The 56,546-nt window shown below is 58.7% G+C and carries 48 protein-coding genes, 2 tRNA genes and 3 pseudogenes (2 of these 53 only partly in view); 25 read left to right on the top strand and 28 right to left on the bottom strand.

The window, feature by feature from the left end:
* On the bottom strand, positions 1 to 1,048 hold the 5' portion of the coding sequence (gene kbaZ / locus ACTG2J_RS16725; protein ID WP_374511708.1) for a tagatose-bisphosphate aldolase subunit KbaZ. Its footprint begins 266 nt before the window's first position; only the first 1,048 of its 1,314 coding nucleotides appear in the window; its start codon is at positions 1,046 to 1,048; its stop codon lies beyond the left edge, outside the window.
* Positions 1,049 to 1,322: 274 nt separating this feature from the next.
* Between kbaZ and ACTG2J_RS16720 the strand changes: the two genes are divergently transcribed.
* Entirely contained in the window at positions 1,323 to 2,183 is an 861-nt protein-coding gene (locus ACTG2J_RS16720) for a DeoR family transcriptional regulator (protein WP_108542420.1), read from the top strand.
* A gap of 47 nt (positions 2,184 to 2,230) precedes the next feature.
* Complete coding sequence (cysQ, locus tag ACTG2J_RS16715) at positions 2,231 to 2,986, top strand: 3'(2'),5'-bisphosphate nucleotidase CysQ (protein ID WP_439997685.1); 756 nt, start codon at positions 2,231 to 2,233, stop codon at positions 2,984 to 2,986.
* A gap of 79 nt (positions 2,987 to 3,065) precedes the next feature.
* Here cysQ and ACTG2J_RS16710 read toward each other — a convergent pair whose 3' ends face one another.
* From ACTG2J_RS16710 to ACTG2J_RS16700, 3 genes are all read right to left on the bottom strand, one after another.
* A complete protein-coding gene (locus ACTG2J_RS16710) occupies positions 3,066 to 3,362 on the bottom strand; it encodes a YciI family protein (protein WP_439997684.1) in 297 nt (98 codons plus the stop codon).
* Positions 3,363 to 3,386: 24 nt separating this feature from the next.
* Positions 3,387 to 3,950 carry a septation protein A gene (locus tag ACTG2J_RS16705; protein WP_216952963.1) on the bottom strand — a complete coding sequence of 188 codons (564 nt, stop codon included), beginning with the start codon at positions 3,948 to 3,950 and terminating at the stop codon, positions 3,387 to 3,389.
* Positions 3,951 to 4,040: 90 nt separating this feature from the next.
* On the bottom strand, positions 4,041 to 5,564 hold the full coding sequence (locus tag ACTG2J_RS16700) for a pyridoxal-dependent decarboxylase (protein ID WP_439997683.1): 1,524 nt from the start codon (positions 5,562 to 5,564) through the stop codon (positions 4,041 to 4,043).
* A gap of 175 nt (positions 5,565 to 5,739) precedes the next feature.
* Between ACTG2J_RS16700 and trhA the strand changes: the two genes are divergently transcribed.
* The 4 genes from trhA (at position 5,740) to ACTG2J_RS16680 (ending at position 20,577) form a co-directional block, all read left to right on the top strand.
* Positions 5,740 to 6,375: a PAQR family membrane homeostasis protein TrhA gene (gene trhA / locus ACTG2J_RS16695; RefSeq protein ID WP_439983038.1), complete on the top strand. Its 636-nt coding sequence runs from the start codon at positions 5,740 to 5,742 to the stop codon at positions 6,373 to 6,375.
* 127 nt (positions 6,376 to 6,502) lie between these two features.
* Positions 6,503 to 8,164, top strand: coding sequence for a putative transporter (locus ACTG2J_RS16690; RefSeq protein WP_005335335.1), 1,662 nt, complete (start codon positions 6,503 to 6,505; stop codon positions 8,162 to 8,164).
* A gap of 231 nt (positions 8,165 to 8,395) precedes the next feature.
* Positions 8,396 to 20,203 carry a retention module-containing protein gene (locus tag ACTG2J_RS16685; protein ID WP_439997682.1) on the top strand — a complete coding sequence of 3,936 codons (11,808 nt, stop codon included), beginning with the start codon at positions 8,396 to 8,398 and terminating at the stop codon, positions 20,201 to 20,203.
* On the top strand, positions 20,143 to 20,577 hold the full coding sequence (locus ACTG2J_RS16680; RefSeq protein ID WP_439997922.1) for a type I secretion C-terminal target domain-containing protein: 435 nt from the start codon (positions 20,143 to 20,145) through the stop codon (positions 20,575 to 20,577). The genes ACTG2J_RS16685 and ACTG2J_RS16680 overlap by 61 nt, the downstream gene beginning before the upstream one ends.
* A gap of 72 nt (positions 20,578 to 20,649) precedes the next feature.
* Here ACTG2J_RS16680 and ACTG2J_RS16675 read toward each other — a convergent pair whose 3' ends face one another.
* Positions 20,650 to 21,144 (bottom strand): hypothetical protein, encoded by a 495-nt coding sequence (locus ACTG2J_RS16675; protein WP_005335330.1) that lies wholly within the window; start codon positions 21,142 to 21,144, stop codon positions 20,650 to 20,652.
* Between the two features lie 185 nt (positions 21,145 to 21,329).
* Here ACTG2J_RS16675 and ACTG2J_RS16670 point away from each other — a divergent pair, with 185 nt between their 5' ends.
* Positions 21,330 to 23,285 (top strand): sensor domain-containing protein, encoded by a 1,956-nt coding sequence (locus ACTG2J_RS16670; protein WP_429118351.1) that lies wholly within the window; start codon positions 21,330 to 21,332, stop codon positions 23,283 to 23,285.
* Positions 23,286 to 23,348: 63 nt separating this feature from the next.
* On the opposite strand, the gene rraB is transcribed toward ACTG2J_RS16670, so the two are convergent.
* The gene (gene rraB / locus ACTG2J_RS16665) at positions 23,349 to 23,684 is read right to left on the bottom strand and encodes a ribonuclease E inhibitor RraB (protein WP_026034893.1); all 336 of its coding nucleotides are present in this window, start codon (positions 23,682 to 23,684) and stop codon (positions 23,349 to 23,351) included.
* Between the two features lie 265 nt (positions 23,685 to 23,949).
* On the opposite strand from rraB, the gene ACTG2J_RS16660 reads away from it, so the two are divergent.
* The 4 genes from ACTG2J_RS16660 to ACTG2J_RS16645 all read left to right on the top strand — a co-directional run bounded on the left by ACTG2J_RS16660 (position 23,950) and on the right by ACTG2J_RS16645 (position 26,882).
* A tRNA-Phe gene (locus ACTG2J_RS16660) sits at positions 23,950 to 24,025 on the top strand.
* A gap of 4 nt (positions 24,026 to 24,029) precedes the next feature.
* Positions 24,030 to 24,105: transfer RNA gene (locus ACTG2J_RS16655), tRNA-Asn, on the top strand.
* A gap of 426 nt (positions 24,106 to 24,531) precedes the next feature.
* Positions 24,532 to 25,806 (top strand): alpha/beta hydrolase, encoded by a 1,275-nt coding sequence (locus ACTG2J_RS16650; RefSeq protein WP_439997681.1) that lies wholly within the window; start codon positions 24,532 to 24,534, stop codon positions 25,804 to 25,806.
* A gap of 350 nt (positions 25,807 to 26,156) precedes the next feature.
* On the top strand, positions 26,157 to 26,882 hold the full coding sequence (locus ACTG2J_RS16645; protein WP_201992107.1) for a carbonic anhydrase: 726 nt from the start codon (positions 26,157 to 26,159) through the stop codon (positions 26,880 to 26,882).
* A gap of 86 nt (positions 26,883 to 26,968) precedes the next feature.
* Here the strand turns inward: ACTG2J_RS16645 and ACTG2J_RS16640 are convergent, their stop codons facing one another.
* Together ACTG2J_RS16640 and ACTG2J_RS16635 are read right to left on the bottom strand one after the other, a co-directional pair.
* The gene (locus ACTG2J_RS16640) at positions 26,969 to 27,877 is read right to left on the bottom strand and encodes a pseudouridine-5'-phosphate glycosidase (RefSeq protein ID WP_439989337.1); all 909 of its coding nucleotides are present in this window, start codon (positions 27,875 to 27,877) and stop codon (positions 26,969 to 26,971) included.
* A complete protein-coding gene (locus ACTG2J_RS16635) occupies positions 27,871 to 28,962 on the bottom strand; it encodes a PfkB family carbohydrate kinase (RefSeq protein WP_439989338.1) in 1,092 nt (363 codons plus the stop codon). Before ACTG2J_RS16635 ends, ACTG2J_RS16640 begins: the two co-directional genes overlap by 7 nt.
* A gap of 204 nt (positions 28,963 to 29,166) precedes the next feature.
* Here ACTG2J_RS16635 and ACTG2J_RS16630 point away from each other — a divergent pair, with 204 nt between their 5' ends.
* A complete protein-coding gene (locus ACTG2J_RS16630; RefSeq protein ID WP_005335311.1) occupies positions 29,167 to 29,619 on the top strand; it encodes an RNA methyltransferase in 453 nt (150 codons plus the stop codon).
* 120 nt (positions 29,620 to 29,739) lie between these two features.
* On the opposite strand, the gene ACTG2J_RS16625 is transcribed toward ACTG2J_RS16630, so the two are convergent.
* Entirely contained in the window at positions 29,740 to 30,483 is a 744-nt protein-coding gene (locus ACTG2J_RS16625; RefSeq protein ID WP_439989339.1) for a substrate-binding periplasmic protein, read from the bottom strand.
* Positions 30,484 to 30,672: 189 nt separating this feature from the next.
* Between ACTG2J_RS16625 and ACTG2J_RS16620 the strand changes: the two genes are divergently transcribed.
* Positions 30,673 to 31,104, top strand: coding sequence for a universal stress protein (locus ACTG2J_RS16620; RefSeq protein WP_005335309.1), 432 nt, complete (start codon positions 30,673 to 30,675; stop codon positions 31,102 to 31,104).
* A gap of 77 nt (positions 31,105 to 31,181) precedes the next feature.
* On the opposite strand, the gene ACTG2J_RS16615 is transcribed toward ACTG2J_RS16620, so the two are convergent.
* The 4 genes and pseudogenes from ACTG2J_RS16615 to crp all read right to left on the bottom strand — a co-directional run bounded on the left by ACTG2J_RS16615 (position 31,182) and on the right by crp (position 34,989).
* Positions 31,182 to 31,817: a murein L,D-transpeptidase catalytic domain family protein gene (locus ACTG2J_RS16615; protein WP_252657246.1), complete on the bottom strand. Its 636-nt coding sequence runs from the start codon at positions 31,815 to 31,817 to the stop codon at positions 31,182 to 31,184.
* A 174-nt stretch (positions 31,818 to 31,991) separates the two neighbouring features.
* Positions 31,992 to 33,086, bottom strand: coding sequence for a porin (locus tag ACTG2J_RS16610; protein ID WP_439985624.1), 1,095 nt, complete (start codon positions 33,084 to 33,086; stop codon positions 31,992 to 31,994).
* A gap of 340 nt (positions 33,087 to 33,426) precedes the next feature.
* Positions 33,427 to 34,225: pseudogene (locus tag ACTG2J_RS16605) on the bottom strand (putative RNA methyltransferase).
* 125 nt (positions 34,226 to 34,350) lie between these two features.
* The gene (gene crp / locus ACTG2J_RS16600; protein ID WP_005335304.1) at positions 34,351 to 34,989 is read right to left on the bottom strand and encodes a cAMP-activated global transcriptional regulator CRP; all 639 of its coding nucleotides are present in this window, start codon (positions 34,987 to 34,989) and stop codon (positions 34,351 to 34,353) included.
* Between the two features lie 300 nt (positions 34,990 to 35,289).
* On the opposite strand from crp, the gene ACTG2J_RS16595 reads away from it, so the two are divergent.
* Together ACTG2J_RS16595 and ACTG2J_RS16590 are read left to right on the top strand one after the other, a co-directional pair.
* A complete protein-coding gene (locus ACTG2J_RS16595; protein ID WP_005362569.1) occupies positions 35,290 to 35,694 on the top strand; it encodes an OsmC family protein in 405 nt (134 codons plus the stop codon).
* A gap of 93 nt (positions 35,695 to 35,787) precedes the next feature.
* On the top strand, positions 35,788 to 36,084 hold the full coding sequence (locus ACTG2J_RS16590; protein ID WP_113739634.1) for an MliC family protein: 297 nt from the start codon (positions 35,788 to 35,790) through the stop codon (positions 36,082 to 36,084).
* A 141-nt stretch (positions 36,085 to 36,225) separates the two neighbouring features.
* Here ACTG2J_RS16590 and ACTG2J_RS16585 read toward each other — a convergent pair whose 3' ends face one another.
* From ACTG2J_RS16585 to ACTG2J_RS16575, 3 genes are read right to left on the bottom strand one after another with little or no spacing between them, the layout of a single operon-like run.
* Positions 36,226 to 36,759 (bottom strand): DUF4136 domain-containing protein, encoded by a 534-nt coding sequence (locus ACTG2J_RS16585; protein WP_421323032.1) that lies wholly within the window; start codon positions 36,757 to 36,759, stop codon positions 36,226 to 36,228.
* Between the two features lie 16 nt (positions 36,760 to 36,775).
* A complete protein-coding gene (locus ACTG2J_RS16580) occupies positions 36,776 to 37,645 on the bottom strand; it encodes a phosphoribulokinase (RefSeq protein WP_005335299.1) in 870 nt (289 codons plus the stop codon).
* A 52-nt stretch (positions 37,646 to 37,697) separates the two neighbouring features.
* On the bottom strand, positions 37,698 to 37,922 hold the full coding sequence (locus ACTG2J_RS16575) for a YheU family protein (protein WP_005335298.1): 225 nt from the start codon (positions 37,920 to 37,922) through the stop codon (positions 37,698 to 37,700).
* Positions 37,923 to 38,019: 97 nt separating this feature from the next.
* Between ACTG2J_RS16575 and ACTG2J_RS16570 the strand changes: the two genes are divergently transcribed.
* Positions 38,020 to 38,832 (top strand): membrane-associated sensor domain-containing protein, encoded by an 813-nt coding sequence (locus ACTG2J_RS16570; protein WP_429102816.1) that lies wholly within the window; start codon positions 38,020 to 38,022, stop codon positions 38,830 to 38,832.
* Positions 38,787 to 39,167, top strand: a complete 381-nt coding sequence (locus tag ACTG2J_RS16565; RefSeq protein ID WP_257124431.1) for a diguanylate cyclase — start codon at positions 38,787 to 38,789, stop codon at positions 39,165 to 39,167. The genes ACTG2J_RS16570 and ACTG2J_RS16565 overlap by 46 nt, the downstream gene beginning before the upstream one ends.
* On the opposite strand, the gene ACTG2J_RS16560 is transcribed toward ACTG2J_RS16565, so the two are convergent.
* The 3 genes from ACTG2J_RS16560 to ACTG2J_RS16550 form a co-directional block, all read right to left on the bottom strand.
* Entirely contained in the window at positions 39,146 to 40,132 is a 987-nt protein-coding gene (locus tag ACTG2J_RS16560; protein ID WP_439997680.1) for a hydrolase, read from the bottom strand. The genes ACTG2J_RS16565 and ACTG2J_RS16560 overlap by 22 nt on opposite strands.
* A gap of 66 nt (positions 40,133 to 40,198) precedes the next feature.
* Entirely contained in the window at positions 40,199 to 41,098 is a 900-nt protein-coding gene (locus ACTG2J_RS16555; protein WP_005335289.1) for a chemotaxis protein, read from the bottom strand.
* Positions 41,099 to 41,251: 153 nt separating this feature from the next.
* Positions 41,252 to 41,911: a hypothetical protein gene (locus ACTG2J_RS16550; RefSeq protein WP_439997679.1), complete on the bottom strand. Its 660-nt coding sequence runs from the start codon at positions 41,909 to 41,911 to the stop codon at positions 41,252 to 41,254.
* A gap of 39 nt (positions 41,912 to 41,950) precedes the next feature.
* Here ACTG2J_RS16550 and ACTG2J_RS16545 point away from each other — a divergent pair, with 39 nt between their 5' ends.
* Both ACTG2J_RS16545 and slyD read left to right on the top strand, forming a co-directional pair.
* A complete protein-coding gene (locus tag ACTG2J_RS16545) occupies positions 41,951 to 42,154 on the top strand; it encodes a YheV family putative zinc ribbon protein (protein ID WP_005335287.1) in 204 nt (67 codons plus the stop codon).
* 143 nt (positions 42,155 to 42,297) lie between these two features.
* On the top strand, positions 42,298 to 42,969 hold the full coding sequence (gene slyD, locus ACTG2J_RS16540) for a peptidylprolyl isomerase (RefSeq protein WP_100645229.1): 672 nt from the start codon (positions 42,298 to 42,300) through the stop codon (positions 42,967 to 42,969).
* A gap of 414 nt (positions 42,970 to 43,383) precedes the next feature.
* On the opposite strand, the gene ACTG2J_RS16535 is transcribed toward slyD, so the two are convergent.
* A complete protein-coding gene (locus ACTG2J_RS16535) occupies positions 43,384 to 44,244 on the bottom strand; it encodes a Tim44 domain-containing protein (protein WP_439989342.1) in 861 nt (286 codons plus the stop codon).
* Positions 44,245 to 44,607: 363 nt separating this feature from the next.
* Between ACTG2J_RS16535 and dnaB the strand changes: the two genes are divergently transcribed.
* The 3 genes and pseudogenes from dnaB (at position 44,608) to ACTG2J_RS16520 (ending at position 47,685) form a co-directional block, all read left to right on the top strand.
* Positions 44,608 to 46,002: a replicative DNA helicase gene (gene dnaB, locus ACTG2J_RS16530; protein WP_041235109.1), complete on the top strand. Its 1,395-nt coding sequence runs from the start codon at positions 44,608 to 44,610 to the stop codon at positions 46,000 to 46,002.
* A gap of 191 nt (positions 46,003 to 46,193) precedes the next feature.
* Positions 46,194 to 47,266: pseudogene (gene alr, locus ACTG2J_RS16525) on the top strand (alanine racemase).
* Positions 47,266 to 47,685 carry a secondary thiamine-phosphate synthase enzyme YjbQ gene (locus ACTG2J_RS16520; RefSeq protein WP_439997678.1) on the top strand — a complete coding sequence of 140 codons (420 nt, stop codon included), beginning with the start codon at positions 47,266 to 47,268 and terminating at the stop codon, positions 47,683 to 47,685. Before alr ends, ACTG2J_RS16520 begins: the two are co-directional and overlap by 1 nt.
* A gap of 120 nt (positions 47,686 to 47,805) precedes the next feature.
* Here ACTG2J_RS16520 and pepE read toward each other — a convergent pair whose 3' ends face one another.
* The 5 genes and pseudogenes from pepE to ACTG2J_RS16495 all read right to left on the bottom strand — a co-directional run bounded on the left by pepE (position 47,806) and on the right by ACTG2J_RS16495 (position 52,824).
* On the bottom strand, positions 47,806 to 48,531 hold the full coding sequence (gene pepE, locus ACTG2J_RS16515) for a dipeptidase PepE (RefSeq protein ID WP_106842880.1): 726 nt from the start codon (positions 48,529 to 48,531) through the stop codon (positions 47,806 to 47,808).
* Between the two features lie 244 nt (positions 48,532 to 48,775).
* Complete coding sequence (locus tag ACTG2J_RS16510; protein ID WP_113739640.1) at positions 48,776 to 50,041, bottom strand: endonuclease/exonuclease/phosphatase family protein; 1,266 nt, start codon at positions 50,039 to 50,041, stop codon at positions 48,776 to 48,778.
* A gap of 80 nt (positions 50,042 to 50,121) precedes the next feature.
* On the bottom strand, positions 50,122 to 50,934 hold the full coding sequence (locus tag ACTG2J_RS16505) for a heme ABC transporter ATP-binding protein (protein WP_113739641.1): 813 nt from the start codon (positions 50,932 to 50,934) through the stop codon (positions 50,122 to 50,124).
* An 11-nt stretch (positions 50,935 to 50,945) separates the two neighbouring features.
* Positions 50,946 to 51,977 (bottom strand): FecCD family ABC transporter permease, encoded by a 1,032-nt coding sequence (locus ACTG2J_RS16500; protein ID WP_005335261.1) that lies wholly within the window; start codon positions 51,975 to 51,977, stop codon positions 50,946 to 50,948.
* A pseudogene (locus tag ACTG2J_RS16495) lies at positions 51,974 to 52,824 on the bottom strand (heme/hemin ABC transporter substrate-binding protein). Before ACTG2J_RS16495 ends, ACTG2J_RS16500 begins: the two are co-directional and overlap by 4 nt.
* Before the next feature lie 170 nt (positions 52,825 to 52,994).
* On the opposite strand from ACTG2J_RS16495, the gene hutX reads away from it, so the two are divergent.
* Together hutX and hutZ are read left to right on the top strand one after the other, a co-directional pair.
* Positions 52,995 to 53,507: a heme utilization cystosolic carrier protein HutX gene (gene hutX, locus ACTG2J_RS16490; RefSeq protein ID WP_113739643.1), complete on the top strand. Its 513-nt coding sequence runs from the start codon at positions 52,995 to 52,997 to the stop codon at positions 53,505 to 53,507.
* Entirely contained in the window at positions 53,504 to 54,061 is a 558-nt protein-coding gene (gene hutZ / locus ACTG2J_RS16485; protein WP_005335257.1) for a heme utilization protein HutZ, read from the top strand. Before hutX ends, hutZ begins: the two co-directional genes overlap by 4 nt.
* Before the next feature lie 86 nt (positions 54,062 to 54,147).
* Here the strand turns inward: hutZ and ACTG2J_RS16480 are convergent, their stop codons facing one another.
* Genes ACTG2J_RS16480 through ACTG2J_RS16470 form a run of 3 tightly spaced genes read right to left on the bottom strand, consistent with a single transcriptional unit; the run spans position 54,148 to position 56,120 of the window.
* Positions 54,148 to 54,531 carry a hypothetical protein gene (locus ACTG2J_RS16480; RefSeq protein WP_139478611.1) on the bottom strand — a complete coding sequence of 128 codons (384 nt, stop codon included), beginning with the start codon at positions 54,529 to 54,531 and terminating at the stop codon, positions 54,148 to 54,150.
* A 37-nt stretch (positions 54,532 to 54,568) separates the two neighbouring features.
* A complete protein-coding gene (locus ACTG2J_RS16475) occupies positions 54,569 to 55,123 on the bottom strand; it encodes a cysteine hydrolase family protein (RefSeq protein WP_005348211.1) in 555 nt (184 codons plus the stop codon).
* Positions 55,124 to 55,148: 25 nt separating this feature from the next.
* Positions 55,149 to 56,120 (bottom strand): ChaN family lipoprotein, encoded by a 972-nt coding sequence (locus ACTG2J_RS16470; protein ID WP_439989347.1) that lies wholly within the window; start codon positions 56,118 to 56,120, stop codon positions 55,149 to 55,151.
* Positions 56,121 to 56,313: 193 nt separating this feature from the next.
* Between ACTG2J_RS16470 and ACTG2J_RS16465 the strand changes: the two genes are divergently transcribed.
* Positions 56,314 to 56,546, top strand: the 5' end (the start) of a protein-coding gene (locus tag ACTG2J_RS16465; RefSeq protein ID WP_439997677.1) for a TonB-dependent hemoglobin/transferrin/lactoferrin family receptor. The gene runs 1,873 nt beyond the window's last position; 233 of the gene's 2,106 nt are visible here — the first part of the coding sequence; it begins with the start codon at positions 56,314 to 56,316; the stop codon falls past the right edge of the window.

The following is a 56,546-nucleotide window of genomic DNA, read 5'->3' as shown; positions in this document are numbered from 1 at the left end:
AGCTGTAGCCACGGGCCAGCCGGCACTCGTTGGCACTGCCCTGGTAGTGGCTGCGCCAGAAGTCGGGGCGCTCCAGCATGGTCTCTTCCATCACCTTGCGCAGACCTGAACAGGCCTTGGCAACCACCAGTTCCTCCTCGATGGCGGCAAGGGCAAACAGCGCTTCGCGCAGGGCGAAGGTGAGGGCTGGGCCGACTTTGAGAATGGCAAAGTGGTCGCGTACCAGCTGGCGGTAGGCCTCGGGAGTTTGGTAATCGGTGGAGTGAGCCTCGAACACCATGTGGGGATAGGCTTCGATCATCCGGCTAAGGGGAGCCGCTTTTTCGGGCCGGTAATCGATGACACGGGTATGGTCAAACTCGACACCGGGTTGCACCACCAGACCGATCACCCTCGGCCAGATATGGGCCAGCCCCGCCTTGTTGAAGGCCTGTTGATGGGCCTCGAGGGTATGGCGCGCCGCCTCCGGCGTGGTGACCGCCAGCTCGGCAAGATCTTCATGGGCACCGCCCGGTACCGGCACCTCGGTGCCAATCACATAGACCAGATCGCTCTCGCCAAAAGTGGCCAGACAGGTTTGCTCGGCGATCTGCGCCAGCCGTGCGGCTCGCTCTGCGACCAGCTCATCGGTCAGGGGAACGGGATCGCCCTGACAGGACATGCTGCAGTCGAGGTGGATCTTCTTGAACCCGGCAGCGACATAGCTGGCGATGAGATCTTCGGCATGTGCCATGGCCTGCTCGGCCGGTTCCCCCTGCCAGCGGTTGGGGCCCAGATGGTCGCCCCCCAGAATGAGGCGCTGCGCCGGAAAGTGACATTGTGCCGCCAGCTCGTAGAGGCGATCGCGAAAGTCGGCGGGGGTCATGCCGGTATAGCCGCCAAACTGATCCACCTGATTGGAGGTGGCCTCGACCAGCAGCAGCTCATCCCCTTCGGCGGCTAGCCGCAGCGCGGCTTCCAGCACCAGCGGGTGAGCGGAGCAGACGGCGTAGATCCCGGTCTGTTCTCCCTGTTTGTGTCTTTCGACCAGTGCCAGCATGGATTTCATTTTGATGTTCCTTGGTTGCTGCGGATGGAAAGGTTCTTTCGATTTCTTTTCTTTACGGTAGTAGGGAGGGAAAGAAAACGAAACAAAAGAGTCGTTAGATCTTGAGATGGATCACAAAAAGAAAGGTATCGAAAGGTTGTGGATGATGGGTAAAGATGGGGAGAGTGGTGGTAAAGCGTAATGAAGGCTTGATTTGGCACCTTCGCTGAGCGTTAATATGCAAACGTAACGAAGTGAAAGCGATCTTTCACTACAGCATTTCGGCAGAAGAACTATGCAAACAAGCGAAAAAGGTGCGCTCGGAACCAGCGAGCGGCGGGAGCGGATTATTCAGCAGCTGCGCAGCAATGGCAGCGTTCAGGTCAACGAGCTGGCGACTCACTATCAGGTCTCTACCGTGACCATCCGCAACGATCTGGCCTTTCTGGAGAAGCAGGGGGTGGCCGTGCGCGCCTACGGCGGCGCCCTACTGTGCGAGCCTGGCCAGACGGTGCCGGAGCGCACTATTGCCGACAAGAGTGTGCTCAATACCCCGGTGAAACAGCGGATAGGTGCGCTGGCGGCGACCCTGGTGCCCTCCGGTTGTCGCCTTATCCTCGATTCGGGGACGACAACACTGGAGGTGGCGCGTCATCTGAAGGGACATCAGGAGATCCTGGTGATGACCAACGGCATGAATGTGGCGAATGAACTGCTCGAAGCAGAGGGGGTGGAGCTGCTGATGACGGGCGGACATCTGCGCCGCAAGTCGCTCTCCTTCTACGGTGCGCAAGCGGAGCAGTCCCTGCAAAACTACCACTTTGACATGCTGTTTCTCGGGGTGGATGGCATCGATCTGGAGCGCGGCGTCAGCACCCATCATGAGGACGAGGCGCGCCTTAACCGCTGCATGTGTCAGGTGGCCGAGCGGATTGTGGTGGTCACCGACTCCACCAAGTTTGGCCGGCGCAGTCTGCACAAGATCATCGATACCCTGCGTATTCACACCCTGATCACCGACGATGCCGTGCCTGCCGATATCCTTTCCGGCCTGCGCAATGCCGGTATCGAAGTGCTGTTGGTACCAGCCGATGGCAGCAAGGGGCAGGAGAAGCAGGGGCAATATAATCCAGTACAATCAGCTATAAGCGGTTGATGACAAACGCGATAGACTGGGTTTCTTACTCACTGATCGAGCCTGTTATGTACCACCCCGATATCACCGAACTTGAACCTGTCGCCCGCGCGGCGGGGGCGGCCATCATGGCCATCTACAGCCAGCCTTTCGCGGTGGAGTACAAGAGCGACGAGAGTCCGCTGACCGCGGCCGACAAGGGGGCGCATGAGGTGATCGTTCAGGGGTTGGCACGGCTGACTCCCGATATCCCTGTGCTGTCGGAGGAGTCTGGGCCTGAGGTGATGGCGGCGCGCCACGGCTGGTCCCGTTACTGGCTGGTGGATCCCCTCGACGGCACCAAGGAGTTTGTCTCCCGCAACGGCGAGTTCACCGTCAATATCGCGCTGATTGAAGGGGGGGCGCCGCGCTGGGGGCTGGTCTATGCCCCTGTGCTGGACAAGCTCTGGTATGGCGGAAAGGGGCTCGGTGCCTGGTGCATCGCCGATGGTAAGCGCGAGCCTATCCAGACCCGGCCTCATCGTGAAGGCGAGGCGTGGCGAGTGGTGGGCAGTCGCAACCACCTGTCGCAGGAGACCCTCGATTTCTTGGCTCCTTTTGGCGAGATCGAGCTGGTCTCGATGGGCAGCTCCCTCAAGTTTTGCATCATTGCCGAGGGGGGCGCCGAGCTCTATCCGCGCCTCGCACCGACCTGCGAGTGGGATACCGGCGCGGCGCAGGCGGTGCTGGAGGGGGCGGGTGGCAGCGTCACCCAACTCGATGGCTCATCCCTTGCTTACAACAAGCCCGATATCCTCAATCCCTGGTTTGTCGCCAAGGCATAAACGAGATATCGGGATGCAAAAAGGCCGGACTGGAGTGAACTTCCAGTCCGGCCTTTTTTATTTCGCTATGCGCTTCGGGTCAGAAGACCTTCTTGAACGGCTTGATGGTGACCTTGGCATAGACGCCAGCTGCCACATAGGGATCGGCATCGGCCCAGGCTTTGGCGTCCGCCTGCGAGGCAAACTCGGCGATGACGGTGCTGCCGGTAAAGCCTGCATCGGCCGGATCCTCGGCATCGATGGCCGGGTGTGGGCCGGCAGTCAGCAGGCGACCTTCATCCTGCAGGGCTTGCAGGCGAGCCAGATGGGCAGGGCGAACTTGCTTGCGCAGTGGCAGGCTATCGGGGACATCTTCGGAGTAGATGAGATACCACATGAGAGGATCCTTTTCTGATGAGGGTTACTTTTTGAGTTCGTCTTTTTGCTGGGACAACTGCTCGGCAGGGATGTGGCGGTAGAGGTAGACGCCGCTCAGCAGGGTAAAGACCAGCGTCATCCCCAGCAGGCCGAACACCTTGAAGTTGACCCACATCTCTTGCGGCATGTTGAATGCCACATAGAGGTTGAGCAGGCCACAGACGGTAAAGAAGCCGACCCAGCCGAGATTGACCTTGTCCCAGACTGCATCGGGTGCCTGCAGTTCCTTGGCCAACATCTGTTTGATCAGATTCTTGCCAAAGCCGTAGCGGCTGATGAGCAGACCCAGTGCGAACAGCACGTTGATGACAGTCACTTTCCACTTGATGAAGGTGTCATCGTGGAAGAAGACGGTGAGGCCGCCGAAGAAGCCGACTAGCAGGAAGGTAAAGAGCTGCATCTTCTCGACTTTGCGATAGCGGATCCAGCTATAGGCGAGCTGCAGACCGGTGACCACTACCAGTGCACCAGTGGCCATGTAGATGTCGTAAAACTTGTAGACCGCGAAGAAAACGATAAGTGGAATAAATTCAATAAATTGCTTCATGTCTGGCGCCTAGTCCTCAAAGATGGCCTGCAAATTTCGCCCAGTCTACCTGCATGGCGGACAACGGCAAATGAATAAGACCGCTCATTTTTACGCCGGTTCCGTGCCGTCGCCAAACAGTTGGCGTGCAATGGATATCCCCAGTCGCTGCTGATCGGCCAGCAGGTCGCGGATATGGCGCTCTTCAATCAGAGGGTTGAGCAGCACGGCGCGCAGCAGGGTGAGCGGTTGGGCACCGTAGCGTACCACCGCTCGTTGGGTGCGGGAGACAAAGCTGTGCCCCTCGGCCCGCTGGGCTTTTTGCAGTGCCACGTTGAAGTCGTTGATCTGTGCATTGGCCGCTTCATCCAGCACCTTGCCCTGCAGGTGGGGCGGGATGCAGCGGTAGGAGAGCAGATTCATCACCGGTGCCGACATCAACTCGAAGGCAGGGTCGCTTTCGATGAGCTCGGCCATCAGTCTGGCTCGGTCGTAGTTGGCTTCGATAAGCTCGGCATAGCCTTGCTGGCCGAAGAGCTGGAAGGCGGCGTCCAGATAGAGGGCGTTGGCCGGGCGGGTGCCCTCCAGCGTAAAGCGGCCCTGATCGAACGAGGTGGCGCGAATGGCATAGGGCGCCTCTCGCTTGACTGCCATCATCAGGTCGGGCTGGCGGCAGAGCAGCATACCGGTACCAAGCGGCACCAGCAGCTGTTTGTGGCCATCGAGGGTGACGGTGTCGGCCTGCTCTATTCCGGCCAGCAGACCTTGGTAGCGGGGGGAGAAGAGGGTCGGGCCGCCCCAGGCGGCATCCACGTGGAAGTGGATCTGCTCGCGCTCGGCGATGGCGGCCAGCTCCGGCAGGGTGTCGATTGAGCCAAAGTCGGTACTGCCTGCCACGCCGACCAATGCCAGTACTTTCAATTTCTGCTCTTTGCACTGGATCAGCGCCTGCTCCAGCGCAGCCAGACTGAGCCGGTTCTGCTCGTCGGTCTCGAGGCGCCAAACGCTGCGGGCGCCCAGCCCCAGCAGATCCATCCCCTTGTCGAAGGAGTAGTGCATCAGGCGGGAGCCCAGAATAACGGCGCCGCGATAGCCCTGCTCATAGAGGGTGAACAGGTTGTCGCCGCAGGCGCGGTTGCGGGCCAGCCACAGTGCCGTGACGTTGGCGATGGTGCCGCCGCTGGTCATGACGCCGAGGGCGGCATCCTTGGCATGCATCTGCTCGCCGTAGAAGGCATCGTCCCGGCCATAGATGAGGCGGTGCAGCTTGGCCAGCACCTCTCGCTCCAGAAAGCTGAGCAGGCGGGAGGACTCCATCTTCATCGGATTCTGGTTGAGCATCACCAGCAGGCGCGACAGCTCGGCGGTATAGGCCGGCAGGGGCGCCGTCATGTGGCCCATGTAGCGTGGCGAGGTGAGGTGCGAGGCGCCGGGCACCAGAGTGGCCAGCCGCGCCAGATACTCCTCGATAGGTTGGCCGACTGCAGGCATGCGGGATTGATCGAGCTGGTGGGTGAACAGGTCGCGCTGATAGGGGGGCTGACTGTCGTCGGAGTGGTGGAAGCTCTCCAGCAGGGTGTTCATCGCCTCGCCAAAGGCGGGATCCGCTTGTGCAAACAGCTCAGTCAACTTCATCAGGTTCTCCAGACCAGGTCACCGGGGTAGGTGTCTATGCCGCTTGTCTCGGGCATCGGCGGCAGAGCATACACCAAAGGTTGGCAGGTGACAGCCACTCCATTTTTTAAGCGAACACTTGTACTCCGAAATGGCGCTGGGTAGAGTGAGCCACAGTTATTGTGGAGTCGATGTTATGAGTGGTGTGATGGATTACTCCCCCCGGGAGGAGCTGGCAAACCGGCTGAGCCACGGTGCGGGATTGTTGCTGGGGATTGTCGGGCTGGTGCTGTTGCTCATCAAGGGATGGGGGCAGGGTACGCAAGCGCTGGTGAGCTACAGCCTTTATGGCGGCAGTCTGGTGCTGCTCTATCTCGCCTCGACCCTCTATCACAGCATGGGGTCAGGGCGGGCCAGACGCTGGTGCAAGGTGTTTGATCACTGCGCCATCTATCTGCTGATTGCCGGCACCTATACCCCCTTCCTGCTGGTTGCACTCGACACGCCGCTGGCGAAGGGCTTGATGGTGGTGATCTGGGCCCTAGCGCTGGCTGGCGTGGTGTTCAAGCTGGTGTTTATCAATCGCTTCAAGAAGTTGTCGCTCTTTACCTACCTGATGCTGGGCTGGCTGTCGCTGGTGGTCATCTACCAGCTCTATATCCATCTGGCCGGTGAGGGGCTGCTGCTGCTCGGGCTTGGCGGCCTTATCTACAGCTTCGGGGTCATCTTCTATGTGGCCAAGCGGATTCCCTATAACCATGCCATCTGGCATCTCTTTGTGCTGGGTGGCAGCGTTTGTCACTTTATGGCCATTTACGGCTACGTCGCCTAACGTCTTACAACTAGCCCTTAATTGGTATTTTTAGCGCGTAAAAGGATAAATTCGTGCGGTATCACACAGTTGGCATCAGCGTTTGCTGACAAGCTAGGGCCAGTTCAATTCGCAAAGGATGCACGAAATGAGTGAAATCGCGCTTTCCATCAGCATGTTGTCGCTGGTGGCAGTGCTAGGACTCTGGCTGGGAAACTGGCGAGTCTATGGCGTTGGGTTAGGAATAGGGGGGGTGCTGTTCGGCGGCATCATTGTGGGTCACTTTGCAGGTGCCTCCGATCTCGCGCTGGATGCACAAACGCTTCACTTTATTCAAGAATTTGGCCTGATCCTGTTTGTCTATACCATCGGCATCCAGGTTGGGCCGGGTTTCTTCTCGTCATTGCGCAGTTCGGGTCTCAAACTCAACGCCTTTGCCGCTTTGCTGGTCATCCTTGGCTGCGTGGTGGCTGCTGGCTTGCATCAATTTTTCGATGTGCCGTTGCCGGTCATTCTGGGGGTCTTCTCCGGTGCCGTCACCAATACGCCATCCCTCGGTGCGGGCCAGCAGATCCTGGCCGAGCTGGGCGCCGCGCCCGGTTCTACCGGTTTGATGGGGATGGGATATGCGGTTGCCTATCCGTTTGGTATCTGTGGCATTTTGCTCACCATGTGGCTGGTCAGGGTCTTCTTTCGCATCAAGATCGACGATGAAGCCGCCCAGTTCGAGCTACAAACCGGTAAAACCAAGGAGAGCTTGCAGACCATCAACATCGCGGTGCGCAACCCCAACATGCACGGCCTGATGCTGAGCGAGATCCCGAGTCTCGACGAGTCTGATGTCATCTGTTCACGGCTCAAACGGGGCGACGAGCTGATGGTGCCACGGCCGGAATCCCGTATCGAACTGGGTGACTTGCTGCACCTGGTGGGTGAGCGTCACGCGCTGCACAAGGTGTTGCTGGTGTTGGGGGAGGAGGTGGAGACCTCGCTCTCGACCCGGGGCACCGATCTGCGCGTCGAGCGAGTAGTGGTGACCAACGAGCAGGTTCTTGGCAAGAAGATCCGCGATCTGGACATCAAACAGCGCTATGACGTGGTGATCTCCCGTCTCAACCGGGCTGGTATCGAACTGGTGCCGACCAGTCAGACCAGCCTGCAGTTTGGTGACATCCTCAACCTGGTTGGCCGTCTCGACGCCATCGAAGCGGTGACCAATGTGGTCGGCAACGTGCAGCAAAAACTGCAACAGGTGCAGATGTTGCCGGTATTTATCGGGATTGGCCTTGGCGTATTGCTCGGCTCCATCCCCTTCTATCTGCCCGGTTTCCCGGCCGCCCTCAAGCTGGGTCTGGCGGGGGGGCCGCTGGTGGTGGCGCTGATCCTGTCGCGGATCGGCAGCATCGGCAAGCTCTACTGGTTCATGCCACCCAGCGCCAACCTGGCGCTGCGGGAGATCGGGATCGTGCTGTTTCTGGCGGTGGTTGGATTCAAGTCCGGTGCCGGCTTCGTCGATACCCTGATCAACGGCGATGGTCCAGCCTGGATGCTCTATGGTATGGCGATCACCCTGATCCCGCTGCTGGTGGTCGGTGTGCTGGCGCGCCTCTACGGCAAGATGAACTATCTGACCCTGTGCGGTTTGCTGGCCGGCTCCATGACAGACCCTCCCGCGCTGGCCTTTGCCAACGCCATGCACCCGACCAGTGGCGCCAGTGCGCTCTCATACGCCACTGTCTACCCGCTGGTGATGTTCCTGCGGATCATCTCGCCACAACTGCTGGCTATCATCCTCTGGGCGGGAGCATAGGGTTAATCCTGACGGGAGCATGCCTTGTCATGCTCTCGTCATCATTCTGTAATTTATTGATAATTTTGGTTTTTACCATTATCACAACCTGGTCTTACACACTTCTGTCTGGCTGAACAGTTCAGCCTCAAATCTCCCTATCCTTTCGAATTTTCGAGCTGGTTATTTTTGCCATGTGTATGCACAGTAAGTTGTGGCTTGTTGCATTCAAATCAGGATTCAGGAGAGAACATGATTACCAATGCCGTTACCTTGGAACAGGGCGTAACCGTAACCCAACTTAAAGGACAAATTTATCTGGTTGCCGAAGATGGCAGCCGGAAGCTGTTGGCTGAAGGTGATGTGCTGCCGAAAGGGGCGGTGATCATGTCGCCGGATGGCGCCAGTTTCATGGGGGGCGGACAGTCGTTCACTGTGCAACCGGCCAGCGAACAGAGTGAGCCTGCCGAAGAGGGGGATGCCCCCCAGTTGGCGCAAAACGGTGCTGCAGGTACTCCTGATGATATCAGTGCTCTGCAACAGGCCATTTTGGGTGGGGCTGACCCGACCCAGGCTTTTGAAGCCTCCGCAGCAGGCGGTGCGCCTGCTGCCGGCGGTGGCGGTATTGGGGGGGTCGCCGGTGCCAGTGGCAACGGTGGTTTTGTCACCATCGACCGTACCGGTGATGCAACCATTGCCGAAGCCGGGTTTGATACCGATAACCCCGCAGATACAGCCCCCATAGGGGATGCCCTTGGTGGTGAGGACGATATCCTGTTTGATGGCGTTCCACCATCCATCACCGTGAACGCCCCAGACAACACCAACGACACCACCCCGACCATTACCGGTACGACGGATGCCCCGGCGGGCAGTACCGTTACCCTGGTCGTGACCGATGCCAACGGCAACCAGCAGACCCTGACCGCCATCGTGCAACCGGGTGGCAGCTATAGCGTGGATGTCACTACCCCGCTGGCGGAAGGGAGCTACAAGGTGGATGCCAGTGTCACTGACCCGGCTGGTAACACCGGCACTGCGACCGACGATGGCAGTGTGGAGATTGATGACCCGGTCGATGCGGTAAACGATAGCTACGAGGTCAACGAAGATGGCTCGGTGAGTCTGAGCCTGCTGGCCAACGACAAGGCGCCGGATGGCGGGCTGAAGGTTGTCGCCATCAATGGTGTGGCGCTGACTGGCGGTGCCCAGAGCATCGCGGTCAAGGACGGGGTCGTGGAGATTGCCGCCGATGGCAGCATGACCTTCAAGCCGAGCAAGGATTTCAACGGTAACATCAGCTTTGACTATGAGGTCGAGGATACTGACGGCGATACCGACAGCGCCATCGTCAATATCACTGTCAACAACGTTGATGATCTGGTCGATGCGGTCGATGACGAGTACACCGTCAACGAAGATGGCTCGGTGAGTCTGAGCCTGCTGGCCAACGACAAGGCGCCGGATGGCGGGCTGAAGGTTGTCGCCATCAACGGTGTGGCGCTGACTGGCGGTGCCCAGAGCATCGCGGTCAAGGACGGAGTCGTGGAGATTGCCGCCGATGGCAGCATGACCTTCAAGCCGAGCAAGGATTTCAACGGTAACATCAGCTTTGACTATGAGGTCGAGGATACTGACGGCGATACCGACAGCGCCATCGTCAATATCACTGTCAACAACGTTGATGATCTGGTCGATGCGGTCGATGACGAGTACACCGTCAACGAAGATGGCTCGGTGAGTCTGAGCCTGCTGGCCAACGACAAGGCGCCGGATGGCGGGCTGAAGGTTGTCGCCATCAACGGTGTGGCGCTGACTGGCGGTGCCCAGAGCATCGCGGTCAAGGACGGGGTCGTGGAGATTGCCGCCGATGGCAGCATGACCTTCAAGCCGAGCAAGGATTTCAACGGTAACATCAGCTTTGACTATGAGGTCGAGGATACTGACGGCGATACCGACAGCGCCATCGTCAATATCACTGTCAACAACGTTGATGATCTGGTCGATGCGGTCGATGACGAGTACACCGTCAACGAAGATGGCTCGGTGAGTCTGAGCCTGCTGGCCAACGACAAGGCGCCGGATGGCGGGCTGAAGGTTGTCGCCATCAACGGTGTGGCGCTGACTGGCGGTGCCCAGAGCATCGCGGTCAAGGACGGAGTCGTGGAGATTGCCGCCGATGGCAGCATGACCTTCAAGCCGAGCAAGGATTTCAACGGTAACATCAGCTTTGACTATGAGGTCGAGGATACTGACGGCGATACCGACAGCGCCATCGTCAATATCACTGTCAACAACGTTGATGATCTGGTCGATGCGGTCGATGACGAGTACACCGTCAACGAAGATGGCTCGGTGAGTCTGAGCCTGCTGGCCAACGACAAGGCGCCGGATGGCGGGCTGAAGGTTGTCGCCATCAACGGTGTGGCGCTGACTGGCGGTGCCCAGAGCATCGCGGTCAAGGACGGGGTCGTGGAGATTGCCGCCGATGGCAGCATGACCTTCAAGCCGAGCAAGGATTTCAACGGTAACATCAGCTTTGACTATGAGGTCGAGGATACTGACGGCGATACCGACAGCGCCATCGTCAATATCACTGTCAACAACGTTGATGATCTGGTCGATGCGGTCGATGACGAGTACACCGTCAACGAAGATGGCTCGGTGAGTCTGAGCCTGCTGGCCAACGACAAGGCGCCGGATGGCGGGCTGAAGGTTGTCGCCATCAACGGTGTGGCGCTGACTGGCGGTGCCCAGAGCATCGCGGTCAAGGACGGGGTCGTGGAGATTGCCGCCGATGGCAGCATGACCTTCAAGCCGAGCAAGGATTTCAACGGTAACATCAGCTTTGACTATGAGGTCGAGGATACTGACGGCGATACCGACAGCGCCATCGTCAATATCACTGTCAACAACGTTGATGATCTGGTCGATGCGGTCGATGACGAGTACACCGTCAACGAAGATGGCTCGGTGAGTCTGAGCCTGCTGGCCAACGACAAGGCGCCGGATGGCGGGCTGAAGGTTGTCGCCATCAACGGTGTGGCGCTGACTGGCGGTGCCCAGAGCATCGCGGTCAAGGACGGGGTCGTGGAGATTGCCGCCGATGGCAGCATGACCTTCAAGCCGAGCAAGGATTTCAACGGTAACATCAGCTTTGACTATGAGGTCGAGGATACTGACGGCGATACCGACAGCGCCATCGTCAATATCACTGTCAACAACGTTGATGATCTGGTCGATGCGGTCGATGACGAGTACACCGTCAACGAAGATGGCTCGGTGAGTCTGAGCCTGCTGGCCAACGACAAGGCGCCGGATGGCGGGCTGAAGGTTGTCGCCATCAACGGTGTGGCGCTGACTGGCGGTGCCCAGAGCATCGCGGTCAAGGACGGGGTCGTGGAGATTGCCGCCGATGGCAGCATGACCTTCAAGCCGAGCAAGGATTTCAACGGTAACATCAGCTTTGACTATGAGGTCGAGGATACTGACGGCGATACCGACAGCGCCATCGTCAATATCACTGTCAACAACGTTGATGATCTGGTCGATGCGGTCGATGACGAGTACACCGTCAACGAAGATGGCTCGGTGAGTCTGAGCCTGCTGGCCAACGACAAGGCGCCGGATGGCGGGCTGAAGGTTGTCGCCATCAACGGTGTGGCGCTGACTGGCGGTGCCCAGAGCATCGCGGTCAAGGACGGGGTCGTGGAGATTGCCGCCGATGGCAGCATGACCTTCAAGCCGAGCAAGGATTTCAACGGTAACATCAGCTTTGACTATGAGGTCGAGGATACTGACGGCGATACCGACAGCGCCATCGTCAATATCACTGTCAACAACGTTGATGATCTGGTCGATGCGGTCGATGACGAGTACACCGTCAACGAAGATGGCTCGGTGAGTCTGAGCCTGCTGGCCAACGACAAGGCGCCGGATGGCGGGCTGAAGGTTGTCGCCATCAATGGTGTGGCGCTGACTGGCGGTGCCCAGAGCATCGCGGTCAAGGACGGAGTCGTGGAGATTGCCGCCGATGGCAGCATGACCTTCAAGCCGAGCAAGGATTTCAACGGTAACATCAGCTTTGACTATGAGGTCGAGGATACTGACGGCGATACCGACAGCGCCATCGTCAATATCACTGTCAACAACGTTGATGATCTGGTCGATGCGGTCGATGACGAGTACACCGTCAACGAAGATGGCTCGGTGAGTCTGAGCCTGCTGGCCAACGACAAGGCGCCGGATGGCGGGCTGAAGGTTGTCGCCATCAACGGTGTGGCGCTGACTGGCGGTGCCCAGAGCATCGCGGTCAAGGACGGGGTCGTGGAGATTGCCGCCGATGGCAGCATGACCTTCAAGCCGAGCAAGGATTTCAACGGTAACATCAGCTTTGACTATGAGGTCGAGGATACTGACGGCGATACCGACAGCGCCATCGTCAATATCACTGTCAACAACGTTGATGATCTGGTCGATGCGGTCGATGACGAGTACACCGTCAACGAAGATGGCTCGGTGAGTCTGAGCCTGCTGGCCAACGACAAGGCGCCGGATGGCGGGCTGAAGGTTGTCGCCATCAACGGTGTGGCGCTGACTGGCGGTGCCCAGAGCATCGCGGTCAAGGACGGGGTCGTGGAGATTGCCGCCGATGGCAGCATGACCTTCAAGCCGAGCAAGGATTTCAACGGTAACATCAGCTTTGACTATGAGGTCGAGGATACTGACGGCGATACCGACAGCGCCATCGTCAATATCACTGTCAACAACGTTGATGATCTGGTCGATGCGGTCGATGACGAGTACACCGTCAACGAAGATGGCTCGGTGAGTCTGAGCCTGCTGGCCAACGACAAGGCGCCGGATGGCGGGCTGAAGGTTGTCGCCATCAACGGTGTGGCGCTGACTGGCGGTGCCCAGAGCATCGCGGTCAAGGACGGGGTCGTGGAGATTGCCGCCGATGGCAGCATGACCTTCAAGCCGAGCAAGGATTTCAACGGTAACATCAGCTTTGACTATGAGGTCGAGGATACTGACGGCGATACCGACAGCGCCATCGTCAATATCACTGTCAACAACGTTGATGATCTGGTCGATGCGGTCGATGACGAGTACACCGTCAACGAAGATGGCTCGGTGAGTCTGAGCCTGCTGGCCAACGACAAGGCGCCGGATGGCGGGCTGAAGGTTGTCGCCATCAACGGTGTGGCGCTGACTGGCGGTGCCCAGAGCATCGCGGTCAAGGACGGGGTCGTGGAGATTGCCGCCGATGGCAGCATGACCTTCAAGCCGAGCAAGGATTTCAACGGTAACATCAGCTTTGACTATGAGGTCGAGGATACTGACGGCGATACCGACAGCGCCATCGTCAATATCACTGTCAACAACGTTGATGATCTGGTCGATGCGGTCGATGACGAGTACACCGTCAACGAAGATGGCTCGGTGAGTCTGAGCCTGCTGGCCAACGACAAGGCGCCGGATGGCGGGCTGAAGGTTGTCGCCATCAATGGTGTGGCGCTGACTGGCGGTGCCCAGAGCATCGCGGTCAAGGACGGGGTCGTGGAGATTGCCGCCGATGGCAGCATGACCTTCAAGCCGAGCAAGGATTTCAACGGTAACATCAGCTTTGACTATGAGGTCGAGGATACTGACGGCGATACCGACAGCGCCATCGTCAATATCACTGTCAACAACGTTGATGATCTGGTCGATGCGGTCGATGACGAGTACACCGTCAACGAAGATGGCTCGGTGAGTCTGAGCCTGCTGGCCAACGACAAGGCGCCGGATGGCGGGCTGAAGGTTGTCGCCATCAATGGTGTGGCGCTGACTGGCGGTGCCCAGAGCATCGCGGTCAAGGACGGGGTCGTGGAGATTGCCGCCGATGGCAGCATGACCTTCAAGCCGAGCAAGGATTTCAACGGTAACATCAGCTTTGACTATGAGGTCGAGGATACTGACGGCGATACCGACAGCGCCATCGTCAATATCACTGTCAACAACGTTGATGATCTGGTCGATGCGGTCGATGACGAGTACACCGTCAACGAAGATGGCTCGGTGAGTCTGAGCCTGCTGGCCAACGACAAGGCGCCGGATGGCGGGCTGAAGGTTGTCGCCATCAACGGTGTGGCGCTGACTGGCGGTGCCCAGAGCATCGCGGTCAAGGACGGGGTCGTGGAGATTGCCGCCGATGGCAGCATGACCTTCAAGCCGAGCAAGGATTTCAACGGTAACATCAGCTTTGACTATGAGGTCGAGGATACTGACGGCGATACCGACAGCGCCATCGTCAATATCACTGTCAACAACGTTGATGATCTGGTCGATGCGGTCGATGACGAGTACACCGTCAACGAAGATGGCTCGGTGAGTCTGAGCCTGCTGGCCAACGACAAGGCGCCGGATGGCGGGCTGAAGGTTGTCGCCATCAACGGTGTGGCGCTGACTGGCGGTGCCCAGAGCATCGCGGTCAAGGACGGGGTCGTGGAGATTGCCGCCGATGGCAGCATGACCTTCAAGCCGAGCAAGGATTTCAACGGTAACATCAGCTTTGACTATGAGGTCGAGGATACTGACGGCGATACCGACAGCGCCATCGTCAATATCACTGTCAACAACGTTGATGATCTGGTCGATGCGGTCGATGACGAGTACACCGTCAACGAAGATGGCTCGGTGAGTCTGAGCCTGCTGGCCAACGACAAGGCGCCGGATGGCGGGCTGAAGGTTGTCGCCATCAACGGTGTGGCGCTGACTGGCGGTGCCCAGAGCATCGCGGTCAAGGACGGGGTCGTGGAGATTGCCGCCGATGGCAGCATGACCTTCAAGCCGAGCAAGGATTTCAACGGTAACATCAGCTTTGACTATGAGGTCGAGGATACTGACGGCGATACCGACAGCGCCATCGTCAATATCACTGTCAACAACGTTGATGATCTGGTCGATGCGGTCGATGACGAGTACACCGTCAACGAAGATGGCTCGGTGAGTCTGAGCCTGCTGGCCAACGACAAGGCGCCGGATGGCGGGCTGAAGGTTGTCGCCATCAACGGTGTGGCGCTGACTGGCGGTGCCCAGAGCATCGCGGTCAAGGACGGGGTCGTGGAGATTGCCGCCGATGGCAGCATGACCTTCAAGCCGAGCAAGGATTTCAACGGTAACATCAGCTTTGACTATGAGGTCGAGGATACTGACGGCGATACCGACAGCGCCATCGTCAATATCACTGTCAACAACGTTGATGATCTGGTCGATGCGGTCGATGACGAGTACACCGTCAACGAAGATGGCTCGGTGAGTCTGAGCCTGCTGGCCAACGACAAGGCGCCGGATGGCGGGCTGAAGGTTGTCGCCATCAACGGTGTGGCGCTGACTGGCGGTGCCCAGAGCATCGCGGTCAAGGACGGGGTCGTGGAGATTGCCGCCGATGGCAGCATGACCTTCAAGCCGAGCAAGGATTTCAACGGTAACATCAGCTTTGACTATGAGGTCGAGGATACTGACGGCGATACCGACAGCGCCATCGTCAATATCACTGTCAACAACGTTGATGATCTGGTCGATGCGGTCGATGACGAGTACACCGTCAACGAAGATGGCTCGGTGAGTCTGAGCCTGCTGGCCAACGACAAGGCGCCGGATGGCGGGCTGAAGGTTGTCGCCATCAATGGTGTGGCGCTGACTGGCGGTGCCCAGAGCATCGCGGTCAAGGACGGAGTCGTGGAGATTGCCGCCGATGGCAGCATGACCTTCAAGCCGAGCAAGGATTTCAACGGTAACATCAGCTTTGACTATGAGGTCGAGGATACTGACGGCGATACCGACAGCGCCATCGTCAATATCACTGTCAACAACGTTGATGATCTGGTCGATGCGGTCGATGACGAGTACACCGTCAACGAAGATGGCTCGGTGAGTCTGAGCCTGCTGGCCAACGACAAGGCGCCGGATGGCGGGCTGAAGGTTGTCGCCATCAACGGTGTGGCGCTGACTGGCGGTGCCCAGAGCATCGCGGTCAAGGACGGGGTCGTGGAGATTGCCGCCGATGGCAGCATGACCTTCAAGCCGAGCAAGGATTTCAACGGTAACATCAGCTTTGACTATGAGGTCGAGGATACTGACGGCGATACCGACAGCGCCATCGTCAATATCACTGTCAACAACGTTGATGATCTGGTCGATGCGGTCGATGACGAGTACACCGTCAACGAAGATGGCTCGGTGAGTCTGAGCCTGCTGGCCAACGACAAGGCGCCGGATGGCGGGCTGAAGGTTGTCGCCATCAACGGTGTGGCGCTGACTGGCGGTGCCCAGAGCATCGCGGTCAAGGACGGGGTCGTGGAGATTGCCGCCGATGGCAGCATGACCTTCAAGCCGAGCAAGGATTTCAACGGTAACATCAGCTTTGACTATGAGGTCGAGGATACTGACGGCGATACCGACAGCGCCATCGTCAATATCACTGTCAACAACGTTGATGATCTGGTCGATGCGGTCGATGACGAGTACACCGTCAACGAAGATGGCTCGGTGAGTCTGAGCCTGCTGGCCAACGACAAGGCGCCGGATGGCGGGCTGAAGGTTGTCGCCATCAACGGTGTGGCGCTGACTGGCGGTGCCCAGAGCATCGCGGTCAAGGACGGGGTCGTGGAGATTGCCGCCGATGGCAGCATGACCTTCAAGCCGAGCAAGGATTTCAACGGTAACATCAGCTTTGACTATGAGGTCGAGGATACTGACGGCGATACCGACAGCGCCATCGTCAATATCACTGTCAACAACGTTGATGATCTGGTCGATGCGGTCGATGACGAGTACACCGTCAACGAAGATGGCTCGGTGAGTCTGAGCCTGCTGGCCAACGACAAGGCGCCGGATGGCGGGCTGAAGGTTGTCGCCATCAACGGTGTGGCGCTGACTGGCGGTGCCCAGAGCATCGCGGTCAAGGACGGGGTCGTGGAGATTGCCGCCGATGGCAGCATGACCTTCAAGCCGAGCAAGGATTTCAACGGTAACATCAGCTTTGACTATGAGGTCGAGGATACTGACGGCGATACCGACAGCGCCATCGTCAATATCACTGTCACCCCAGTGAACGACGCGCCTACTACCTCCGGTGGTTATGCCCAGGGTGAAGAAGATATGCCGCTTACTTTGAAGTGGAGCGACTTCAAGGCTAGCGATGTCGATACCGCTGCGGACAAGCTGTCGATCAAGATCACTTCGCTGCCGGCGGACGGAGTGCTGCAGTACAAGGATGACGACGGTAACTGGCTGGCTGTGGTTGAAAATCAGGTATTTACTCAGGCAGAAATCGCCGCCGGCAAGCTGCAGTTCAAGCCTGATCCGCATGAGGCGAGCGGGTCGGCGGATAGTGGCGCAGGTTCAGGTGGGGTTGGCAACAAGCTGGGGGATTATGCGTCGTTCGGCTATCAGGTGAGCGACGGGGTAAACAGTAGTGGTAATGCGACCTTTGTGGTCGATATCAAGCCGGTGGTTGACGGCGTGACGCTGAAGGTTGAGCTGGTGAGTGGCGGGTTTGTGCCGGGGGCGGCTAAGGTAGAGCAGATTCTGTCCGACCTGAATGGCAAGACACCGTCTAGATCGCCGACCACAGAGGATGATTATCTGGTTACCAATGGCAGCCGAGTTAATGGCGGTGGCGGTAACGACACCATCAAGTACGGCACAGGTTTCCATTTTGAGGCCGATGGTGGGACTGGTAACGATATTCTGATCGGTGGTGGCAGTGTCACTGACAACCTGGATGGTGGTGATGGGGATGACATCTTGATTGGCGGTAAGAATGCTACTGCGTCGGTCACTCTGAATGCTGGTGCTGGCGATGACATGCTGATTGCGCAAAGCCTGAAGGCGTCCACGACCTATTACGGTTGGGACGGGAAAGATGTGGCCTATGTCCCAGGCTCAATGAAGGATTTTCAGCTGGTGATGGGCGGTTCGCCAAATCAATTTGATTATCGACTGATTTATACAGGTACCAATGCTGGGTCCAACAGACCCTTCCATGATTTTTACAGTGTTGAGACTCTTTACCTGCAAGATGGCAAGTATGAGTTCAAGAATGGCAATCTGACTAAAGTAGCTGATCTGGCGACCTTGAAGGTTGATGTCGACTTGAAAGATATCGACGGCAGCGAGCGCTTCACCGATCTGACCATTACCGGCCTGCCGACTGGGGCCGTGGTGCAAGGCGGCAGCCTGCAGGCCGACGGCAGCTGGAAGGTGCCGGCCAGCATGCTGGATCAAGACGGGAAAGTGTCGCTGCAGGTGGAGTTGCCGACCGGTAGCGAGAACCTCAAGGTGACGGTCAAGGCAGGCTCGCAAGAGTATGAGATGGATGGTCTGCCAATAGCCGGTGAAGTGAAATATACCGAAGCGGATACCGGCTTTATGGTCAAGCCCACTAACCCGAATGGGGACAATGGTACGTCAGACAAACCTGTCGAGGGTGGGCGTGGTGATGATGTATTGCTGGGAGATATAGGTGGTATCAAGACCTCGGTTGAACCGGGCAAAAACTACAATATCGCCCTGATTGTAGATACATCAGGCAGTATGAAATTTGGCCTGGATGGAAGGGAAAACCCGCCTGCAGGTCAGGACAGAATGACCTTGACGATTAACGCCCTGAAAGCGTTGGCCAATCAGCTGGCAGGCCATGATGGTGTCGTTAACGTGACGCTCATTGGCTTTAGTACCTCGGCGAGTTCGCTGTTGACGATTAACGACCTGTCGAAGAGCGGTAAAGAAAAACTGCAGGATTTTATCGACAAGCTTAGCTCGTTGAAGGCCGACGGGGCGACCAACTACGAGGATGCCTTTATCAAGGCTGCCGCGTGGTTCAACAGCCAGCCGGGCAGTGGCAGCGGGAAAACGTTCGAGAACCTGACCTACTTCCTGACTGACGGTAACCCGACGGTTTATAACGGGGATACTTCGGGCAGTGGTGGCACAACCGACGATATCGATATGCAGAAGGCCATCGATGCTTTTGCGAATCTGTCCGGCCAGAGCGAGGTCAAGGCGATCGGCATCGGTAATGGCGTGACGCAGGGGAACCTGGCGTATTTCGACAATACCAAGGTGGTCGGTTCTGGCAGTAAATATGAGAACGCTCAGTTGCTGAATGATTTTTCCGGCAATACAGGGCCGTGGAGCGCGAGTAGCTGGAGCAAGACCGGCGATAGCTCGGGCTCGGTTGATATCTCCGGCGGCCGTCTGACGCTGACGGATAAGGGTGATAATGGTGTGTCAGTGTTTAGAAGCGAAAAGCTGACAGTGGCGGCGGGGACCGGCCTGCGCTTCGATCTGAGTACGGGTAATGATTTCGGCCGCGGAGACACTTTCTCGGTGCAACTGCAACGCTGGAATGGCTCTGCCTGGGAGAACGTGGGTGCCGCGGTGACCTCGGCCGGAACAGTCAACAGCGGTGCGTTGGCGGCGGGGGATTACCGCTACGTATTCACTGTAAATGAGGATGATAGAGGGGATTCTGCCACGCTGCTGATCGACAATCTGAACAAGGTGATGGGCGGGCGTCCGCCGGTTGGCCAACCCGACATCATCACCACGGCAGATCAGCTTAAGGCTGTGCTGGTTGGCAGTTCGACCACCAATACACCTGCTGAAGTGGGGGTCGATGTCCTGCACGGTGGTGCGGGTAACGATATTCTGTTCGGGGATGCCATCAATACCGATCACCTGCCGTGGGGCACGGCTGGCAACCCGACCAAGCCGGCAGACTGGGTCAATGGCAAGGGGCTGGATGGTCTGACCCAGTTCCTGACCTTGAAAAATGGTTATGCACCCAGCTCCCTTGAGCTTTACGAGTACATCAAGGGGAATGCCAACTCATTGGATGTGGCGGGCGATACCCGAGGGGGGAACGACAAGCTGCACGGTGGCCTTGGTGACGATATCCTGTTTGGCCAGGGTGGCAACGATAGCTCTATGGTGATGATGGCAACGATATCCTTTATGGCGGCACTGGCAGTGACAAACTGTATGGTGGTTTGGGTAACGACATTCTGACTGGCGGCGAAGGTAAAGATTTCTTCGTATGGAGTCAGGGAGATGCGAGTGCCAGCAATCCTGCCGTTGATACTGTCACGGACTTCAAACCGAGCCTGAGTGATCCTACGCTGCGCGACAAGCTGGATCTGAGTGACCTGCTGGATCATGATGGGTCTAAAACGGAGTCATTGCTTAAAAGTCTGTTGTCTGTGTCTGCAGATAGCCAAGGTGTGCATCTCAAGGTTAGCGATTCGGTGGGTGGTTCTGTGACCCAGGAGATTGTGTTGTCTGGTCACACTTTTGGCTCTCTGACCGGTAATAGTGGTGCAACGGCTAGCCAGGTGATCGATTACATGTTGGCCAACAACATGCTCGATATTGATAAACAGTAAGCACTAACAACTACGCAATAAAAAAGCGGCAGAGCAATCTGCCGCTTTTTTTATCTTTGCAAGGAAGAGAAATCAGTTGCCGAGGGTGGCGAACAGGCTCTGCTCCAGGGTGCCGCGGGAGACGCAGACCGGCTTGATGGACGGGGCCGGTACGCGTTCGCCTGAGGACTCAACGAAGAACAGCTCGGTGTTGCCCTTGACGTTGACCGTGGCCACGCTGCTGTTGCCGCTCTGGGTGATGATCAGGTTGATCTGCAGGTTCGGGTTGCCCAGTGCAACTTTGGAACCCATAGTTCCGCAGTCCAGCCACTCCAGCCCGTCGGCTGACTGGTTGACGTTGGCGGTCATCAGGCCGGAGCCACGCTGGCTGTTTTCGATGGTGAGGCCGTGATCGGTGAACCACTTCTCGGCGCGAGCCCACACCAGATCCACCGGGATCGCCATTTCCTGAGTGTTGTTGGTTGCCTTGGCAATTGGCGGGTTGTAGCGATACTCCTCACCGCCGTTATTGTCACCAGCACAACCAACCAGCAGCAGCGCCAATGCGCTCCCCATAATCTTTTTCATCTTGTTTCTCTCGTCCATATCACCAGGCCATTGGCCAACCGGCGCCTATTATCGCCGGAGCGACAATCTCTGTCAGCAACCATCCAGCGTTCGATGTTATGGGGAGGTGATCGGGGTGCTTTACAAAATTGGTTTGCTATCATAGATTTGCTCGAAATTCCTCCATAAGCACCCCTGTGACCAACATGCTCACCCCGGATCTGCTGCAGCAGATCATCGACCAATTGCCAATGAGTATCTTCTGTCGAGATAGTCATGGGCGTTACCTGTTCGCCAATCGTGAGTTCGCCCGTGAAGCCAAGCTGGAGTCGCCTGCCGAGATTGTCGGCAAGACAGATGCAGATATGCCATGGGGCGATCTCTTTCGCAGTGAGGATGAGCAGCTGCTTGCCGGAGGCGTGCCGATGCTGTATCAGCAGCTCCATTGCAACCGGGGTGGGAATACCTGTTGGATGGAGGTGCACAAGGTGCCTCTTTACACCCCGCAGGGAGAGGCGTGCGCAGTATTCGGGGTGGTTAACGAGATTGCCCAGCGCAAGAGCCTGGAACAGACGGTCAAAAAGCAGCAGTTGTTGCAGCGTTTTCTGCTCGATGCCATTCCTGACCTGATCCGTTTCGATGATCACAACGGGGTATTGCTGGAGTGCAATCAGGCATTCCTCGACTTTATCGGCCAGGGGGCGGATGAGGTGCTGGGTCAGCAACTGCCGTTCCGGTTGGCGGCGCCGCAGGGGATGGGTCATGGCGAGTGTTGTCTGCTGGATGCCAGCGGGCAGGGGCGACACATGGAGATCACCCGGGTCGATGTCCCCGATGGTGACGGCCACTCCCTCGGGATCCTGACGCTGGGGCGTGACATCACCGGCCTGCGCACCACTCAGGCGCAGTTGCAGCAGGAGCAGCACTACGACAGTCTGACCGGGCTGCTCAAACTCTCCCGGTTCTTGCAGACCAGCCGCCATCTTGGGGGACGCAGTGCCACATTGGTGCTGGTCGATCTGCACCATTTTCGTGAAATCAACGATCGCTTCGGGATCCGGATTGCCGACCGCTTGCTGAGCCAGGTGGCCAAGCGGTTGCAGCAGCTGGTACCGCCGCGTTCCCTGCTCTGTCGGGTCGCTGCCGATGACTTCAGCCTGCTGCTGCCGGACTTCAACGAGCCATTGCAGGGGTGGAGCCAGCATCTGCAGCAGCAGTTGATGGAGCACTATCAGGTGGAAGATCATCGCATCCAGATCCCGGTGTTTCTGGGGCTGGCTCAGGGGCGGGCAAGCGATGCCGAGCGGTTGCTCAGTCATGCCGAGGCTGCGCTGGCGCAGGGCAAACGGCAGCAGCAGTACTGCACCCTGTTTGATCCCGAGCTGCATGCCCGGCTCAAGCGGCGTCAGTTGATCGCCGCCCAGTTGCCGCTCGCCATCAAGTCCGCCCAGCTGGTTGCCGTCTATCAGCCCATCATCTGTACCCGCACCCACCGGCTGCATGGCGCCGAGCTGCTCTGTCGCTGGCCCCATCCCGAGCTTGGGATGATCTCCCCCGACGAATTCATTCCGTTGGCGGAAGAGATGGGGATCATCGGTCAGCTTGGCCAGTTAATGCTGGAGCAGGGCTGTGCCCAGCTGGCGCAGTGGCAAACTGCGCAGCCGGATATGGTGCTCTCCATCAACCTCTCGCCGCTGCAGTTCCGTGATCCGGCGCTCTGTGAGCGGGTCTCTGCCTGCATCGCTCGCCATGGTCTCAAGGCCAGTCAACTGGAGCTGGAGATCACCGAAGGGGTGTTGATGGAGAACGCCGACGAGATTGAGACCAACCTCGACAACCTGATCGCCGCCGGTTTTCAGTTGGCCATCGACGACTTTGGTACCGGTTACTGCTCGCTGGCCTATCTGCCACGTTTGCAGGTGGCGACCCTCAAGCTAGATCGCAGCTTCACTCAGGGGCTCGCCAGCAATAGCGCGACCACCGCTATAGTGCGTTCGGTCATCGGGTTGGGCCATGAGCTTGGGATCCGGATCACCGCCGAAGGGGTAGAGACACCCGAGCAGCAGTTGTGGCTGACCGAGGCGGGGTGTGATCGGCTACAGGGCTATCTGTTCAGTCGCCCCCTGCCGCCGGCGGAGTTTGCTGCCAGCTATCTGGTGTGAGAGATCGTCAGAAACAACAAGGCCACCGCAAGGTGGCCTTGTTGTTTTACGATGGAGGCAGGATCAATCCTGGAAGTAGGTGCCCCAGCCATCGTAATCCACCCCATATTTTTCCAGGATGGGCAGCATCTTGGCGATATCGGCGACGATCGCTTCGACATTCAGCTTGCACTCGATGGTGGCATCGAAGCAGAAGATGGTGGCGCCGTCATCCAGCTCCATCTCTTCGGCATCGGTCACTTCAAAACCGGCTTTGAACAGGTCAACCGCTGCTTTTTCCAGACGGTCGAAATCCTGGCAGGCGAAGTGGTGCTCGATGTCGTAATCCGCATCGGGATTGCTGCCATCGGCCAGCAGTTCGTTGACGATCTCGGTGGTCTCATCACGCCACTCTTGCATATTCAGACTCATGTTGCCTCCAGGCGGTATCATTGCGGCAAAGCATACTCGCAGAGTGGATTCGGCTCAATGCGGCGGACCCACTGAACCTCGAATTTCCATCATATTGGCGCAGACTGCAGGGTGTTCAGAGGCCAGCAAGTGCGTGAAACGGGACTGGAATGGATAATAAATGGTCGCTTCGTTCGGTTGTTGAGCGAACGCACTTTTTATCGTGTCATCATGGTTGACACTCTGCGCTGGAAAGGGTTTAATGCGCGCCGTTGCCCAGATAGCTCAGTCGGTAGAGCAGGGGATTGAAAATCCCCGTGTCGGCGGTTCGATTCCGTCTCTGGGCACCATAATTCCTCCTTAGTTCAGTCGGTAGAACGGCGGACTGTTAATCCGTATGTCACTGGTTCAAGTCCAGTAGGAGGAGCCAAATTCGAAAAGCCCGCTCAATCGAGCGGGCTTTTTCATTTCTAGTTGCTGTTGCATGCGGCCAAAAAGAGCGTCGCGCCACAGGTGGCACTGAACAGCAGCATTCCGGTTTGCAGCATGCTGCCAGGGCATGGCTTCTTCTCTCTTTTTCTGGCCCTGATCCACTTCGGTTTCATCACATTCCCTTATCCATTTTGTCGGCCTGAATGGCTGCACTCCTGTGCAGGCGAGCCATCTTTGTTGAATGGCGCCATAGCGTCAATCTCCCCTGCAAAACAATTAATTCAGCACTGTTGAAGAGCTGCTTGTCGGGTGATGTTTCGACCTTTAAGCCATTGTTAACATTTTGGAAAACTGGAGTGACCCTGTGGCCGGGCGGGGATATGATGGGATCAATGATGTTCCCATCCTGACGGAGAGATCCCAGATGAACAGCCCCTTGAGCTATGTACTGGACGGCATTCATTGCGAGCCGCACTTTTTTACTGTTCCCCTCGATCATGATGAGCCTGATGGCGACAGCATTACCCTGTTTGCCCGCACCCTCTGCCGTAAAGACAAGCTCGATGAGAAGTTGCCCTGGCTGCTGTTTCTGCAAGGTGGGCCGGGATTCGGGGCGCCGCGCCCGACGGCCAATAGTGGTTGGCTCAAGCGGGCGTTGCAGGAGTTCCGAGTGCTGCTGCTGGATCAGCGTGGCACCGGGATGTCGAGCCCCATCCACGGGCAGATTCTGGCCAAAATGACCCCGGCCGAGCAGGCGGAGTATCTCGGCCATTTTCGCGCCGACAGCATAGTGCAAGATGCCGAGTTCATCCGGCAGGAGCTCTGCCCCAAGCATCGTTGGAGCCTGCTTGGTCAGAGCTTTGGTGGTTTTTGCTGCTTGACCTATCTCTCGCTCTTCCCCGATAGCCTGCGGGAGGTCTATATCACCGGCGGCATCGCGCCGATTGGCCGCAGCGCCGAGGAGGTTTACCGCGCCACCTACCAGCGGGTGGCTGACAAGAACCGAGCCTTCTTCGCCCGCTTCCCCCATGCTCAGGGGATTGCCAACCGGCTGGCCAACCATCTGCACCAGCATGATGTGCGACTGCCCAACGGCCAGCGCCTGACGGTGGAGCAGTTCCAGCAGCAGGGGCTGGATCTCGGTGCTACGGGTGCCTTTGAGGAGCTTTATTACCTGCTGGAAGAGGCCTTTATCGGCGACAAGCTGAGCCCGGCCTTTCTCTATCAGGTGCAGAGCATGCAGCCATTCAATACCAACCCGCTGTTTGCCATTCTGCACGAGGCTATCTACGCCGAAGGGGAGGCGACTCGCTGGGCGGCGGATCGGGTCAGAGGAGAGTGTCCTGCGGTGAACTGGGCGCCCGGCAAGGATTTCGCCTTCACCGGCGAGATGGTTTACCCCTGGATGTTCGAGCAGTTCCGCGAGTTGCTGCCCCTGAAAGAGGCGGCTAATCTGCTGGCCAACAAGGCGGACTGGGGGGCGCTCTATAATCCGGCCCTGCTGGCCCGCAACCAGGTGCCGGTAGCATGCGCCGTTTATGCCGAGGATATGTATGTGGAGTTTGACTACAGTCGCGAAACTCTGCGTGGGCTTGGCAACAGTCGCGCCTGGATCACCAATGAATATGAGCATAACGGTTTGCGTGCCGATGGTGAGACGATTCTTGATCGTCTGATCGCGTTGAATCGCGACCGTTAATTGCCGTTATCGGCAACCATCGCGGGAGCCCGGACTCCCGCGATGGTTGTTATGGATGGTTGTTATGAAAGCGTGACACCCTGAACCTTGACCCGTATCCGCCAGACGATGAGTGGATAGCAGGCTGATTAATTTCCCCCTCTTTCACTGTCTCTGCCGATCCCTCACCATATACTTGCCAAACGACTCTGTATTGAGCCGCGGTCAAACCGATAGACCAACCCGTGCTCGTTACCATTAGAAAGTCGCTCTGATGTTCTGTATCCCGCGTATCAGATATGCCATCTCTGCATGCCCCGCAATCCGGGGGAGGGGATGGTCGTGCTTTTCAATCACAATAAGGATGTATGATGAGAAAGTCTCTGTTGGCCTGCTCCCTGTTGCTGTGCCCTGTCGTGTTTGCTGCCACCCCCCATTGGGAATATAGCGGTGAGGCGGGGCCTGCCCACTGGGCCAAGCTGACCCCTGAGTTTGGTCAGTGTGCGGGCAGCAATCAGTCGCCGGTTGACCTGAGCGGATTGGTCGAGGCCAAACTGGCCCCGCTGGTACTCCACTATCAGGCGGGTGGCAACACAGTGGTCAACAACGGTCATACCGTGCAGGTCGGTTATGCCCCGGGCAGCACCTTGCAACTCGATGGCACCAGGTTTGAACTCAAGCAGTTCCACTTCCACGCCCCGAGTGAGAACCTCATCGAGGGCAAATCCTATCCGCTGGAAGGGCATCTGGTGCATGTCAGTGACAAGGGAGAGATCGCCGTGGTGGCGGTGATGTTCGAGGCTGGCAAGGCCAATCCGGCGTTGGCGGCAGCTTGGAGTGCATTACCTGCCAAGGTGGGGGAGATCCAGGCCCTCAAGGCGCCGCTCTCTGCTGAGCAACTGCTGCCTGAGAATCGTGACTACTATCGCTTCAGCGGTTCCCTTACTACGCCTCCCTGCTCGGAAGGAGTGCGCTGGCTGGTGATGAAGCAGCCGATTGAGGTCAGTCAGGCCCAGATCGACGCCTTCAAGGCGGTGATGCACCACCCCAACAACCGGCCGGTGCAGCCCCTCAATGGGCGCGTGGTGCTGCAATAACACAGCGTTGCAATAGCACTGCAGATAGCAAAAACCACAAGAGGGCCGCGAGGCCCTCTTTTACATGGCGAGGTATCGGCGAGCGATCAGAGGCTGGCGGCGATGCGGGCGCCAAGTGCCGCGTTGTTCAGTACCAGCTGGATGTTGGCCGCCAGCGAGTTGCCGCCAGTCAGCTCGCAGACGCGGGCCAGCAGGAAGGGGGTCGACGCCTTGCCCTTGATCCCCTGCTCATCGGCTTCACGCAACGCTTGGGCAATGGCTGCGTCGATATCGGCTTTGGGCATGGCGTGTGCGGTCGGGATGGGGTTGGCCACCACGGCGCCGCCCGTCAGTCCCAGCTCCCACTTGAGGCGTAGCGCCTCGGCGATGGCTGCCGGGGTATCGAGGCGATAATCGACCTTGAAGCCGCTCTCGCGGGTGTAGAAGGCGGGCAGCTCTTCGGTTTGATAGCCGATCACCGGCACCCCCTGGGTCTCCAGATACTCCAGCGTCAGCCCGATATCGAGGATCGACTTGGCTCCGGCGCAGACTACGGCCACTGGCGTTTGCGCCAGCTCCTGCAGATCGGCGGAGATATCGAAGGTCTCTTGCGCGCCGCGATGTACCCCGCCAATGCCACCGGTGGCAAAGACCCGGATCCCCGCCATAGCGGCGATGATCATGGTCGAGGCGACCGTGGTGGCCCCCATCCCCTTGCGCGCCAGTACGAACGGAATGTCGCGGCGGCTGCACTTGGTCACGCTGTGGCCAGCCCGGCCCAGCGCTTCCAGCGCACTCGCATCCAGACCCACCTTCAGGCGGCCGTCGAGGATGGCGATGGTGGCCGGAATGGCGCCGTTATCGCGCACCACCTGTTCAACCTGACGGGCCGTCTCCACGTTCTGCGGATAGGGCATGCCGTGGGAGATGATGGTGGATTCGAGGGCGACCACCGGTTTGCCGGCGGCCAGTGCGGCAGCCACTTCCGGTTGGATATCGAGGTAAGCGTTCAGCATGAGTACTCCTCCAGTATGCGGTCAACGGCGGTCTTGCTCAGACCGGAAAAAACGGTATCGGAACAATTGACGGTGAGGGCGGCGCAGCCCAAGGCAAAGCGGGTGGTCTGGGCAATGTCGAGCTCTTGCAGCCAGGCGTGGGCGAGGCCAGCCATAAAGGCATCCCCGCCGCCGGTGACGTTGAGTACCGGACTACCCAGTACCGGCAGGTGACCCTGCTGCTCGCCATCGCTGTAAAAGATCCCCTGTTCACCCAGACTGAGGAACAGTCGCTTGACCCCGGCGCGGTGGAACCAGGCGGCCACCATGGGCCAGGTTTCGGGCCCGGCGATGGTCATGCCGCACAGCTGCTCTGCCTCGCTGCGATTGGGTTTGAGGGTGTGGATCTTGCCGAGCCAGGGGCGGATCTTCTCCACTTTGGCCACCGAAACGGTATCGACAAAGATGGCGTGCTCACCTTGCCGTTCAAACAACCAGTCGAGGGTATGGATAGCCAGATTGGTGTCGAGCACCCAGAGCCGGGCACCACCGAGAAAGCCTGCGAGGGGGGTCAGGCGGGCTGGGGTGAGCTGCTCTATGATGGCCATGTCGTTGATGGCGCAGCTCATTTCGCCGCTACCATCATGCAGGCTGAGATAACAGGAGGTGGCGTGACCATCGAGCACCAGAGTCTGGCGCACATCGACGCCGGCCCGCTGGCTTACCTCCAGCAGATGGTGGCCATACTGGTCGTTGCCGACCGCTGTCAGCAGCCGGGTGTCGCTGCCGAGCCGCGCCAGATTCTCGGCGATATTGCGGCCGACACCGCCTGCCGAGGTGCGCACCTTGCCCGGGTTGGAGTCGCCGAGCAGCAGGTTGTCATGGCTGGTGCCGCAAATATCCATATTGGCACCGCCGATCACCACTATGTAGGGGCCCTCTCGCAGTACATAACCTCTGCCTTGCACATATCCCTGCCGGATCAGGCTGGAGATGTGGCTGGCCAGCGCGGAGCGGCTGATGCCGAGGCGATCGGCCAGCTCCTGCTGGGCAATCATGGGATCCTGACGCAGCATGGCGAGGATCTCTTGTTCACGCTCAGTCATAGACAAACATCCATTTGCAAACGTTTGTCCATTATTGCTGGGAAACGTTTGCTGGCTATCGGCTTGTGCAAGATTTGTCGGATTGCGCACAATAAATCGACATTCAAAGATGGGTTGGCAAGCGGTTTAGCCGGGGAGGGGACTTTTAACGGGTCGGTGGCCCTGCAACGGCTTATAATGGCCGCCGCAAGATGAGGAGAGATGATGGAAAAGAGTGCATTCTGCTGTGTGGGGCTGGTCAATCCCAAGTCTCCGGAAAATGTCGGCTCAGTGATGCGGGCTGCGGGTTGTTACGGGGTGGACGAGGTCTACTACACTGGCAACCGCTTCGAGCTGGCGCGCCGCTTTGCCACCGATACCAAGCAGATGGTGGAGAAGATCCCGCTGCTCGGGGTGGATGATCTGATGGCGTTTATCCCGCAGGGATGCGTGCCCGTGGTGGTTGATCTGATCGACGGCGCTACACCGCTCCCCGACTATGTCCATCCGGAACGCGCTTTTTATATCTTCGGGCCGGAGGATGGCACGCTCGATCCCGCCCTCTATGGCGCGGTGAAAGATGTGGTTTATGTGCCGACCCAGGGCTGCATGAATCTGGCCGCCTCGGTCAATGTGATCCTCTATGACCGCTTGGCGAAGGGGTTCCGGCAACCCTGAGTTGTGGCGTGGCCACGGTCAATCAAACCGTAATGGAAACGGTGTTGCTCATAGACTGGTTGCTGGCGGTGGCCGCTGTTGACGGGGCTGCGGTATCCTTCTCTTTCCCCTATGGTGGGATCAGTTTTCGCCTGCCTTGACCGCCTGCTCCTCGAGAAAGTCGCGGTAGTAGTCATAGAGGTGATAACGGCGATATATCTCGGCCAGCGTGCCGCGACGGATCAGATTCACCATCTCCTGCTCCCACAACTGCAGTAGCCGGTCGCCCTGCTCGGTATCGGCAAAAATGGGGTAAGTCGGGATCCAGCGCAAAATGGTGCGGTACATATTGGCCGGGGTCTCATCGGTAGAATGGAGCACGCCAGCGGTCAGGTAATAGCGATAGCGCCCCTTGCTAATCAGCTGCAGGGCCATCTCATGGTTGTCGATCTCATGCCATCGCATGGTGACCGGAAGATATTTATCCAGCACCCATCCTCGCCGCCAGAGTACGGTCTCTCCCTCCAGGCTGCGTTCTCCCCGCCATTGTGGCTGCCACTGCTTGAGCATGAAGACGGTCACATCATCGGCGGAGGCTGGCTGATGGGGCTGTTTGACCCCCTTGATCTCGTCCCGATAGACACTCATTGCCATATCCCCCTCTTGCCTGGCTACCATGGCGACGGCGCGTTTGTAAGGCACGATATGGGGCACGATCTGATAGCCGTGGGGTTGGTAGATGGTTCGCACCAGATCGAGATAGATACCGCGGCCATCCGGTTGGCAGAAACCGGGCCAGCCATCGCAATAGACGTGGATATCGGTTGTGCGAGCGTGGGCGATCGCACACAGAGAGCAAAGCAGCAAACAACCGATGCGTAGCATGGTCAGCATTATCCTCGCAGGGGTGAGGAGAGCATTTATCACCTGATTTATACCATGCCATTGATCGCGGCGGGCGGAGAAAACATCCCGCATCTCTATTTTGCGACAGGGTCGAGGGTTATTTGCGGTCGGATCGTTATGATCGAGTAAAGATTCAATAGCACCCCAATCAGTAGAGGAGACTGCATTATGCCATCGATCAAGACTCTGCTCTGTCCAGTCGATTTTTCCCAAATGTCTCGCGCGGTACTCGACTATGCCGTTTTCATGGCACAGAGCCATCAGGCCCAGCTCAAGCTGATCCACGTGGTTGATCAACTGCACGGTTTTGACAGTTACAAGATCCTTCATATGACGGCCATCGAGATTACTCACGAGATGGAGCGTCAGGCCAGAACCCAGCTCAAAGAGCTGGTTGCCACCCTGCCGATCCCGGCTACCTTTGATATTCGCTTTGGCCGCGCCGCCGATGAAATTGTCATTCAGGCCAAGGAGGATGAGGTTGAGCTGATCGTGATGGGCAGCCACGGTCGCTCCGGTATCAGCCATCTGCTGGTAGGCAGTGTCGCCGAGTCTGTGGTGCGTCATGCACCCTGTCCGGTACTGGTGGTGCGCCAATAACGCGCCACGTTTAGAGTGAAAAGCGTAACAAACAAGGCCAGCGATTGCTGGCCTTGCGTTTTCTGGTGTTGTGCCCGCTAGCCGTGAGCGTAGATGACACTCCCTCCCTTGATGGTATCTATGATGGCCCTGGCCTGCTCCTTGGGCAGGGCGGGGCAACCCCAGCTGCGGCCCAGCTTGTCATATTTGCGCAGATGAGTCGGGCTGGCATAGGCGGCGCCATGTACCACGATGGCACGCTTGCGGGCATTGCTGTTCTTGCCGGGGCTTAGCCCGTCCAGCCGCAGGGAGTAGCCATGCTTGCCCAGATAGGTTTCTGCGGTGCGATAGACGCCGAGGGAACTTTGGCGGGAGTTGAGCTGGTTGGAAAAGCGTTTTGCGGCCAGTTCACCTGAGTTCCGGCCATGGCTGACCCAGGTGTGATAAAGCAGCTTGTGGCGCTTCATATCGATGACAAACAGTCTGCGCTGGGTGGATGGCTTGCTGTAATCGATGATGGTGAGAATAGGTTTTCGTTTGTGGCGCACAGTTTGATAACTGTTGAGTGCCTGACGAAAGGTCTGTTTATCCAGCTTGCCGGCCAGACCCAGTTGACGATAGAGGCTCTGATCCCAGCTGGCATCTGCCGTGCTGCTCCAGATGAGCGATATCAACAGCAGTGGCAACAACTGCCACCCGCGTTGCCAGTCTATGTTACCGCGCACTTGTCTCATCCGTGAATATCTCCTTGTCACTCCCTGTCAACGGCGCGGATATTGCCATCAATCCGCTCGATAGTTATATGCAAGGTGCTGAAAAGGCGCAATAAAAAAACCGGCCGCAGAGCGGCCGGAAGTCATTCAAACAGTAGACATTGGTATCACAGGGTATAACTGACTTCCAATTACTTAGAAGTTGTACTGCAGGGCAACCGCGACTACGTCGTCGGTGTTCTTGCCCAGAGAGTTGGTGTGAGCATCCACGCCATTGTTGTCCAACAGATTGATCTTGTAGTCAACGTAGGCGTTGAAGTTGTCGGTGAAGTTGTACCAGGCACCGATAGATACGTACTCGGTGTAGGTATCATCAACACCGTGAGCTGAGTCTTTCACGTCAGTGCGCAGGTAGGCCAGAGAAGGCTTGAACTTGCCGATGGCGTACTGGGCAACAGCTTCGTAGCCATCCATCTTCTCTGCATAGCCGTTGAAGGTTTTGACATACAGGTGGTCTTCACCGTGGGAATAGGTTGCTGCCAAGTAAAGGTCACCCACTGCGTATTTGGCACCTACGCCGTATAGTTTAGCGTCGCGATCACCACCAAAAGCGGCATTGGCTGCCTGCTCATCTGTTTTACCTGCTTGGTTATAAGCAGTACCCAGACTCAGACCCATGTCGAAATCATAGTTGGCAGATACAGCAAAACCTTCTGCAGAGCCCTTCGGATTCCAAGTGCTGTGTGCACCAGAGAGGTTAGAGCGGTCAGCATTCTGCGGATCATTGTTACCGGTGAACTGGGCACCCAGAGTCAGCCCCTGATAGGTGTAGATGTACTGGGCCAGACCGTTGGTACGGCCGGTGCCGAATACTTCGGTATCTTTGCCCAGGCCGTCACCGCCCCACTCAGGCAGGACGTCGGTATAGTTGTTGACGGCCTTGGTGAACAGGCCATCCTGACGACCATAGCTGAATGCGCCGAAACGGTCGTGCTTGATGCCGGCATAGGCATAACGCAGCTCGTCGTTGTCAGAACCGGAAGTCGGCAGGTTGTACTCGGCAAAGCCGAACGCCTTCATCTCGGGAGCAATCTTGGTCTCGCCAGCAACGTGCAGACGGAAGTAGCTCTGGTCACCTTCGGAACCGTTGTCGTCAGTACCGTAGTAAGCACCTTGTGCACGGCCGCCGATCTCCAGCTTGGTATCGTTCTGGTTGTAAACGGTAGCAGCATGGGCACCGCTCGCCAGCAGCAGGCTGGAGATGGCAATAGTCAGTGCAGACTTCTTCATATGCGTTATTCCTCTGATGTAAACACTTCCGAACTTGTTGTCGGTTTTGTGAAATCGGAAATAGTCCGATAGCCACACGGTAGGCGTCCCAACCTTGACTGGGCCTGAATCCATCGTTGTTTAATTGAGGTTGCGAGGTCGTTATCAAAACTGGGTGTGACGGTTTTTGACAAGATAGAAAAAGATTAAATTCAATGAATTGTTTTCTAGTGACTTTTTTGACATCAAGGCTGTTCTGAGCAACAAAGTCGATGGCTCAGTTGTGAGCTAGATCACGCAGGGGAGAATGGGGCGGGGCGGGAAAAACGGGGCGGGAGCCTTGCAAGGCTCCCCCCAGTGATCAGATGGGCTGTTGCCACAGGGTCAGCAGCAGATCCTGTTCCAGTTCATTCGGGCCTTGTTGAGCGAAAGCGTGACGCTGCTCACCGGTTGCCCGCCAGCCAAGACGGCTGGTCTCCAGAATAAAGCTGCGCATGGCCTGATCCATGGTGAGGCTGAACTGGCAGCGTTGTTGAGTCACCGGATTGAGGCCGCCGAGGGTTGGCCAGCTGAGGGGGTGTTCCATGCTCACCGGGTTGAGGCTGACCCGCAGTTGCCACTGATGACGGGGGCCAGGCTGCAGATAGAGCAGATAGCCACCGGGCGCCAGCCAGCTGACCAGCTGCTCGGTCTTGACCTTGAGATCGTTGACCAGCAGCACCTGAAGAGCCCGGTTGCAGCGGTGCTCGGGCGGGATCGGCAATGACAAACTGGCCGTCCGGCTGCGCTTTTTTGGCGGCAAAGATGGTGTTCTTGGCGATATCAACCCCAGCAAACTGCCAGCCGGGCAGGCGCTCTGCCAGCGCGCGGCAGTAGTAGCCTTCACCGCATCCAAGATGGATCAGCTCTTGTGGGGCCAGCGGAGCGAGCAGGCCGGCCATGGCCTCAACTAGCGGCAGTTGGTGGCCGGCCTCCAGGAAATGGTGCTTGGCGCGCATCAGGGCACGGCTGTCGCTGTCTTTGGGGTTTTTCTTGCCGGGGATGAGATCCAGATAACCTTCCGGTGCCGGATCGAAGTGATGCTTGTTGTCGCAATAGCGCCCCTGGGAGGCTTCATGAAGATGGAGCGGACTGCGGCAGCGGGGACATTGAAGGTGCATAGTAACTCTCTGGGCGAATGCCGGAACAGTGAAGGGCGTTCGGGATTATAGGGGAGAGGATCAAAAAAGGCTGCCGTAGCAGCCTTTTTTATCCCAAGGCCTCAGTCAGGCCTGCGGACGGGTCATCAGCGAGTGCCAAATACCACAATGGTCTTGCCGTGAGCAGAGATGAGCTCCTGCTCTTCCAGCATCTTCAGGATGCGGCCCACGGTTTCACGAGAGCAGCCGACGATCTGGCCGATCTCCTGACGGGTGATCTTGATCTGCATGCCATCCGGGTGGGTCATGGCATCCGGCTGTTTGGCCAGGTTGAGCAGGGTCTGGGCGATCCGGCCGGTCACATCCAGGAAGGCGAGGTTACCCACTTTCTGGCTGGTGTGTTGCAGGCGCTTGGCCATCTGGCCAGAGAGACGCATCAAAATGTCCGGGTTGACCTGGATCAGCTGGCGGAACTTCTTGTAGGAGATCTCTGCCACTTCGCAAGAGCCTTTCGCGCGAACCCAGGCGGAGCGCTCGGGGTTCTCGTTCTCCTCGAACATCCCCATCTCGCCCAGGAAATCACCCTGGTTCAGATAGGAGAGGATCATCTCTTTGCCCTCATCGTCCTTGATCAAGACGGCCACGGTGCCCTTGACGATGTAGTAGAGGGTCTCCGCTTTTTCACCCGCATGGATCAGGGTGCTCTTGGCGGGATACTTATGAATGTGGCAGTGCGACAAGAACCATTCCAGGGTGGGATCGCTTTGCGGTTTGCCAATGACCATGAGAATTCCTCTGTAGTGTCTTTTTATGGACTTGTGCGTCCGGGCAAGCTGCCAATCTTGCCATTCCTTGTATTGGTCGCAGTAGGATAAGAGCCTTTGCCTGTGCTGACAAGGCTTTGCGGGCTTTTGACAGAGCCCTTTGAGTAATGCCTGCTGCGCCGCTCCGGCCATTCTAGGGAAGATAGAGGTCGGAGATGTTGATTTTGATCTATTTCCATCCCAACTCCCCCTGTTCGGCAGAGATAAGCGACTGGGTTATGCTAGGGATCCATCATCATGATTAACAGGAGAGAGTGCGAGATGAAAGCCAAGGTCAGCTGGGTGGAAGGGATGAAGTTTGTGGGTGAGAGTGAATCCGGTCACAAGGTGATCCTGGATGGTGCCAACCCCGGTGAGGGGGCCAGCCCGATGGAGATGATCCTGCTGGCGGTCGGTGGCTGCAGCTCCATTGATGTGGTCTCCATCCTCGAAAAAGCGCGCCAGTCTGTGACCGCATGCCATGTCGATGTCAGTGGCGAACGGGTCGATAGCGTGCCCCGGGTTTTCGAGAAGATTAATCTGCACTTCGTGGTGACGGGCAAGGGATTGGCAGAGAAACAGGTGGCCAGAGCGGTCGATCTGTCGATGGAAAAATACTGTTCTGTTTCCCTGATGTTGGAAAAAGCGGTACAAATTACCCATAGTTATCAAATTGTTGAAGCTTGATAACGATAGTTTCGTTGGTACCCTGGCATAAGGCCGTTACGTAAGGCCACTGCACAAGGCCATGACATAAAGCCATTACATAAGGAAAGTGCAATGAAAAAATTGATCGCTCTGCTTCCCCTTTTGGGCCTGGCGGCGTGCAGCAGCCCGCAACCTACCCAGTATCAATACAGCCAATACCAGTGTGGCGAAGAGATGCTGGCCGTTACCTATGATGCCCAGGCTGACATGGTGCAGTTCCCCTATTCTGGGGTTTACCACAAGCTGGCGCGTGTGGAGTCAGAGTCTGGCGCCAAATATTCTGACGGCCTGACCACCTTCTGGAATCAAGAGAAACAGGCTCTTCTCACCCAGAAAGGGGTCACACTGTTGACCTGTACGCTTAAATAAGTGACCACAGATAGCTGAAGGTGTGCAGCTTTGTGTCCCAGTCTGGCCAAGACCAGACTGGGACACAACTGTGAGACCACAAAAAACGGCTTGCCGGGAGGCAAGCCGTTTTTCTATCCATCCGTTATCACTAAACAAGCGCTAGTTGGTGGGGACGCGATTGAGCAGCTCGGCCGCGAGCTGCTGGCTGAGTGCCTGACGCTGGCTGTCTTCAATGCTCACGTCGCTGGTCAGCTGGATGATGCTGCTCCAGACCGCTTTCTGGGTTTTGCGATCGAGCAGCACGATGGCCAGCGACCCTTTGCGCTGGTTGGCCGAGGCATATACCCCGGGCGTCATGCCAAGACGGGCGAAAATCTCGCCGTCACTCATATCCTTGCCGCCCGCGACGCCGATGGCGACCCACAGATCCGCCTCGTCAAGCGGTGCACTCTGCCACCCCTTGCTATTGAGCTCCCGGCTTACCGCCTGCTGCATTGGCTCTAGCCACCCTTCCGCCAACTCACCGGCAAATTGATACTGCTCGGCCAGGGCGTAGCGCGGGGTTGCACCATAGGTCCAGTTGCCCATCGGACGAACCAGCATGGTGCCGGACTCCAGCGTGGGTGCCGCCGGCCCGCTGCTGCAACCGCCAAGCAGGGCGAGCAGTGCCACAGAGAGATAAGCAAGCCGCATCGTGAACTCCTTTGAATCAGGTTATTTTGCCGGTTTCGATCAATTGCTGGATGAGCGGGCGCAGGATCAGCTCCATCGCAAAGCCCATCTTGCCACCCGGCACCACTATGGTGTTCATCCGCGACATGAATGAGCCGTCGATCATCGACAGCAGGTAGGGGAAATCCACCTGCTTGATACCGCGAAACCGGATCACCAGCATACTCTCGTCCAGACTCGGGATCACCTTGGCGCTGAAGGGGTTGGAGGTATCCACCGTCGGTACTCGCTGGAAGTTGATATGGGTGCGCGAGAACTGCGGGGTGATGAAGTTGATGTAGTCATCCATGGAGCGAACGATGGAGTCGGTCACCGCCTCGCGGGAATGCCCTCGCTCCGAGGTATCGCGAATGAGCTTCTGGATCCACTCCAGGTTGACGATGGGTACCACGCCTATCAGAAAATCCACGTGGCGCGCCACATTGTGATCCTCGGTGACCACACCGCCGTGCAGCCCTTCATAAAACAGCAGATCGGTATTGCTGGGCAGATGCTGCCAGGGGGTAAAGGTGCCGGGCATCTGGTTGAAGGGCACCGCCTCGTCAAAGCTGTGCAGGTAGCGGCGATACTGGCCATTGCCATCCTGCCCATAGCCCTGGAAAAAGCTCTCCAGCAGCCCGAAGTCATTGGCCTCAGGGCCAAAATAGCTGATATGACGCCCCTGTTCGCGCGCCTTGCGGATCGCTACATCCATTTCCGGTCGGGTGTAGCGGTGAAAACTGTCACCTTCCACCACAGCCGCGGTATATCCCAGTTGATGGAACATGGAGCGAAAGGCGTTGGTGGAGGTGGAGGTGCCGGCACCGGACGAACCGGTAACGGCAATAATGGGGTGCTTGGCCGACATGGGATTCTCTCTTCCTTGGGAATTCCGTTATAAGGTCCGGATTGCGGTTGGGTCAAGACTGCTCGATGAAGCGGTCTTTCATCACGATATTCACCGATTCGTGCAGCTCGCTATAGACGATGACAGCTTTGCCTTGCTGTAATTGTTCTCTCACTGCATCGACTTTGACGCCAAGCGGTACATCCTGTTCTCCATATTCTGTTCCCTCCTGCAACACAAAGTGTTCGATCAGGTTGGTCAGGGTGTCGCCGTCCAGTTCTTGCCAGGGAATGATCATTTAAAGGTCTCACAGCAAAAGAGGTGATCGTCAGGCTATTGTTGTGTTGAATCCCGCGAATGCAATCACTTTTTACCTTTTCACCGGAGTCTGAGAGATGTTGTCTGAAGCGCAGCGCAGCGCGCCGTTAACCCTGACTGAGCATCTGGACAGCGCACGTCGAGAGGCGATTGCCCGAGGCATGGTGTGGTTCTGGTTGTTGAACTGGCTGGTGGTGCTGTTTCTTTCGATACGCTACGAGGTTTACAGCCAAGTCGGGCTCGCCAGTGATGACAGCTTGCCCTGGCGCTTTCAGAGTGAGCTGGCCCTGGTCATGGTGGTGCTATTGCTACTACCTGTTGTCAGCCTCTTTTGTGACCATCTGCAGGATCGCCTCTGGTTACGGATGGCTGCGCTGGTGATGGTGCTATGGGGCGGACTCTGGACGCTGCACATCTACACGATTGGTCAGGTGGAGCTGCGGGGAGGGGTCAGCTATGCCAACGGGATCATGCGGCTCAACCTGCTGGCTGCGCTCATCGCGTTTTATCCCGATCGCAAGGTTTTTTATGGCTATCTCTTGGGCCCGATGACGGTGGGTGTAGGGTTGGAGCTCTTTTTGCGCGTCGATTTTCCCCAGATCTACCTGCTTGGCGTGTTGTTTGACGTGATTGCGCTGGAGGTTGGCCGCCGCATGCTGCACCGCTGGTTTGAGTTGGCGATCATGCGGGAGCATGAAAATCTGACGCTGCTGCGCCAACTTGATCAGCTCGCCAAGCAAGATCCTCTGACCGGTGTCGCCAACCGGCGGCATTTCAATATCGAGTTGGAGCGCGCGTTGGCCCATAGCCAGGAGAGCGGCGCTCCGCTATCGCTCATCCTGATGTGGACTATTTCAAGCGCTTCAACGACCACTATGGCCATCAGGTAGGGGATATGTGCCTCAAGGAGGTGGCACAAGCGCTCAACCGTGCGGTACGCACACCATCTGATCTGGTGGCCCGCTATGGCGGGGAGGAGTTTGTGCTGCTGCTGCCCAATACCGACCGTCAGGCGGCGGCCAGCGTGGCGCAGCGGCTGCAAGATGGCTTGGCCATCCTGCGGCTGGAGCATCTGGCGTCCGATGTTGCCCCCTGGGTGACGGTGAGTCAGGGGATTGCCAGCAATGTGTCCGGCGAAGGGGCGAGCCAGTTGCTGGAGCGGGCCGATCAGGCGCTCTATCGGGCCAAGGAGTTGGGACGCAATCAGTTCTGTGTTGCAGAGTGACTATGTTCGGCAATCCAGCGACTGATCCGTTCATCCAGCCAAAACCGTGGCCGCCAGGGCGTGCCGTGCAGAAAGCCGACATGGCCGCCACGCTGGCTCAACTCATAGCGCACCGTGGGCGAGAGTTGCTCTGGCCGGGGAATGACCGCGCGTGACATAAAGGGATCGTCGGCGGCGTGCAGGATAAGGGTAGGGATGGGGATCTGAGCCAGCAGCGGTAGTCCCGAGCAGCTCTGGTAGTAGTGGTTGGCGCTGTGAAAGCCGTGCAGCGGCGCGGTAACCAGCTCGTCAAAATCGCGCAGGGTGGCAATCTGCTCCACTTGTCGAGGTTGCCAGCGTTCACTCGCTTTCTGCTGCTGGCTGATCTTGTTGAGCAGGTTGCGGCGCATGGTGCGTAGCAGATAGTTCTGATAGACCTTCGAGAAGCCCTGATTGACCCGCTCGGCGCAGCTCGCCAGTTGCAGCGGGGCCGAGACTACCACCGCCGCTTTCAATGCCGCAGGACAGCCCCGCGCCAGCAGATTGACCAGCATATTGCCACCCAGTGAAAAGCCGATGGCGATCAGCGGTTTGCCCGGGAAGCGCTGGCTCAGCTCGGCAATCAGCTCCTGCGCATCACCGATGGCGCCGGAGTGATAGGCCTGCAGGTGGCGATTGGGCTCGCCACTGCAACCGCGAAAGTGCATCAGCACGGCCTCTCTGCCTTCTTGCTGCAGGTGGGCGAACAATCCCTTGGCGTAGTGGGAGTGAATGCTTCCCTCCAGCCCGTGAAACACCACTATCAGCGGCCGTTCATCAAGGCTGACTTCCCCGCTCCAGGCGAGGTCGACAAAGTCCCCATCCTGCAGTTCAAACCGCTCCGCCACAAAACGGGCAGGGGTGCGGCGCAGCCATTTGGGCAATATGGTCTGCAGATGAGGATTGCGTGCCCACCAGGGGGCGTGGAAGTGGCTCTCGGTCAGCATGGGGTCAGTCGGTCTGGGTCGAAGATAAGGAGGACGGGAGGCGTGTTCCTCCCGCCAGTCATTGGCTTATTTCAGCAGGCGATCGTGATGTTCGGCGCCGCGCAGCATGGCCTGGATCAGCTCGTTGGCCTCGAACTTGGTCAGCGCCTCATGGGCTCCCACCTGATGGGCCCGCTCCACACTGATCTCGCTGGAGAGCGAAGTGTGCAGGATGATGTAGGCCCCCGCCAGTTTGCTATCGCTCTGCACCTCGAAGGCCAGCTCGTAGCCATCAAGTCCCGGCATCTCGATATCGCTCACCAGAATGTCGATCGGGGTCTTCTGGCTCGCCCGCGTCTGCATCAGGGTCAGTGCATCCTTGCCATTGGTGCAGACCTCATAGGGGATATTGATGTAGTCCAGCGCGGCCATCAGCTGACGGCGAGCGACCGAAGAGTCATCGACCAGCAGGATCCGCATCGGCTTGATCCGTTCCCGCTGCACATCGGTCAGTACCGGATAGAGGTGGCTCGGATCGTCCGGATAGACCCGGGAGAGGATCAGCTCAACATCCAGCAGCTGGATCAGCTGGTCATTGACCCGGGTCACACCGGTTACGAAGACATTGTGGCCGAGGGAGGCGGGGGGCGATTCGATATCGCGCCAGTTGCACTCGGTGATTTTATCGATGCCCCGTACCAGAAAGCCCACCAGGGTGCGGCGGCAGTCGGTAATGATGATGAAGCAGTGGGGCATCTCCTCCTTGCTAATGGGGCGATAGCCCACCGCCATCGCCATGTCGATCACCGGAATGGTGGAGCCGCGCATATTGGCGGCCCCCAACACGGTCGGGTGCGAGTGGGGCATTGCCGTCAGCTGGGTGTAGGGCACTATCTCCTTCACCTTGAGGGTACCGATGGCAAAGGATTGTTTGGCTGAAAGGTGAAACAGCAACATGCCCTGGGATTGATTGGCTTTGCTCGTCATGGCAGATGTCCTGTTGGTCGAAACGTTGGCAGTCACTTCAGGCCTCTAGCATAAAGGATTACGGGGTGAATGGCCCTTCCTTGTTAACGACCATCTGGCAAAAAACTGGACTCATTCAGCCAATTTAGTTCGCGCATTCACACCGGCGTCCGGTTATTGATCTCCATCCTCGCCAACGCCCCACTGCTGGCAGGCCGCTTGCAATGCGGCCTCATCGGCATAACCCAGCTTGCTGGCCACCTGCGCGGGCTTGCTGCCGCCCTTGAGCAATCTGAGCGCCTGCAGCAGTTGCCACTGTTGTTGCAATGCAGTCCCTTCCACCGGCGCATCGGCTTGTTGTGCCCACTGTTGCAGAGACTCCTGTTGGCCATTGGCCAGTGCTTGCCAGCAGGCTTGCAGCTCACCGTGACCCTGCTGGCTGATGGCACACTGTTGCAGCTTATCCAGGATCACCTGCAGTCGCTGACCGTAGGCCCCTTGCCACTCTTTCGGACGTTGCCACAGAGCCAGAGAGTCGAGCAGGGCATCGAGCAGCGGAGTGGCTTGCAGCCAGCCAGCCTGCTGCGGCTGAGCCACGCGCAAAGAGACATTCAGCTGATCGTACTCGCAACCGCTGAGGGGGCTGAAGGCCGCGAGGGCATCGGCGCAGAGCCAGAAGCTGCTGCCTGCCGGCAGCAACAGCTCATGTTGGCCCAGTCTCAGCAGCGCGGCGCCCCGGGTGATCCGCAACAACTGCCCGACCGGAGTTCGTTTGCGGTTGCCGGCGTGCAGGCCATGGCAGGAAAAATGGTGATACTCGATGGCGTGATGCATGTAAAAACCCTGATATGATGCTGCCTGGAGGTAACAAATATGGAAACCAGACGTAAAAAACGCTTCATTGCCGGTGCGGTCTGCCCGGCGTGCGGCAAATTGGACAACATGATGCTGTATCTGGAGCATGGAGTCGAGAAGGTGACCTGCGTCGCCTGTGGCGATACCCAGGTACAAACGCCTGCCGAGGTCGACAAGCAGACTCGCGAAGCGGAAGAGGTGATCGGGGTGTTTCGCCCCTGATAAGGGAACGGCGGATGGAATGAGGGTCTCTTTGCTGACGCTGTTGCCGTTTTTTTCGTCACTCCGTGGCGCCGCACGCCATATGCGCGGCCCGCTTTTTAGGGTATTCTGAGCCCGTTTTTTTCTATCCGCAGGATCCTGACATGAAAGTAGCTCCTCTGAGCGTGGTTACGCTGGAATACACAGTCACCGACGAGCACGGTGAAGTCATCGACAGCACTGTCGGCAAAGAGCCGCTGGTCTATCTGCACGGCACCCGTTACCTGGTCTCTGGCCTGGAAGCCGAGCTGGAAGGTCGCGCGGTAGGTGAAGCCTTCGAAGTGACTCTGGCACCGAGCCAGGCCTACGGCGAATATGACGAGACACTGGTACAAGAAGTACCGGGCGAGCTGTTCGACGGCATGGAAGTCTCCGAAGGGGATACTTTTGTCGCTGAAACCGACGATGGCCACCGTCCGGTGACCGTGGTTGAAGTGTCCGAAGAGTTCGTCAAGGTAGATGGCAACCATCCGCTGGCTGGCGTGACTCTGGGCTTCAAGGTCGAGATCAAGGACGTGCGTGCTGCCACTGCCGAAGAGCTGGCCCACGGCCACGTTCACGGTGCCGGTGGTTGTGGTCACGATCACGGTCATGACCACGATCACGGCGGCTGCTGTGGCGGTCATGGTCACGACCACGATGAAGATCACGGCCACGGCGGTTGCTGCGGTGGTGCTGGTCACGGTCACGATCATGGCCACGACCACGGTGACGACCATGGTCACGGCGGCTGCTGCGGTGGTGGCGGTTGTGGTGGCAAGGGCCATCACCACTGATCACGGCCATGCCGATGATAAAAAATCTGCCGTAGGAGTCATACCGAGCAATTAATGCTCATTAATTGCTCCTCCTTGGATGATGAAATCCGAAGCCGGTTGTTCTGGCTTCGGATTTTTTATGTCTGTCAAATAGGCTCGCGGCTTTTCCCAAGCTAACAGGGGCGCTTATTTTTGGTTAATGCTCAACATTATTTCCTTCTCGATTCCGCGATGTGTTTTTGGCTCGGTGCGTAAACGGGTTACCAAATCGGTGTCTTCATCAGCACAATATGACCATGTTAGGTCATGTCCCAACAGCTATAACGAGCCAGCGTCAGTCTCTATTTGGTCTCGTTGTGCCCCATAAAAAAATAGCCAGTCAGGCTTAACTGACTGGCTATTGCCTAGTGACTAACTGATAGGCGCGAAGCCTTACAGCTGCTCGATACCGACGATATGCCAGGGGGCATTGTTCTTGGCCAGATCGCGCTCGAGGTGCCACACCTCTTTGATGTCTTCTTCGACCTGCTCCTGACGGTCCATGTAGCGGCCGCTGAAGCGCACGCTCACCTGGGCCCAGTCGCTGCCATAGTCAGCACGTACCAGCTGGGTGTCGACATACATTACTTCTGTGTGCTGGTCGCCAGTCAGTTCGGCGCGCTCGGCTTTGAGCTGTTCAAACAGCTCGGGGCTGACGTATTCGCGCACTTTTTCCAGATCGTTCTTGTTCCACGCCTCTTGCAGGGTGCGATAGTGATCGCGGGCACCGGCCAGGAAGCTGTTCATGTCAAAGCCCAGCGGCAGGCGGAACGGCACGTCGCTGTCGGCAAAGCCGGTGGCTTGCGGTGCGCTGTTGCTCTGCTCAAATTGCTGCGGGGCCGCGGATTGCGGTGGCTGATAGCCCGCATAGGCCGCCTGTTGTGGCTGTGGTGTCGCGACCTTGCCCTTGCGCAGGGTACGGATCAGGAAGACTGCCCCCAGCGCCAGCAGGGCGATCAGCAGGAAGTCCATTCCTTGCAGACCTTCAAAGGCACCGCTGCCCAGCAGGTAGGCAAACAGGCCGCCAGCCAGCAGGCCGCCCAGCAGGCCACCCATCATGCCGCTCTTTTTCGGCGGAGTCTGGGCATTCAGTGTCGGATTCTTGGTGTCGACCGGTTTGGCCGCAGGCTGGGCCGGCGCAGTTTTGTAACTTTTACCAAAGGATTTGCCGCCGCCAAATTTCTTGGCTTCGGCGTGAGGTGCCCCCAGGCCAATGGCCAGGATCACGGCAAACAGGGTCAGCATCTTTTTCATTTTGACTCTTTTCACTCTCGTCTGTGGGTGGGGCATGCTCCGCTTTGGCAAGCTCAGCAAGGCGCATGGCAGGCTGCCTGTCCCTAATTGTGTCGCAGCTTGTATTCATCAATATCACCTCTGGCATGAATTATTCATGAACGAGGTTGCCGCGATACGGCGTCAAACAAGAGGAGTAAACCGGATGAAAAGCAGAAGATTGAGTCGCAAGGAGCGCAAAATGCGAAGCAAAATCAAAATGGTCAAGGTAGAGCAGACTCTGGTTTGGCCCTTTATGATGGTATGAGCCGCCAGATAGGGCTCGCCGTAGTTGGCTTTCTTTTGTAAAATTCCCGTCCCCTTCCCGCTGCGGTTTTTATGTGTATGGCAGAGCAAGTGACGGCGAAAAAAGACGCCAAGACACAACAGCTGAAAGTTCCTCCCCACTCTTTTGAGGCCGAACAGTCCGTACTGGGCGGCCTGATGCTGGATAACGATGCCTGGGATCGGGTTGCCGAACGGGTGATCGATCAGGATTTCTACAGCCGTCCGCACCGGTTGATCTTCCAGGCTATGACCCGCCTCTCCAACGTGGGCAACCCCATCGACCTCATCACCCTGCAGGAGGAGCTGGAGCGCTCCGAACAGCTGGAAGAGGCGGGCGGCTTCGCCTATCTGGTGGAGATCGCCAAGAACACCCCGAGTGCCGCCAACATCAACGCCTACGCCGAAATCGTGCGCGAGCGGGCGGTCGTACGGGAGATGATCTCGGTCGCCAACGAGATAGTCGAAGCGGGTTACGAGCCACAGGGCCGTACCTCCGGCGATCTGCTGGATCTTGCCGAGAGCAAGGTATTCAAGATTGCCGAGCAGCGCACCAGCGCCAACGAGGGGCCCCAGCCCCTGAAGCTCATCCTCGAGCAGACCGTCGACAAGATTGAAGAGCTGTTCAAGACGCCGCACAACGGTGTTACCGGGGTATCTAGCGGTTACAACGATCTCGACAAGATGACCGCCGGTTTGCAGCGTTCGGACTTGATCATCGTGGCGGCCCGTCCCTCAATGGGCAAGACCACCTTTGCCATGAACCTCTGTGAGCATGCGGCCCTCACCGCCGACAAGCCGGTGCTTATCTTCTCGCTGGAGATGCCCTCCGAGCAGATCATCATGCGTATGCTCGCCTCGGTCGGTCGTATCGACCAGACCAAGGTGCGTACCGGTCAGCTCGACGACGAGGATTGGGCACGCCTCTCCTCCACCATGGGATTGCTGCTCGAGAAGGGCAAGATGTATATCGATGACGCCTCCGGCCTCACTCCGACCGATGTACGTTCCCGTGCCCGTCGGGTGGCGCGCGAGCACGGTGGCCTATCCATGATCATGGTGGACTACCTGCAGCTGATGCGGGTGCCGGCGCTCTCTGACAACCGTACCCTGGAGATCGGCGAGATCTCTCGCTCCCTCAAGGCCTTGGCGAAAGAGCTGCAGTGCCCGGTGGTGGCGCTCTCCCAGCTGAACCGAAGCCTGGAACAGCGGGCCGACAAGCGCCCGGTCAACTCGGATCTTCGTGAATCGGGCTCCATCGAGCAGGATGCGGATTTGATCATGTTTATCTATCGTGATGAGGTTTATCACGATGACAGCCCGGACAAGGGGATTGCCGAGATCATTATCGGCAAGCAGCGTAACGGCCCTATCGGAAGAGTGCGTCTCACCTTTCAGGGTCAGTTCTCCCGGTTCGACAACTACGCCGGTCCGGCGTTTGACGACGATTATTGATGTAAACCCAAGGTGATGGCGGTTTCGCCATTACCACGATTGCCCTGATCGATAGCCAGTCATTGGCTGCTGCTCAGGGCCTGTTTTCCCGGTTCGACAATTATGCCGGTCCGGCCTTCGACGACGATAAGTGAGTGGCGGTCTTCGGCCCGATGAGGGGGAGACCATTTGTGCCCTCGTAAGGGAAAACCATGAAAGCGGCTACTGCCCAAATCAACACTGCGGCCTTGCGCCACAACCTCGCCGTGGTCAAGCGCCACGCTCCCGCTTGCAAGATCATCGCTGTGGTCAAGGCCAACGCCTATGGCCACGGACTGCTGCCGGTCGCCCGCACCCTGGTGGATGCGGATGCCTACGCGGTGGCCCGTATCGAAGAGGCGCTGATGTTGCGCTCCTGCGCCGTGGTCAAGCCCATCGTGCTGCTGGAGGGCTTCTTCTCCGCCGACGATCTGCCGGTGCTGGCGGCCAACAATCTGCAGACGGCGGTTCACACCTGGGAGCAGCTCGAAGCGCTGGAACAGGTCGAGCTACCTGCCCCCGTGGTGGCCTGGCTCAAGCTCGACACCGGCATGCACCGCCTCGGGGTACGGGCCGACGAGATGCCCGCCTTTATCGAGCGACTCGGCAAGTGCAAGAACGTGGTGCAGCCGTTCAACATCATGACCCACTTCAGCCGCTCCGATGAGCTGGAGCAGCCTATTACCCGCGAGCAGATCGATTTGTTCAGCAAGTTGACCGCACCGCTGGCGGGCGAGCGGGCCATGGCCAACTCGGCGGGCATTCTGCCTGGCCTGACTCCCACTGCGACTGGGTTCGCCCCGGTGTCATCCTCTATGGCGTGTCGCCATTCCCCAACACGGTGGCGGCCGATTACGATCTGCAGCCGGTGATGACCCTCAAAACTCAGCTGATTGCGGTGCGGGATCACAAGGTGGGCGAGCCGGTGGGCTACGGCGCCAACTGGGTGTCCGATCGCGATACTCGCCTTGGCGTGATCGCCATCGGCTATGGTGACGGCTATCCGCGCATGGCGCCCAACGGCACTTCCGTGCTGATCAACGGCCGAATCGTGCCGTTGGTGGGGCGTGTCTCCATGGATATGAGCACAGTCGATCTTGGGCCCGGCGCAACCGACAAGGCCGGCGACGAGGCGGTGCTGTGGGGCGAGGGGTTGCCGGTGGAGCGGGTGGCCGACGAGATTGGCACCATCCCCTACGAGCTGATCACCAAACTCACCTCCCGCGTCTTTATGGAGTACGTCTGATGTGGCAGCAGTGCCTGCTGACTCTGAAGCCCCATTCACGGGGCTTTCATCTGGTGACTGACGAGCTGGTGGCCAAGCTGCCGATGCTGGCGGATTACCTGATCGGCATGGCCCACCTGCTGCTGCAACATACCTCCGCCTCGCTCACCCTCAACGAGAATTGCGACCCCAGCGTGCGCAGCGATATGGAGGCCCATCTGCACCGGCTGGCGCCGGAAGATGCCCCTTACTATCGCCACACCTATGAGGGGGCGGATGACATGCCCGCCCACATCAAATCCTCCCTGCTCGGGGTGAGCCTGCTACTGCCGATCCGTGACGGTCAGCTGGCACTCGGCACCTGGCAGGGGATCTGGCTTGGCGAGCATCGCGTCGATGGTGGCGCCCGCAAGGTACTGGTGACCCTGCAGGGTGAGTAATCAGGCTGCAATCAGCTGAAAGATGACGATAAAAAAGAGGGATGGCATTGAGCCATCCCTCTTTTGTTTTTACCGTTTCGCGAGCTATCCGCTGGCAAGTGGCGCGGCGCTCTTCGTGGCTCAGCTGACCTTGAAGGGGGTCAGCTCGGCCAGCGGGGCTGCGTCCATAAAGGCCTGCGGCTCCTGACCGTGTTTGAAGATCTTGAAGTCCTGCTCGCGGGCGCTCCAGTACTCCAGACGCTCGCCACTTACCTGTAGCAGGCTCGCTTCGCGCAGGGCCACCACGTGCTCGCTCGGGTTGATGGCGCAGAACTCGGCCAGACGCTCGTCGCGGGTCTCGCCCATGTGGCCGCTGATGCTGGCGTCCAGATAGTGCGGGTTGATCTGCAGCGGGAACAGGCCCAGCGCCGGCAGCACGGCGGCGCTGCAAACCGGCATGTCGTTGGTGGTACGGATGCTCGGGGTCGCCACGTTGCAACCGGCGCTCCAGCCCACATAGGGGACGCCCCGCTCGCGCACGGCACGCTGGATCGGCACGATCAGGCCGTTTTCGTGCAGCATCTGGTTGAGGCGCCAGGTGTTGCCGCCGCTGATAAAGATGGCGTCCGCCTGATTGATGGCATCAACCGGATCATCGAAGTGGTGGATGCTGATTGCATCGACTCCCAGACTCTCCTGCAGCTCGTTGGCACGGGCATCCCAGTCGCTGCGGATCACCGCGTAGGGGATGAGCAGGATGCGCTTGACCTGTTTGCGCGCGAGCAGGCTTTGAACCCGATCCCGGGCCCAGCCGAGCAGACCCGGAAATTCGTTGGCTTTACCGTTGCTAAGCAGAAGCAGTTCCATCAAATCGTTCCTCAAAAAGTGAAAGCGGAGGAGGGAGGGCCACCGGATCCGCCGTGCGGCCGGATGGCAAGAGGAGGCATGCTACCACCATTGGCGCGGCGGTTCTGTGATCGGAGGGCCTATTCAACGGCTATGGATGAGTTATGGATGGATAACTCAATGCCAAGCGGTGGACTAATGAGCCGTGGTCAACTCGCCAGTCATCGCCAAGAAAAGACCCCGCCGCAGCGGGGTCATGGCAGAGTTAGTCGAGTTTGAGATCGACCCACACCATGCGGTGATCCGAGCTGACTCCCTTGGCGATGCCGAGTTTCGCATCATAGACCAGGTGATCACCGGCCTCGAAGCTGGCAGGCCAGAAGACGCCGCTCTTGACCGCGTTGAGGTTGGCGGAGGGGATGACGTGATCCAGCTGCAGCACGCTGGAGTTGGTGATGCGTTCCGGGTTGGGGCGAGTGAGGTTGCGTTTGCAGTCGGCCCCCTTGCTGACACACTCCGGGCCCCCTTCGCTGACCGGGATCAGGGTGCCATTGGTGATGGCCTGATTCATCAGCGGGTTGTTTAGCAAATCCTGAATGGCGGTCAGGTCACCGTCACCGGTGAGCGGATCGGCGTTGAAATCACCCGCGATAACGAACTTGGCGTTTTTGGCCAGCCCACCCTTGGTGCCCTTGTCATCGGTCATGTAGTTGAGACCCTTGACGTAGTCGTTCCAGAAGGCGATCTCGGCGCGGTTGTGCTTGACGGTGTGACGCGCCGCGTTGGCAAAGATCGGCGGGGTCGGGTGGGAGATCAGGAAGTGGATCACCTCTTCACCCTTCTCGGTCTTGATCCGTACTGGCACATCGGCGTGGTTCTTGGAGGAGAGCGGGTACTGCTGCCAGGCGGCGTCTGAATACCAGGCATCACCACACTGGCGGCTGGCCGGGATCTTGACCTTGGGATTGTTGCAGTCATCGATGATGGGGTTCTGCTCGCCCGGCATATCCTTCCACTTGAAGTGCTGGAAGGTGCGGATCTGCTTGGTGTCGATGGGGTATTTGGACATCACCGCAAAGGCGTACTGGCCGTGGTAGTTGCCAAAGCCCCAGGCATCGTCGGGGCCGCTGTTGACCTTGCCATCCAGATTGAGGTCATAACCGCTCATCAGGCCGGTGTTGGTGGCGAAGTTCTGCATCACCGGATAGCTGATGGCCGTCACCTCTGCGTGCTGGGCGTGAGCCAGATAGTTGTCGTTGAAGGCTTTCAGATCGGCGGTGCTCTCGCCTTTGCCGTCGTTGTCGAACTCGTTGAGCAGGAACACATCCGGACGGGTGCGCTGGATGATCTCCGCCACGTTGCGGATCTGCTGCACGTTCTTGGCTTTGGTTTCCGTGGCGCCGCTCAGGCTCCCTTCGGCGAGGCGGGCCAGCAGGGCATCCTGCTCGGTGCGGGTCAGCGCCAGCTCACCGGTCAGCATACCGGCAGCAGAGCGATCAAAAGCGACATTAAACGTGGCAAAGCGAATCATGGTGACACCTGCGTCGGTTAACAGGCTGCCATTATAGGGTTGCAGTGGTTCGATCGAGCATCTCGCATCAGAAAGAATGACTACACCACCATCGGCAGGCCGCTCTCGGGGTGGTGGATCACCTGTGCCGGATAGTCATAGAGACGGGCAATCAGCTCAGGGGTGAGCACCTTGGCAGGTGTGCCATCGGCCATCAGCTTGCCCCGTTCCAGCATCACCAGCCGATCGGCATAGCGCGCCGCCAGATTGAGGTCGTGCAGCACCACCAGCACTGCAGTATTGCGGCTGGCCAGGGCGCGCGCCATGGTGAGCAGCTGATGCTGGTATTTCAGATCGAGCGCCGAGGTGGGTTCGTCGAGCAGCAGCAAGCGGGGTTGCTCGGTCTGCTCGGTCGGAGAGGGGGCCTGCCAGATCTGCGCCAGCACCCGGGCAAACTGCACCCGCTGCCGCTCGCCGCCGGAGAGCCCCGGATAGAGCCGCTTGGCCAGATGCTCGACCCCGGCATGGGTCATGGCCGCTGCCACAATCTCGTCGCGCCGCGCCGCCGGTTCACTGTGTGGCAGGCGCCCCATGGCGACCACTTCCTCGCAGAGAAAGGGGAAGTTGAGGGAGGAGCTTTGCGGCAATACCCCGAGTCGGTGGGCCAGCTGGCTGCTGTCCCACTGCTGGCGATCTGCGCCAAACAGGGTGATGGAACCCTCATATTCCAGCTCGCCGGTCAGGCACTTGAGCAGCGAGCTCTTGCCCGCCCCGTTGGGGCCGAGCAGCGCGGTGAGGGTACCGCTCTCGAGACTAAGATCGAGCCCATCCAGGATCTGGCGCTGGCCACGGCGCAGGCTGAGTCGGGTGCAGCTCAACAGGGGGGCGGAGAGTGAGGATGAGAGTGGTTGCATAACAGTCCGTATCACAGGGCGCGGCGGCCTTTTACCAGCAGCCAGATGAAGAAGGGGGCGCCGAGCAGGGCGGTGATGATGCCCACCGGCAGCTCGGCAGGGGCCAGCAGGGTGCGTGCCAGCATATCGGCTGCCAGCAGCAGGGCGGCGCCAAGCAGGGCCGATAGCGGCAGCAACCTGACATGGTTGGGACCCGCCAGCAGGCGCACCAGATGAGGCACCACCAGCCCGACGAAGCCGATCATCCCCGATACCGCTACCGCCACCCCGACGCCCGCCGCTGTGAGCAGAATCAGACGACGTTTGAGGGATTGCACATTGACCCCCAGATGACGAGCCTCCCCTTCACCCAGCAGCAGGGCATTGAGGGGATTGGCATCGCGCATAAAGAGCCACAGCAGGGCCGCCAGGGTGAGCAGGGCCAGCGCCACATCGGCCGGTTTGCCTGCCGCCAGCGTTCCCATCTGCCACAGGCTCAGGTTGCGCAGCATCTGATCGTCCGCCAGATAGGTGAGCAGGCCGATCACTGCACCGGAGAGCGCCGTGATGGCGACCCCGGCCAGCAGCATGACAGTGACCGAGGTGCCCCCCTCACGGGTGCCGAGCAGATAGACCAGGGTGGTGGTGAGGGCGCCGCCGAGAAAGGCGAGCAGCGGCAGCAGACCAACCCCGATGGTGGCTTGCAGCTGCTGGCCGAGGGGGGCCAGCAGCACGATGGCGAGCGCCGCACCGAGCGCCGCACCGCCGGAGACACCTATGATGCCGGGGTCAGCCAGGGGGTTGCGAAACAGCCCCTGCATCACGGCACCACAGAGCCCTAGAATCCCCCCCACTGCGATGCAGAGCAGGGTTCTCGGCAGGCGAATTTCCTGCACGATCAGCAGTTTGTGCGACTCAATCCCGCTCTCCTGCCCGGCAAACAGCGCCCGCAGACTCTCGCCCAGGGTGAGGGTCATAGGGCCGGTTGCCAGCGAACCGAGCAGCAACAGTGCCAGTGCGGCCGTGGTAAAGGCCAGCAGCCAGGAGAGGGGTAACCGCATCATGACCCCTGCTTGATCCACTGGGCGATCTGGTTCGCCTGTTGCAGGGAGTTGAGGCTCAGGCCCCCTTGCAGGGCGTGACCGTCGATGGCGTGAATGGCGTTGCGCTTGCCTGCCGGGGTAGCCGCCAAGGCGGGCACTTCCGCCAGCACCTTGGCCGGATCGGCATATTGCTGCCAGTCACGACCGCTAACCAGCACCAGATCGGGCTGCATCTCGATGAGGGATTCGGCGGATACCGGCTTGTAGTTGCGTAACTCGGCGACCGGATTGATGCCGCCCGCCAGCGAGATCAGCGCGCTGGCAGTGGTGTCCCCCCGGCGATGCTGGTGGGTTGCCCCTTGTGCAGCAGCAGGAAGGCGACCTTGAGCGGTTTGTTCTGTTTGGCTTGCGCCGCCAGCTGAGCAGTCTGAGCCTGGATCTCAACCTTCAGGCGATCGCCAGCGGCTTTATCGCCCAGCAGGCTGGCGAGGGTGTCGATACGCTGATTGAGGTTGGCGAGGGTCGGCGCGGTATCCAGCACCTCCACCTTGACCCCGGCACGACGCAGCTGATCCAGGGTCGGGGCCGGGCCCATCTCGTCGCTGCCCACCAGTCGGGTGGGGGAGAGGCTCAGGATCCCTTCGGCGGCCAGCGCCCGGTGATAACCCACCTTGGGCAACCCTTTTGGCAAGGGGCTGCTGACATCGGTGGCGATCAGGCTCGATTCACCGCCAAGGGCCAGAATGAGTTCTGTGGTGGCCGGGCCGATACTGACGATACGCTCTTTCTGGCCGTCGGCGGCAACGGCAGAGAAGGGAGAGAATGAACTGCAGAGCAGGGTGATGGCGAGGGCAAGACGACGGCCCATGCTAACCTCCGAAGGGGTGAATGAAACGGGTGTGCCGCCGAGAATATCAAGGCTTTGGAAAAAATGCACTGATAATGATAGCAATTATCAATTGCATTGATTCCAGTGCTTTATTAGAGTAGCCGCCATGATAAACAGCGGGACGACCTGGTCCCGCAGAGGGAGAAAACATGAGCATTGCACAACGCATTCACGCGCTGCTGGAGCAGGATCCCGGCGCTCATCCGTCCACCCTGGCGGCCCAGCTTGCCATCAGTGAATGGGAGGTGGTTCGCCATTTGCCCGCCGAGCTGGTGACCCTGCTACCCGCCGATCGCGCACAAGCTCTGCTGGAAGATCTGGCCGACTGGGGCCCGGTGACCACCATCGTTGAATCAGAAGGATCCATCTTCGAGGTAAAAGCCCCCTTCCCGAAAGGCAAGGACGCACGCGGTTACTACAACCTGATGGGCCGCGACGGTGAGCTGCATGGTCACCTCAAGCTCGACAACGTGGCGGGGATTGCGCTGGTCAGCAAGCTGTTCATGGGCAAGGAGGGGCACTCCTTCCAGTTCTTCGGTCACTCCGGCCGCTGCATTTTCAAGGTCTATCTGGGTCGCGACGAGAAACGCCAGCTGCTGGCCGATCAGGTCACCCGTTTCATGGCGCTGCGCCACAACTCTCAAGAGGAAGTCAAAGCATGAGTGAACGTCAGGAGCGTCTGCAGAACCGCCTGCAACCGGAGATCCGCGAGTTTCGCGACAGCTGCCGCACCCTGCAGCTCGCCACAGTCGATGGCGAAGGCAACCCCAACGCCAGCTATGCCCCGTTCGTGCTGCAGGAAGATGGCTACTATGTGCTGATCTCCGAGATCGCTCGCCACGCCCGTAACCTGCAACAGGTGCCGCGAGTATCCCTGATGCTGATCGAGGATGAGAGCGGTGCCCGCGAGCTGTTTGCCCGCAAGCGCCTGACCTTCGATGCGGTGGCTGAAGTGGTGGCCCGTGACGACGCCCGCTGGAGCAAGGCGGTGGCGGCGCTGGAGGGGCGTTTTGGCGAGATCATCAAGGGTCTCTCCAACCTCAAGGATTTCAAACTGTTCCGCCTCAAACCGGAACAGGGGCTGTTCGTCAAGGGCTTCGGACAGGCGTTCGCGGTTTCCGGTGACGAGCTGGTGGATTTCGTCCATCTGGTGGAAGGGCACAAGCGCATCGACAACGGTGCCGAGCTAACCAGCCCGGCCGATGCGCCGGTCTGATAATCTCTGTCGACCACTACAGCCGTCATAACAAAACGGGCAGCCAATTGGCTGCCCGTTTTTATTGCGTTATCTCATCCGCCAGTTCAATCCTGCCAGGAGGCCTTGTTGGGAAAAGCGCGACGATCGGCGTCGGTGGCAGTTTCGTTGCACTCTCCCCGCACCTTCCAGGAGGTCTGGCTCAGCACTATGTAGCCCTGGCGGCAATACTGCTTGGTCGCCAGGGTCTCGGTCAGCAGGTTCTCCTGTAACGCCTCCCGCTGTTCCAGCAGCCGCTGGCTCTGGGCCGCCGAGAGGCCGCGCGGCAAGGTGTCGTTGGGCGCGGCTTCAAAGGTGAACCGCTTGCTCCCCTCCTCGTTGATGTGGGTCAGAAACAGGGGGGGCGGCCCGTCATACTTCTGGCCGGGCAAGCTGGAGCAGGCCGACAGCAGGGGAACAATCAACAACAGGGTGGCAGACAACAGGCGCACGACAGACTCCAGTGAGAAACGAGGCGAGGCTCGCAGATTAGCACGGCTGCAGGGCGGGTGTTACTGCCAGCAGCTCGTCGGTGGTGAGCAGGGTCACACTGCGCCCCTCCGGCAGGCTGAGGTGGCGCCACATCCAGTGATGGTGCTCGGTGATCTGGGCCGCGCTCAGGTGGGGGCGATCGGCGGTGGTGTGACCATCGCTCAACACCAGCACCTCGTACCCATGGGAGGCCGCACTGCGCACTGTGGTATCGACGCAAAAATCGGTGGCGCAGCCACAGAGGATCAGTCGATCGACCGGCTGCTCGGCCAGCAGGAAGGCAAGCTCGGTATCGAGAAAGCTGTCACAGGCCGTTTTGCGCACCCGGCTCTCCCCCTTGGCCGGTTGCAGCGCACTGTGCAACTGCCAACCCGGGGTGCCCGGTTCCAGTTCGGTACCAGGGGGCGAGTCATGCTGGATATAGATGACCCGTCCCTGTTGCTGTCTGACATGGGCCGCAGCCCGATTGATATTGGCCAGCACCTGCTCCTGGCGGTAACGGGGCTCGTTGAACAAGCCTTGCTGCACATCGATGATCAGTAACACATCCATATTTTACCCGCCGTTTCCTGGAAGATTAGGGTTGCAGCCACTGGCTGCAGTCACGACTGCGGGATTGATGCAGCGCGCCCATATCTTGCTTCATCTCGTCACTGTTTTGCCAGCGCTTAGGCAGCGGCATGATGGTTACCTGCACATCGGCTGCGGGATCTGCAACAGAGGTCTCATCTGTGCGGGGCACGACCAGCGCTACCTTGAGGGCAGGATTGCGGCTGGCGATGCGACTGGCGAGCCCAAGCCCCCCCTCGACGTGGAAATTGCCGGCGATATGCATGATCTGCTGGCCCGGGTGCTTGGCGAGATAATCCACCATGCTCTCGGCCATGGTGTCATCCCAACTGGTCTGGGCGGCGAAGCGGCGGGCGTTGCTGTCGGCATCGCCGTGGTGCATGGAAGCCATAAATTTCTGGCGATAGGGATCATCCCCCTGCGTCAGTTGGCGGGCCAGCTGGCTGCGACGCGACGCGGGCAGTTTGTCTAGCCACTCAGCCCCCTCCTGACCGACACAGCTCACCAGCGGCTTGGGGGCGTTGGCGGCGATCACCGGCATCTGGTGCGCTTTGGCAAACTCTACCAGCGGGCGGTAGTCGCTCGGATAGTTGGGCCAGGCGTTGCCTTCGCGGATCAAGGCCGCTTCACCAATCTGGTTCGCCAGATAGGCATCCAACGTCTTCTGATCGGCGCGGCTGAACTGCTCCATGGAGAGGGCCAATGGCCGACCGTGCTGCTGACCTGCGGTGTAGAGCCCGCTCAGCAGGCGCGATTGCAACAGATGCACGGCGGGATGGCTGTGCAGCTCACCCACCAGAATGATGTCGGCGTCGGCAATGCGCGCGATTGCTTGCTCCAGCGTCAGGTCTGCTTCTCTTTCGCCGCTTAGCCGGTAGTCATAGAGCGTCTGCAACTGTGATGACTGGGTCGGTTGGGTGGGGGTGGCACAGGCTGCCAGTAGCAGCGGCAGGGCGAGCAGGGGAAGTCGTCTAATCATGGGATCTCACGGCTGATATGCCCGGATGCCGGTGCATCTCGGGGGGCTAATAGAGAATAAGGGCAACACAGGGCGACAGTGTAAAACCAATTTGGTTCAAAACAAATGAGAATGATTTCGTTTCTTGTTGATCTTTGTCTAGAGCCGGGTAATATGCGGCCTGTTTGATAACAGTTCTCAATAAGGATTCGCTGTGACCCATCATAACGCACTCTCTCTGGTTGCCCTCGCCGTGGCGGCTGGTCTCTCCTCCCAGGTCTTTGCTGCCACCCAGAAGGCGGATGAAGTCGTGGTCGTCAGCGGCTCACGGATGGAGCAAAAACTGGAAGATGTCTCCGGCCCCATCTCGGTGATCACCGCCAAGCAGATTGAAGAGCAGGTCGTCACCAACGTTGCCGACCTGTTCCGCTACGAACCCGGTGTGAC

This window comes from Aeromonas sp. 6P (assembly GCF_051919525.1).
Taxonomy (GTDB): domain Bacteria; phylum Pseudomonadota; class Gammaproteobacteria; order Enterobacterales; family Aeromonadaceae; genus Aeromonas; species Aeromonas veronii.
The sequence above is the reverse complement of the archived record's forward strand: the minus strand, read 5'-3'. Positions and strand labels throughout refer to the sequence as shown.

Coding starts and splice junctions, on each gene's coding strand:
- ACTG2J_RS16520 (WP_439997678.1), top strand. CDS start 47,266: ATGTGGCAGCAGTGCCTGCTGACTCTGAAGCCCCATTCACGGGGCTTT.
- ACTG2J_RS16635 (WP_439989338.1), bottom strand. CDS start 28,962: ATGACTGAGCGTGAACAAGAGATCCTCGCCATGCTGCGTCAGGATCCC.
- ACTG2J_RS16720 (WP_108542420.1), top strand. CDS start 1,323: ATGCAAACAAGCGAAAAAGGTGCGCTCGGAACCAGCGAGCGGCGGGAG.
- ACTG2J_RS16700 (WP_439997683.1), bottom strand. CDS start 5,564: ATGAAGTTGACTGAGCTGTTTGCACAAGCGGATCCCGCCTTTGGCGAG.
- ACTG2J_RS16535 (WP_439989342.1), bottom strand. CDS start 44,244: ATGAAAAAGATGCTGACCCTGTTTGCCGTGATCCTGGCCATTGGCCTG.
- ACTG2J_RS16510 (WP_113739640.1), bottom strand. CDS start 50,041: ATGATTCGCTTTGCCACGTTTAATGTCGCTTTTGATCGCTCTGCTGCC.
- cysQ (WP_439997685.1), top strand. CDS start 2,231: ATGTACCACCCCGATATCACCGAACTTGAACCTGTCGCCCGCGCGGCG.
- ACTG2J_RS16500 (WP_005335261.1), bottom strand. CDS start 51,977: ATGATGCGGTTACCCCTCTCCTGGCTGCTGGCCTTTACCACGGCCGCA.
- ACTG2J_RS16615 (WP_252657246.1), bottom strand. CDS start 31,817: ATGAGACAAGTGCGCGGTAACATAGACTGGCAACGCGGGTGGCAGTTG.
- ACTG2J_RS16705 (WP_216952963.1), bottom strand. CDS start 3,950: ATGAAGCAATTTATTGAATTTATTCCACTTATCGTTTTCTTCGCGGTC.
- ACTG2J_RS16470 (WP_439989347.1), bottom strand. CDS start 56,120: ATGATTAGACGACTTCCCCTGCTCGCCCTGCCGCTGCTACTGGCAGCC.
- ACTG2J_RS16690 (WP_005335335.1), top strand. CDS start 6,503: ATGAGTGAAATCGCGCTTTCCATCAGCATGTTGTCGCTGGTGGCAGTG.
- ACTG2J_RS16645 (WP_201992107.1), top strand. CDS start 26,157: ATGAGAAAGTCTCTGTTGGCCTGCTCCCTGTTGCTGTGCCCTGTCGTG.
- hutX (WP_113739643.1), top strand. CDS start 52,995: ATGAGCATTGCACAACGCATTCACGCGCTGCTGGAGCAGGATCCCGGC.
- slyD (WP_100645229.1), top strand. CDS start 42,298: ATGAAAGTAGCTCCTCTGAGCGTGGTTACGCTGGAATACACAGTCACC.
- ACTG2J_RS16585 (WP_421323032.1), bottom strand. CDS start 36,759: ATGCGGCTTGCTTATCTCTCTGTGGCACTGCTCGCCCTGCTTGGCGGT.
- trhA (WP_439983038.1), top strand. CDS start 5,740: ATGAGTGGTGTGATGGATTACTCCCCCCGGGAGGAGCTGGCAAACCGG.
- ACTG2J_RS16505 (WP_113739641.1), bottom strand. CDS start 50,934: ATGCAACCACTCTCATCCTCACTCTCCGCCCCCCTGTTGAGCTGCACC.
- ACTG2J_RS16620 (WP_005335309.1), top strand. CDS start 30,673: ATGCCATCGATCAAGACTCTGCTCTGTCCAGTCGATTTTTCCCAAATG.
- ACTG2J_RS16580 (WP_005335299.1), bottom strand. CDS start 37,645: ATGTCGGCCAAGCACCCCATTATTGCCGTTACCGGTTCGTCCGGTGCC.
- ACTG2J_RS16595 (WP_005362569.1), top strand. CDS start 35,290: ATGAAAGCCAAGGTCAGCTGGGTGGAAGGGATGAAGTTTGTGGGTGAG.
- ACTG2J_RS16630 (WP_005335311.1), top strand. CDS start 29,167: ATGGAAAAGAGTGCATTCTGCTGTGTGGGGCTGGTCAATCCCAAGTCT.
- ACTG2J_RS16710 (WP_439997684.1), bottom strand. CDS start 3,362: ATGTGGTATCTCATCTACTCCGAAGATGTCCCCGATAGCCTGCCACTG.
- ACTG2J_RS16675 (WP_005335330.1), bottom strand. CDS start 21,144: ATGAAAAAGATTATGGGGAGCGCATTGGCGCTGCTGCTGGTTGGTTGT.
- hutZ (WP_005335257.1), top strand. CDS start 53,504: ATGAGTGAACGTCAGGAGCGTCTGCAGAACCGCCTGCAACCGGAGATC.
- ACTG2J_RS16640 (WP_439989337.1), bottom strand. CDS start 27,877: ATGCTGAACGCTTACCTCGATATCCAACCGGAAGTGGCTGCCGCACTG.
- ACTG2J_RS16560 (WP_439997680.1), bottom strand. CDS start 40,132: ATGCTGACCGAGAGCCACTTCCACGCCCCCTGGTGGGCACGCAATCCT.
- pepE (WP_106842880.1), bottom strand. CDS start 48,531: ATGGAACTGCTTCTGCTTAGCAACGGTAAAGCCAACGAATTTCCGGGT.
- ACTG2J_RS16545 (WP_005335287.1), top strand. CDS start 41,951: ATGGAAACCAGACGTAAAAAACGCTTCATTGCCGGTGCGGTCTGCCCG.
- ACTG2J_RS16625 (WP_439989339.1), bottom strand. CDS start 30,483: ATGCTACGCATCGGTTGTTTGCTGCTTTGCTCTCTGTGTGCGATCGCC.
- ACTG2J_RS16610 (WP_439985624.1), bottom strand. CDS start 33,086: ATGAAGAAGTCTGCACTGACTATTGCCATCTCCAGCCTGCTGCTGGCG.
- dnaB (WP_041235109.1), top strand. CDS start 44,608: ATGGCAGAGCAAGTGACGGCGAAAAAAGACGCCAAGACACAACAGCTG.
- ACTG2J_RS16550 (WP_439997679.1), bottom strand. CDS start 41,911: ATGCATCACGCCATCGAGTATCACCATTTTTCCTGCCATGGCCTGCAC.
- rraB (WP_026034893.1), bottom strand. CDS start 23,684: ATGCAAGAGTGGCGTGATGAGACCACCGAGATCGTCAACGAACTGCTG.
- ACTG2J_RS16670 (WP_429118351.1), top strand. CDS start 21,330: ATGCTCACCCCGGATCTGCTGCAGCAGATCATCGACCAATTGCCAATG.
- crp (WP_005335304.1), bottom strand. CDS start 34,989: ATGGTCATTGGCAAACCGCAAAGCGATCCCACCCTGGAATGGTTCTTG.
- ACTG2J_RS16685 (WP_439997682.1), top strand. CDS start 8,396: ATGATTACCAATGCCGTTACCTTGGAACAGGGCGTAACCGTAACCCAA.
- ACTG2J_RS16650 (WP_439997681.1), top strand. CDS start 24,532: ATGAACAGCCCCTTGAGCTATGTACTGGACGGCATTCATTGCGAGCCG.
- ACTG2J_RS16475 (WP_005348211.1), bottom strand. CDS start 55,123: ATGGATGTGTTACTGATCATCGATGTGCAGCAAGGCTTGTTCAACGAG.
- ACTG2J_RS16590 (WP_113739634.1), top strand. CDS start 35,788: ATGAAAAAATTGATCGCTCTGCTTCCCCTTTTGGGCCTGGCGGCGTGC.
- ACTG2J_RS16575 (WP_005335298.1), bottom strand. CDS start 37,922: ATGATCATTCCCTGGCAAGAACTGGACGGCGACACCCTGACCAACCTG.
- ACTG2J_RS16555 (WP_005335289.1), bottom strand. CDS start 41,098: ATGACGAGCAAAGCCAATCAATCCCAGGGCATGTTGCTGTTTCACCTT.
- ACTG2J_RS16570 (WP_429102816.1), top strand. CDS start 38,020: ATGTTGTCTGAAGCGCAGCGCAGCGCGCCGTTAACCCTGACTGAGCAT.